This window comes from Nioella aestuarii (assembly GCF_050896395.1).
GTDB lineage: Bacteria > Pseudomonadota > Alphaproteobacteria > Rhodobacterales > Rhodobacteraceae > Nioella > Nioella aestuarii.
In genome coordinates this window covers 1-41,238 of the sequence record NZ_JBPBBA010000038.1, presented here as the reverse complement: position 1 = coordinate 41,238, position 41,238 = coordinate 1, and the positions used below count along the sequence as shown (strand labels likewise).

Annotated in this window: 35 protein-coding genes and 1 tRNA gene; 20 read left to right on the top strand and 16 right to left on the bottom strand. The window is 59.4% G+C overall.

Features of this window, described 5'->3' with window-relative positions; genetic code table 11:
• Positions 1–68: 68 nt before the first annotated feature.
• The 5 genes from ACROHD_RS17365 to ACROHD_RS17345 form a co-directional block, all read right to left on the bottom strand.
• Entirely contained in the window at positions 69–383 is a 315-nt protein-coding gene (locus ACROHD_RS17365) for a hypothetical protein (RefSeq protein ID WP_432679658.1), read from the bottom strand.
• A gap of 556 nt (positions 384–939) precedes the next feature.
• Positions 940–1,896: a response regulator gene (locus ACROHD_RS17360; protein ID WP_432679657.1), complete on the bottom strand. Its 957-nt coding sequence runs from the start codon at positions 1,894–1,896 to the stop codon at positions 940–942.
• Between the two features lie 647 nt (positions 1,897–2,543).
• Positions 2,544–3,953 (bottom strand): sensor histidine kinase, encoded by a 1,410-nt coding sequence (locus ACROHD_RS17355; RefSeq protein ID WP_432679656.1) that lies wholly within the window; start codon positions 3,951–3,953, stop codon positions 2,544–2,546.
• Positions 3,954–4,156: 203 nt separating this feature from the next.
• Positions 4,157–4,846: an N-acyl amino acid synthase FeeM domain-containing protein gene (locus ACROHD_RS17350; RefSeq protein WP_432679654.1), complete on the bottom strand. Its 690-nt coding sequence runs from the start codon at positions 4,844–4,846 to the stop codon at positions 4,157–4,159.
• A gap of 25 nt (positions 4,847–4,871) precedes the next feature.
• On the bottom strand, positions 4,872–5,606 hold the full coding sequence (locus ACROHD_RS17345) for a class I SAM-dependent methyltransferase (protein ID WP_432679653.1): 735 nt from the start codon (positions 5,604–5,606) through the stop codon (positions 4,872–4,874).
• Between the two features lie 523 nt (positions 5,607–6,129).
• Here ACROHD_RS17345 and ACROHD_RS17340 point away from each other — a divergent pair.
• The 3 genes from ACROHD_RS17340 to ACROHD_RS17330 all read left to right on the top strand — a co-directional run bounded on the left by ACROHD_RS17340 (position 6,130) and on the right by ACROHD_RS17330 (position 7,819).
• Positions 6,130–6,387 (top strand): hypothetical protein, encoded by a 258-nt coding sequence (locus ACROHD_RS17340; RefSeq protein WP_432679652.1) that lies wholly within the window; start codon positions 6,130–6,132, stop codon positions 6,385–6,387.
• 200 nt (positions 6,388–6,587) lie between these two features.
• Entirely contained in the window at positions 6,588–7,094 is a 507-nt protein-coding gene (locus ACROHD_RS17335) for an RNA polymerase sigma factor (RefSeq protein WP_432679651.1), read from the top strand.
• 317 nt (positions 7,095–7,411) lie between these two features.
• Positions 7,412–7,819 carry a hypothetical protein gene (locus ACROHD_RS17330; protein WP_432679649.1) on the top strand — a complete coding sequence of 136 codons (408 nt, stop codon included), beginning with the start codon at positions 7,412–7,414 and terminating at the stop codon, positions 7,817–7,819.
• On the opposite strand, the gene ACROHD_RS17325 is transcribed toward ACROHD_RS17330, so the two are convergent.
• The 3 genes from ACROHD_RS17325 to ACROHD_RS17315 form a co-directional block, all read right to left on the bottom strand.
• Positions 7,816–8,529 carry a c-type cytochrome gene (locus ACROHD_RS17325; protein WP_432679647.1) on the bottom strand — a complete coding sequence of 238 codons (714 nt, stop codon included), beginning with the start codon at positions 8,527–8,529 and terminating at the stop codon, positions 7,816–7,818. The two genes, ACROHD_RS17330 and ACROHD_RS17325, sit on opposite strands and share 4 nt — an antisense overlap.
• Before the next feature lie 81 nt (positions 8,530–8,610).
• Positions 8,611–9,894, bottom strand: coding sequence for a sulfite oxidase (locus ACROHD_RS17320; RefSeq protein ID WP_432679645.1), 1,284 nt, complete (start codon positions 9,892–9,894; stop codon positions 8,611–8,613).
• A gap of 353 nt (positions 9,895–10,247) precedes the next feature.
• Positions 10,248–12,107: a phospholipase D-like domain-containing protein gene (locus tag ACROHD_RS17315; RefSeq protein WP_432679644.1), complete on the bottom strand. Its 1,860-nt coding sequence runs from the start codon at positions 12,105–12,107 to the stop codon at positions 10,248–10,250.
• Positions 12,108–12,574: 467 nt separating this feature from the next.
• Here ACROHD_RS17315 and acsA point away from each other — a divergent pair, with 467 nt between their 5' ends.
• From acsA to ACROHD_RS17295, 4 genes are read left to right on the top strand one after another with little or no spacing between them, the layout of a single operon-like run.
• The gene (acsA, locus tag ACROHD_RS17310) at positions 12,575–14,287 is read left to right on the top strand and encodes an acetate--CoA ligase (RefSeq protein ID WP_432679642.1); all 1,713 of its coding nucleotides are present in this window, start codon (positions 12,575–12,577) and stop codon (positions 14,285–14,287) included.
• Positions 14,284–16,281, top strand: a complete 1,998-nt coding sequence (gene pdhA, locus ACROHD_RS17305; RefSeq protein ID WP_432679640.1) for a pyruvate dehydrogenase (acetyl-transferring) E1 component subunit alpha — start codon at positions 14,284–14,286, stop codon at positions 16,279–16,281. The genes acsA and pdhA overlap by 4 nt, the downstream gene beginning before the upstream one ends.
• Positions 16,281–17,459 (top strand): dihydrolipoamide acetyltransferase family protein, encoded by a 1,179-nt coding sequence (locus ACROHD_RS17300; protein WP_432679639.1) that lies wholly within the window; start codon positions 16,281–16,283, stop codon positions 17,457–17,459. Before pdhA ends, ACROHD_RS17300 begins: the two co-directional genes overlap by 1 nt.
• Positions 17,456–17,701, top strand: a complete 246-nt coding sequence (locus tag ACROHD_RS17295) for an acyl carrier protein (RefSeq protein ID WP_432679637.1) — start codon at positions 17,456–17,458, stop codon at positions 17,699–17,701. The genes ACROHD_RS17300 and ACROHD_RS17295 overlap by 4 nt, the downstream gene beginning before the upstream one ends.
• Positions 17,702–17,880: 179 nt before the next feature.
• Here ACROHD_RS17295 and ACROHD_RS17290 read toward each other — a convergent pair whose 3' ends face one another.
• Positions 17,881–18,786: a LysR family transcriptional regulator gene (locus ACROHD_RS17290; protein WP_432679636.1), complete on the bottom strand. Its 906-nt coding sequence runs from the start codon at positions 18,784–18,786 to the stop codon at positions 17,881–17,883.
• A gap of 109 nt (positions 18,787–18,895) precedes the next feature.
• On the opposite strand from ACROHD_RS17290, the gene ACROHD_RS17285 reads away from it, so the two are divergent.
• The 5 genes from ACROHD_RS17285 (at position 18,896) to ACROHD_RS17265 (ending at position 23,463) form a co-directional block, all read left to right on the top strand.
• The gene (locus ACROHD_RS17285; RefSeq protein WP_432679635.1) at positions 18,896–20,071 is read left to right on the top strand and encodes a cytochrome P450; all 1,176 of its coding nucleotides are present in this window, start codon (positions 18,896–18,898) and stop codon (positions 20,069–20,071) included.
• A gap of 19 nt (positions 20,072–20,090) precedes the next feature.
• Entirely contained in the window at positions 20,091–20,414 is a 324-nt protein-coding gene (locus ACROHD_RS17280) for a 2Fe-2S iron-sulfur cluster-binding protein (RefSeq protein ID WP_432679634.1), read from the top strand.
• A gap of 110 nt (positions 20,415–20,524) precedes the next feature.
• Positions 20,525–21,559, top strand: a complete 1,035-nt coding sequence (locus ACROHD_RS17275) for a TRAP transporter substrate-binding protein (protein ID WP_432679633.1) — start codon at positions 20,525–20,527, stop codon at positions 21,557–21,559.
• Entirely contained in the window at positions 21,559–22,104 is a 546-nt protein-coding gene (locus ACROHD_RS17270) for a TRAP transporter small permease (protein WP_432679631.1), read from the top strand. Before ACROHD_RS17275 ends, ACROHD_RS17270 begins: the two co-directional genes overlap by 1 nt.
• A gap of 6 nt (positions 22,105–22,110) precedes the next feature.
• Positions 22,111–23,463, top strand: coding sequence for a TRAP transporter large permease (locus tag ACROHD_RS17265; protein WP_432679629.1), 1,353 nt, complete (start codon positions 22,111–22,113; stop codon positions 23,461–23,463).
• A gap of 272 nt (positions 23,464–23,735) precedes the next feature.
• Here the strand turns inward: ACROHD_RS17265 and ACROHD_RS17260 are convergent.
• Positions 23,736–23,809: transfer RNA gene (locus tag ACROHD_RS17260), tRNA-Cys, on the bottom strand.
• Positions 23,810–23,980: 171 nt separating this feature from the next.
• Between ACROHD_RS17260 and ACROHD_RS17255 the strand changes: the two genes are divergently transcribed.
• The 4 genes from ACROHD_RS17255 (at position 23,981) to ACROHD_RS17240 (ending at position 28,252) form a co-directional block, all read left to right on the top strand.
• Complete coding sequence (locus tag ACROHD_RS17255; protein ID WP_432679627.1) at positions 23,981–24,634, top strand: protein-L-isoaspartate O-methyltransferase family protein; 654 nt, start codon at positions 23,981–23,983, stop codon at positions 24,632–24,634.
• Positions 24,635–24,683: 49 nt separating this feature from the next.
• Positions 24,684–26,060: a TolC family outer membrane protein gene (locus ACROHD_RS17250; RefSeq protein ID WP_432679626.1), complete on the top strand. Its 1,377-nt coding sequence runs from the start codon at positions 24,684–24,686 to the stop codon at positions 26,058–26,060.
• A gap of 117 nt (positions 26,061–26,177) precedes the next feature.
• A complete protein-coding gene (locus tag ACROHD_RS17245; protein ID WP_432679625.1) occupies positions 26,178–27,380 on the top strand; it encodes a hypothetical protein in 1,203 nt (400 codons plus the stop codon).
• Between the two features lie 47 nt (positions 27,381–27,427).
• Positions 27,428–28,252, top strand: coding sequence for a rhomboid family intramembrane serine protease (locus ACROHD_RS17240; RefSeq protein ID WP_432679623.1), 825 nt, complete (start codon positions 27,428–27,430; stop codon positions 28,250–28,252).
• 91 nt (positions 28,253–28,343) lie between these two features.
• On the opposite strand, the gene efp is transcribed toward ACROHD_RS17240, so the two are convergent.
• Positions 28,344–28,907: an elongation factor P gene (efp, locus tag ACROHD_RS17235; protein WP_432679622.1), complete on the bottom strand. Its 564-nt coding sequence runs from the start codon at positions 28,905–28,907 to the stop codon at positions 28,344–28,346.
• A gap of 214 nt (positions 28,908–29,121) precedes the next feature.
• Here efp and ACROHD_RS17230 point away from each other — a divergent pair, with 214 nt between their 5' ends.
• Positions 29,122–29,433, top strand: a complete 312-nt coding sequence (locus tag ACROHD_RS17230; RefSeq protein ID WP_071690647.1) for a DUF6280 family protein — start codon at positions 29,122–29,124, stop codon at positions 29,431–29,433.
• A 76-nt stretch (positions 29,434–29,509) separates the two neighbouring features.
• On the opposite strand, the gene ACROHD_RS17225 is transcribed toward ACROHD_RS17230, so the two are convergent.
• From ACROHD_RS17225 to ACROHD_RS17205, 5 genes are all read right to left on the bottom strand, one after another.
• Positions 29,510–29,791: a DUF2218 domain-containing protein gene (locus tag ACROHD_RS17225; protein WP_432679621.1), complete on the bottom strand. Its 282-nt coding sequence runs from the start codon at positions 29,789–29,791 to the stop codon at positions 29,510–29,512.
• A gap of 108 nt (positions 29,792–29,899) precedes the next feature.
• Positions 29,900–32,176, bottom strand: a complete 2,277-nt coding sequence (locus ACROHD_RS17220) for a TRAP transporter permease (RefSeq protein ID WP_432679620.1) — start codon at positions 32,174–32,176, stop codon at positions 29,900–29,902.
• A gap of 106 nt (positions 32,177–32,282) precedes the next feature.
• Entirely contained in the window at positions 32,283–33,278 is a 996-nt protein-coding gene (locus ACROHD_RS17215) for a TAXI family TRAP transporter solute-binding subunit (protein WP_432679619.1), read from the bottom strand.
• A 239-nt stretch (positions 33,279–33,517) separates the two neighbouring features.
• Complete coding sequence (locus tag ACROHD_RS17210) at positions 33,518–34,864, bottom strand: sigma-54-dependent transcriptional regulator (protein ID WP_432679618.1); 1,347 nt, start codon at positions 34,862–34,864, stop codon at positions 33,518–33,520.
• The gene (locus ACROHD_RS17205) at positions 34,861–36,717 is read right to left on the bottom strand and encodes an ATP-binding protein (RefSeq protein ID WP_432679617.1); all 1,857 of its coding nucleotides are present in this window, start codon (positions 36,715–36,717) and stop codon (positions 34,861–34,863) included. The genes ACROHD_RS17210 and ACROHD_RS17205 overlap by 4 nt, the downstream gene beginning before the upstream one ends.
• A 108-nt stretch (positions 36,718–36,825) precedes the next feature.
• Between ACROHD_RS17205 and ACROHD_RS17200 the strand changes: the two genes are divergently transcribed.
• The 3 genes from ACROHD_RS17200 (at position 36,826) to ACROHD_RS17190 (ending at position 41,181) form a co-directional block, all read left to right on the top strand.
• Positions 36,826–38,259 (top strand): amidase, encoded by a 1,434-nt coding sequence (locus ACROHD_RS17200; RefSeq protein ID WP_432679616.1) that lies wholly within the window; start codon positions 36,826–36,828, stop codon positions 38,257–38,259.
• Positions 38,260–38,326: 67 nt separating this feature from the next.
• Complete coding sequence (locus ACROHD_RS17195) at positions 38,327–39,850, top strand: malonate--CoA ligase (RefSeq protein ID WP_432679614.1); 1,524 nt, start codon at positions 38,327–38,329, stop codon at positions 39,848–39,850.
• The gene (locus ACROHD_RS17190; RefSeq protein ID WP_432679613.1) at positions 39,847–41,181 is read left to right on the top strand and encodes a CoA transferase; all 1,335 of its coding nucleotides are present in this window, start codon (positions 39,847–39,849) and stop codon (positions 41,179–41,181) included. Before ACROHD_RS17195 ends, ACROHD_RS17190 begins: the two co-directional genes overlap by 4 nt.
• Positions 41,182–41,238 lie beyond the last annotated feature (57 nt).

Here is a 41,238-nt window from a genome sequence, read left to right as displayed (position 1 = left end):
ATATTGGCTGCGATGAACCAGAAAACCTCCGTTACGAAAACCTCAAATCTGTCCCATAGGCGCTGACGTCAGACAGCACGTTCGTGCTCTGAGGTTTTCCAGTTCTCGAGTCCGTTGATCGGCATGATTTCGATTGAACCCGTGAACCCGCTTGCGAAAAGCTCGTCCAGGGTCTGCTCAAGATCTTGTCGGAAGGTCGCCGAGTCGAAGTTGTCAAGATAGTCCCACTCAACGCTCAGCCTGCGGCCATCGATCCCTATGACAAGGTTCGTCACCCCCAAAGTCTCATAAAGCTGAGCAGCGTCCGACACATCGGTCGAACTCGGCCCGCCAGTGTCGGGGTGCCAGTCATTCAGTGGATACCAATAAGACACCTGAGACATTAGGATTCATCCCCAAAGGCTGCTCATCCAAGCAAATAGGTTTCAACGCGATGTTACCCACCCACTGTCCATGAATAGAGGGTTGGGCTTCGGCTGTCTTTGCATACTAGACCATGTCACGCTTTTAGCCGCAAAGGTCTGGTTGTGAGGCGATAGGGCCAGGACGGCTTTGTTGCAGGAAAGGGGCTCCAAGCGGACATCAAGTTCTGGCGCTATGCCAAGACACATCGTTCTGCACAAAGCGCTTCTTGATGGCCCGGGATGTCGAAGGCGGGAAAAGGGGAGATCGAGGGCCAGCCGATTGAACAAAGCGGGATGGTCCGATCAGGTGGGGTGCATCCAGTCGCTGTTCTGTACGGAAAAGTCTGCGTTGCAAACGTGCCCGTCCAGAGTGGCGATCAGATGCCTGGCCACAAGCAGCACCGGCAGGCAGATGATATCCGTGCACCAGCCTTGATCCTGCCGCGCGGCACTCGGCTCTTTCAGCAGCTAGAAATTGGTGATTTCACCTGCCCAGGATCACTTGGACGATATTTGAGACGAGCAGAGTGATCCGCTACACCGCCTGCACGACAAACGGATCTGCGCCTGAATTGGCAGAATGCACCGTCGAAAGCCGGGTCAGGTCCTCTCGGCTGCGCATGGACATATCTTTGAAGCCAAAGGCGTCACTTTGCTGGAGCCTGATCGGGATCGGAGATCCGTTAGAGAACACCAGCCCCAAGGTGGCCGCGGTTGCTTCAACGTCCGCGCCGATATCGGACATGTCGATGCCCTGACGCGAGCGTGGATCAAAGACGACGAAGGCACCGTTACCGACATACGAGAAAAGGAAGCCGTCCTGTGTGACCACTTCCGAGATCGCGTCGGAAATATCACAAATGAAATTGAAGTACCCGGCGGGGCCGCAGGCGTTGTAGATCGACGCAACATCGCTGATCTGCAAAACGACAAACTCTGCGTGTCGCATACCGCACTCGCCGAAGTCTTTTACCAGCCCCTTGAACTTATCGAAGTTCAGGTATCCTGGCACGTCCTCGATATCGAACGTGTCTCCCAATTCCACCCCGTTCCGATGGACAAGGTCATCAGCCAATGCATGAAGCCGCTCGGTCATCGCACGCCCTTCTTGCGCAAGCTTGTAGGCTTGTGTCGCGGAATTGAGGCGGGCCTTGAGATCCATGATCTCGAAGGGCTTCGTCACATAGTCCGTGGCCCCGGCAGCGAGGGATCGTTCAATGTACTTGCGGTCCGACATCGCGGTCAGCATGACAATTGGGGTAGATCTGTATTCGGGCCGGGCACGGATGGACGCACAAAGCTCGATCCCGTCCATTCTTGGCATCTGAATGTCGAGAAGGAAGCAGTCGAACTCGGCCTTGGACGACCGAACGATGTCCAGCGCCTCGGCACCATCGCGGGCAAGGGTCACAGAGTCAAAGCCAAGGACCTCAAGTGCAATGCTCAATAGCTCGAGAATTGCACCATCATCATCGGCAACAAGGATTCTCATTTCGCTCGACATCGGTTCCCTCAACATTCGCCCGAGACTTTATTAAAAGTTAACGGAAATGTTGATTAAAGCAAGCGATATTCAGTAATGCCATGAAATCATCACAACAAATCAATTAATTGACAACATCGGAACACGATTTTGCCGCAAAAATTCAGATCTGTGCAAAATGCGTGCGGGAAGGGGGGGATTGTTTCCACGCACGTGGGGCTCATTTTCATGGTGCATAATTCACATCTTCGGAAAAACTTCAATGATTAATTTAATGCCTCACAATAAGCAGCGCGGTCCTGTTAGGGCCAAGTGATTCTCGTCAGGGATCATCCGTCGGTGCATGGTTTTTGCAGCGATCACAGGGGGGAAGAGGCCATGTGTGGGTTTGACTGGATGGGGTGAAGAAAGCCCCCGATGGGGGCGGTTTCTGCTACTGAGGGCAGCTCCCCAGGCCTCGGGGCGGGCGTCTTCGGCCATCTTTCTGTGCGATCCTTTGGTAATAAATTTTTATGTGTGATATCTTTATTTAAAATTATATTTGTATGGCAATGATAGATTCCCAAGGGAAAATTCGACGAGCGATTCATTAATCCGTTCGCATCTTTGGTTGTTTAGAAAAGCACCATTTCTCATACCCAATCAAATACAGAGTCTCACGCAACCTCCGCGACCGGTGCGATATCTGGGCTCTCGTCCTCAGAATCTCTTAGGCGGTCGAATTCAATAAAGAAGGTTGAGCCAACACCCAGTTCGCTGACGTAATCAATTGTGGCGTCGTGGCGCTGAATGATCTGCTTTGAAATATTGAGGCCAAGCCCGGTGCCACCGACCTTGCGCACATCGGAGGAATCAACCTGGGTGAACTTGCCGAACACGCGCTCTTTGGCGTCTTTCGGAATACCCACCCCTTCGTCATGGACCGAGATGCGAACCCGTGCGCCAAGGTTTTCTGCGCGCACCTCCACCACACCACCTTCTTCAGAGAACTTCAAAGCGTTTGACAGCAGGTTATTCATCACCTGCATCAGTCGGGTTCGATCACCCTTGATCAGGTAGTCACGCAGACAGGGGACGGTCGTCACTCGGATGTGGAGCTTGTCGGCATATCCGGCGATCGACTCCACTGCCTCGTTTATCAGGTCGTTCACGTTGATCGGCTCGAAGTGGAACTCCATCTCGCCGGCTTCGATCTTTTGCAGATCAAGCAGATCGTCGATCAGATCGGCGAGCCTTCTTCCGTTCTTGGCTGCGATGCCAATGACCGGCTTCAGCTTTTCCGGCACTTCGCCGAGCGCACCGTGGTTAACAAGATCGAGCGATCCCATGATCGACGTCAGCGGCGTGCGCAGCTCGTGGCTCACCGTGGCCAGGAATTGCCTTTTGACCTCGAGGGCGGCCTTGGTGCGTTTGTTCTCTTCTTTGATCAGTTTCATCTGATCGAGCCGCTCCTGGTAGCGGACATAAAATTTCGCCGAGATATCGATGATGAAGTAAAGCACAAAAATGATTGTGAAGAACTCCAGCCAAATGTCGGAGTTGAGCGGCGGTGAAAACCTGAGGACGTCCAGAAACGCGATGCTTAGAAACGCAACAGAATAGATCGACAGGCGCAACATAAGGATGCCGACCATCTGGCTGTTGTACATCACCGCGAAAAGTGAAGCCGAGAACAGGAAGAACAGTGGCGTGAAGTGGCCGCCTGATTCCTGCTGAACCGCGATGTTGACGATGAAGACGCTGATCGCCAGTGCGCTGACGGTCGTGTTCAGTGCGATGCGCTTGAGGATATGCCGACCGACCACTGGGTCTTTGCCATCCCAAGCCTTCGAATGTCGCCCAAGGCTTTGATCCAGCAACTCCGTCAGAGCGACGACTATGTAAAATGCGAAGGTCGAGATCGGGTTGAAATAGACGGCCGCGAGAATGGCCGCGGCGAAAAAACTCGCTTGCCGCTGCCAAATCAACTGGTTGGCCAGAGTTATGTATTCCTTGATGCGCTGCTCACGACCGACAGAGTTGAACCAGTCGCTCCGGGTCTCCCATATCGCACCTTGGACTCTCATGATTGCCTCTGCCGCTGTTTTTCGGTCTTTCTCCACACGGGCGTACACGGGAATTCAGACATTCCTCAGGCAAGACGCGGCTGATTATGGGTAAATTTGAGGCAAGTTTTACGGGGCACGGGATTAGCTGCCCCCGCAGAGGCGTTGAATCGCTCCAGAGACCGCCCAAAGGGGCTTTTCGTGGCCGGGGGGGCTTGCGCCCGTTAAGCGGCTTCGGATTGGCTTCCCTTCGATGCGACATAGACATCGGATAGGGACGGGAAGAGAATGTTGGAATGCGGTATGCCTTCGACCGGACCGAAAACCGGTGTCCGGGCGAGAACCGCCTGCCGCTGTTCCTTCACCTTGGCCGTCAAAAGGTGGATCGGCTTCTTCAGCCCCGGATATTGCCGTGGCTCCATCGTGGATTCATAGCCAAGATAGCGCCGATAAAACGCACTATGTTCCGCGCGTACCGGGGCAAGAGCGAGGTCGATGTCATAAAACATCGTCGCGAGAAACGGGATGCGCAGGGCAAGAAAATGCAGCGGGACACGCTGCGCGCGAGCTGAAGGATCAATAACAAAGCGGGTTGGATCGAGGATCGTCTGTGTGAGCGCGGTCTGTTCCAGGATCTCGGGAAATACCTCCACGGTTGGTGATATCAGGCAGAGCCTGGACACCAAATGCAGGCGCACCGCGGCTTGGATCTGCTCGTCCAATGTCACTGCGACATGGACACAGTTCGGGCTCTCATCGAACGCATCGGTCATGATCTTGCGCTCGTTGGACGCAATCGACCGCTCGGCGCGATAGCATTTATAGCGGAGACGATAGAGCTCTTCCAGGTCCCGGCTGTCTGTCAGGACCTTGTAGCGATAGAGCTTGAGTGCCTCGATAACCTGCTCGTTCATTTTCGTTCCTTCCGCCAATACCTGGCTAGGGCACCGCGCGACATACGAGCAAATCGCTGTAGTCACGGTAAACGGAGTCTTGCTTGATGATGTCGAAGCCAGCTTCGGTCACGGCCGATGCGATTTCTGCTTCGGTATGCGTCCAGTAGACGCCCTTCTTCTGCGCCTCGAGAATGCTTTTGTTCTGTTTCGCGATTTCCCGGCCCTGCCAGAAGATGCGCAATGCACCGAGTAGCCCATGTTCTTTTTTCAAGTGCGCGAACAGGTAGCTACGCCAGTCCGCTACGTTCATGTAGCGGCCGAGATCGACGAGGTAGAGCAAGCCGCCAGGGCGAAGCAAGCGGCGCAGATCCTTCAGCCGCTTCCCTTGCGAAGGCATTGCGTAAAGCGCGTGGACACACACAATGAGATCCGCAGTGCCCGGCGCGTCAAAATCTTCAAGCGTGCTTGAATCGTATTCTACATTGTCCCGGGCTGACAGCTTAGCCTTTGCAACGCCAAGCATACCGACATCAGGTTCGACCAGCTTGATTTCGCTCTCGGGGCAGATGCGGGCCGCGATCTCTGTATAGTTCCCGGTGCCGCCACCGATGTCGTAGATCAGGGCCGGAGCTTCGATAGTCTTCAGAAAGCCTTCGAATTCGCTTAGTAGCGCTTGGTAAGCGGGATTGTGCTCGGACAGCAAATCATAAGCTGTCGCATAGGCACTCCAATTGGTCCGAGCCGGCGTATCCGCCGATTTGGACAAAGCAAGACTCAATGGCGCGGACGCCTCTAGGTGACCGAGTGACGGCATGGGAGATGGACCCCGTATTGCAGCTAAGAGTGACTGACTGCTCGACCTCTTTTTTTTAATCATGTTAACCCGAGTTGATTTTATCGCAATAAATTTTTTCTACAGTGAGATCGAATGGCCTCCAATGTTTCCGAAATGGCAACCTTGGGAATAACCTATCAAAGCGCTAAAATAAGTGACGCGGATCAAAGATACCCTTAGCAAGCGGCCTAGTGGGCGCCACGATATATATGACATTTTAACAGATATGCGCCCAAGTATAGTACGTGGGCGCGTTTTTCGTTGCATTGCGGGGGGTTAGCTCGCCGGCCGGGAACGGTTGGCAAACATCGCCGGTCATCAGAACTTAAGTGTCCCGAGGGCCACAGAAAAAATGACCCTGTAACGGCATCATCGACTGACGAAGTTCGCCAATCCGACAAAATGCAGCCCCATTTCTGGACGATACAAGAACGAATCGGAGGGACGTTTTAACCCCGGAGGCAGAATGGAAGTATTGGCATTAGACCGTGATGAGATTGTTCTAGAACTCGTCGTGCATTTTCTTGGTATCGCAACACACCACAACATCAACGCGGCCCCGTCGTCAGTTTCAGCGCGAGGGGGTAGCAAGAGGGCTGAGACGCTGCTGAGAAGCGCCGTAAAAGATCACAGCGCCAAACCGGGACTGAACGTCGCCAATGTGCATATCTTGCAGCCGGCCACGCATGAGGGCACGCCGCTTTCTTTGATTGAGACCCCGTAGCAAGACATCTGCGGTCAGAGGGGGAATGGGCGGTCTATGTCAGGTTCCTCCTGACATTCTGTGCCCCGAACGGACGCACTCCCACGAACCAGAACTAGGTTCCCGATAGGATACTCTCGAAATCCAGATTGCTCCCTGGACTTGGATCCCCAATCGAGGATTTCTTTTGACGTGTCGGAAATTCTTCGGACAATGGCTTCATGACCGAGGAAGCCAAGCTGACACGCCTGATCCCTGAGTACAGGGCTTACGCCATGTCTCTCGTTGCTGAGAAGCAGTTCGCAGAGGACTTGGTTCAGGATGCGTTGGAACGTGCACTCAGGGCACCCAACAGGCCGAAGCGTTCCAGGGATCTTAGGCCCTGGATGTTCAAGATCATTCGCAATCTCCACCTCGATGAGCTGAGAAAATATCGGGTTCGCAGGGAATATGCGGCGCGGGAAGCACGTTCTTTAACTGAAGGAAGCGGACAGAACCAAGATCGGGACGTCTTGGTTCGTCTTGCGTTCGAGCGTCTGCCCAGTGACAAAAAAGAGGTTCTTCTTCTTGTGGATGTGATCGGTCTGAAATACGCGGAAGCTGCCGAAGTGATGGATGTGGCGGTTGGAACCGTCATGAGCAGGTTGAGCCGGGCGCGTCGCGCATTGGCAGAAGAAGTAGGCGAGTTCCGAGACAAGGGACCTTTGCGTGGTGGTAAAACAAAGTGAGTGTTTCAGATCAGGATTATGAATTGCTCAGCGCGCTTCACGATGGGGAGCTTGGCCAGGGGCAACAGCGCGCATTGCGCGCGCGACTGAAGACTGAGCCAGAGTTGGCAAAGGCTTTGGATGAGATATCCTATGTCTCGGACCGTCTCGGTGCCATGCGGCCAGAGCTGAAACCGGATTCCCCCCAAGGGCGGCGGGCCGGCGTCAAAGCGGCTTTACTGGCGGCATGTATCGCGTGCGCGGTCCTGATTGGTTCCTCTGCGATTTGGTTCTCCGCAGACCCAGTTCAAACCCCATTGTCACAGCATCAGGCCTTCTTGCTCCGGGATTATCCCGCCGAGCTTGGCACAGTACCGCTGCCGGTTTCGATGGTGACGACCGGAGCACCAGATTTGACCGCGGCCAATCTGCGCCTCGTTGACATCGCCTCGCCAGGGGGACGGGACATCTATGTTCACTATGCGGGTCGCAATGGGTGTCGGTTGACTGTTGGCATCCACGCGGAGGCTCCGGTGCTTCCGCACGAGACGCTGAGCCTGATGGTCCATAGCTGGTCAGCACTCGGAGAGCACTTCTCCATGGTGGCCGAGGGGATGGACCTGAACAAGTTCGAGGCGATCCGGGTGCTCTTGGAAAGCTGGTCGACACCCGCAGGGCCGGACGACACGACCGTCCTTGCCCTGCAGGATGCCACGACCTCGGCCGTTCCCTGTCAGACGGCTTAGCGCTGCGGGAAGTTCGGGCGGTCCGTGTTGTAGTGCTCGGCCAGATAGTCGAGGATGATCTCCCGATCAGCTGTTTCGAGTTCCATCATGCCCTGCTCTGCGACCATCCAGTCCAATAGATGATCCCAACCGTCGCGGGTCTTGCCTTGCTGCACGACGATCATTTCGGAGTGGCAGGACGTGCAGGCGTAGTACGTCACGTCGACACCTTCGGCCACGAACATAAGCCCAAAGTCTCCGTCAAGGGCGCTGTCGTCTCCGGCTTCGCTGTCCTCGCTCGCCTCGCTGCCCCCGAAATCGAGAGGGGCATCGCTTTGGCTGTTGAGATAGGCGATCACGGCGGCCCTGTCTTCGGGGTCGGAAAGGCCACGGAATGACATCCGCGTGCCGGGCGCAAATTCGCGCGGGTTCTCAAGGAAGGCGTCGAGCCGCTCAACCGTCCAGTCCCCGCCAAGCTCTGTCAGGACAGAGGAATACCGGAAGCCGTCCCATGTCGCCACGGCATGCCCTACGATTCCAAACAGATTTGGCCCTGCGCGGTTTGGCCCTCCGCTATCAATGGTGTGGCAGGATTGGCATTGCCGATACAGGCGTTCCCCTGCGTCGGGGCTGGCTTCAGCAAGCCGGTCGGTGATGGATTGGGCCAGTCCGGGTCCGGCAAGCGTCATGCCAAGTGCAAGCGCCACGCCGTGGCACACGAGATTGCGCATTCATGTCTCCTGTAGAGGGTCTTCTTACAAGTATGGCGGCCCCGGGGAGGTTCGGGGCCGCCTCTGCTCAATCGGGCTGGGTTAGCTGACCATCAATCCGACGCGGTGCATCGTGTTGTTCAGATAGCCCTTCGGGTTCCAGTTGATCGCGAAGGGCTGCATTTCGCCCGCGCTGTCTGTGGCCCGTGCCCATACCTCATAGTAGCCGCCGACCGGGAAGCTGACATTGGTACGCCAATTCTGCCAGGCACCGTCGTTGACCGGGGCATCAAGCTCGGCCTGCTGCCAGGTGGCGCCGAAGTCGATCGAGATATCGACCCGATCTATCACGCGATCACCCGACCATGCATGGCCACGCACTTCGGTTTCCATTCCCGATTGCGCGCCGTTGGCGGGGTGGGTCACCAGCGACTTCACTGGCATGCGTTCGATGATCACGTAGTCCTCGTCCGGGACCTCTGTGCCCGGTGCAACCGGGTAGGCCGGAACACGATAGGAACTGCCGGTCATCTTGGGGCCGTCATGGACCTGATCACGCAGCTGGATCCGCGTCAGCCACTTGTGAGAGCACGATCCGGGCCAGCCCGGCACCACAAGCCGCAGCGGCGCCCCGTTCATCGGGTGCAGGTCCGCGCCGTTCATGCCAAAGGCGATCAGCACGTTGTCCGTCATCGCTTTCTCGATTGGCACCCCACGAGAGATCGGGGTCAGGTCGGGGTTGCCGGAAAGGTGCGGGTCAGCGCCGTAATGGGCTGTGTAGACCACGTTTGACTGTACGCCAGCCCTGTCCAGCACATCGCGCAGGCGCACCCCGGTCCACTCCGAACAGGCGACCGCGCCATAGGTCCATTGGTTGCCACTGGCCGGCGGATCGAAGAACGCCCTGCCGTTCCCGCCACATTCGATGGCCAGCGCCATCGTGACGACTTCGAAATCGTTCTGAAGATCGGCAATGGTGAGTTCGAGCGGATTGTCGACGAACCCGTCAACTGTCAGCGTCCAGCCTTCTGCGCTGGTATCTTCGGGCAGTAGTCCGTTGTTGCGGATGAAGTGCCGCGCCGTCGGCGTGATCGCGTCATCAAGAAGTTCTGGCGGTGTCTCGGCATTGACCGGACGGTCATTGAGCAGGGTCAGCCCGTCCTTACCGTCCAGTTCCATACCCTGCGCGTAGGCAGCGGGAATGAAACCCGCAGGCAAGTTATTGTGAAATGGCACCGCCAGCCCGAAGACCGTCAGGCCAGCACCCTGAAGAAAACGCCGCCGCGTCTTCGAGGGTTCTTCCTCTGGCGTTGCGTCCAGCTGATCTTCAGAGTGCCAGTCCGTGTCCTGGTTGAACTCATTCCCGTCGTGGTCTTTTGGTGACATAGCCTACCCTCCCTTGGCTGCTACAAATGGTCTGTGACGGAATAACGCACCAGGCGTCCGGATTATTCCCTCCTGTCTTAGATTCGCGCCCGAGACAGAGATGGCGAGGAGTTCCATTGAAATCTCCGGCGTTCTCGTGCGGGGGGGCAGACCATCAACCTGAAGGATCAGACACCTAATTTCACCGGGAGGGGGACGTCAGTGCCACACTGCTGCGGAGTGGGCTAGTAAGCCTGTCCCGTTGAAGTGGTCCACCGCTCTGAAATCAATAAATCTTGCACCCAAAGGAAAGCGCCAAAGATCCCGCCAAGGCGTAAGGCTTTGCTGAACAAAACCGTCCTTGGCACATCCGATCAGAACACAGACCGCAACCAGGCCCAGTTGTAGAGAATGTTGCCAAGCGGATGTTCCGGTTCATCCGGCGTCAACCGGCGGGCCGTTTGACGGTACTGTTCAACGATCTCCAACAGCGCATCGACCTGTGGTGTGTCCAGGAAAACAAGCCCGTTCTCTGTATCGTGCCAGAACGCACGGTGGTCGAGATTGGTGCTGGTCGTGACAGCAAGCCGCCCGTCGATAACCATCATTTTGGTATGCATCATTCGGGGACGAGGGAAATATTCCTCGATCTCGAAGAGGTCGGAATATAGCGCGGCATACCTGCGGTTCAGGGCGGTGATGATGAATCCTGCGGGATCCGTCGATTCAAGCCGAGCCACCATACGAACCCTGACGCCGCGCGCCTGTGCGCGCATCAAAGCCTCTTGGATCTGCGGTGGCGGGTTGAGATACGGGGTGACGATCAACACCTCGTCTGCCGCTGCATCAATAGCATCCACAAACCACCGGACCTGATCGCGCCCATCTGCCCATGGCAGCGAAAGATAGTGCCGCATCCCGCGACGTTGGTCAGTGTATCCGGTGTTATATGGGCCGACTTGTTGGGTTTCGATGTCCCGGTTCCACAGCGCCAGATGATGTGCCGCAATGTTACGCACGGCCTGATCATCGCGCAGTTCTACTTCGACATCTTCGTAGACGGAAAAGAAGCCCAGATCCTGAAAGCCGCCTTCGTCATAGGTGTGAAGATATGGCCAATCCTCCAGATCGAATGGGTCCGAAAAGAAGAATCCGTCATGAAGGTTGCGCCCGCCAAAGATGTAGCGTGACCGTCCCGGTTGTCTCGATAATGCAAGAAACGCACGCGTGTGCTGAACCCGGTGCAGTTGATTGATTATATCGACGGGTCGGTCGATGCCCCTGTTGCGCCACTGATAGTACTGGATCTGGATGTTGGGATAACGCGCTGCGAGTGAATCGTAGAAAACGCGGTCTTCCTCCAACATCAGCAAGCTGGTGACAAGGATACGCACCTGCGTGCCTCGCTGAGCGTGATGCGCCAACATGCGCGCCGTCAGGTAGCCAACGAAGTCGGCGCGAATATGCAGATATGAAATCTGGATCAGATCAAGCTGCGGGGCATTAGAGAAATCGAGGGGAAGATCGGGATTGCCAGCGTTCAGGGCCTGCCGGGACACTGTGCTGCCGGTCAAGGCCTCGACCCGCGCGGCCAGCCCATCAGTTGCATCACCAAGCAACCGGACACGACCGGGATCGACCGGGCAGGTTTGCAGCAACGCGCCCTGGTCAAGGAACACCTGTTGAAGCGGGTCAAGCTGCAACGCCGGATCGACCCTGCAATTCAGCGCTGCTTGCGAAAGGTCAGATAAATGCGGCAGGGCCACGCTCTCTGGACGCATGACAATGCTATGGTCATCGCCCCAAGCAATGCGGCACGCACCGCTTTCGGGACGCCAGTCTAATAGTGCAGACCCTTGCCCACGCGGGGGTAGGGTGAAGTCCCGTTCCGTTCCTGGCTCCAGGCGCCGATTTGGCGTCTCAATGTGGCGGACTCCGGCACGACCTTCGCAACGAATGGAAAAGGGTATCGACCGACGCGAGACTGCTTCGAGATGGATCTCGACACGATGTGCCCCAAGATCGGGTATGACGAACTGTGCGTTATCTTGGTCGGGGCCTTCGGCAGCAAGGTAGAGTGTTGCTTCGCCCACACGCCACAAATCGCCCTGCGTCGAGGGAGCGTCGCCATCAAGCACACCCAAACCCTCTCGCGGTGCGCAGCTGGTCATCAGGAACAGCAGCACCAAGACCAAAGCGCCTTCGATCAGACGACCCATTCCGACAAAGGCCACTTTATGCTCCTCCGGTGCTAAGATGTGGCAAGGTTCAGTTGTCCGATGACCGCTCGCATATGGTCGTTCTCTTCTGGGATGGTGTGCATAGGTGATCTGGGTGTCTTTGAACGGATGTCCTTAAGGTCCGGCATGGCGAGTTGCAGGCTTTGTCAAAGTGATCGGCCAGAGCGTGCCCCGTCAATGAAGTGGCCGCTCTTCCTGCTCCATTCGCAACCCGCGCAATATGGTGCATTTCATCGGCAATGGCAAAGCGGTCCTGCCGCTGATCGGGTCTCAGCATCATGCAAAGGGCACCATGTAATCGCCGATGACGGACCCGCCCGACATGGTTCTGTGGTTGCGCGCCTGCCCCTGAACGAAATTTCATGAATAAGAAAGATTGGGTCCAGTTGTCGCGGTTTGCAACAATTGACCCATGTCATTTCCCCCTGGCAGCACATCGTACCAAGCTGGGAGTCGGGAGGATGACCATGGACAAGGAACACCACCACTCTGAAGACCGCACTTCACCAGCGGATGCATGGGCCGATGCACGTGCAATGATCGATGCGCCAGATGGGTCGATCAACATTGCCTACGAGGCGATTGACCGGCATGTCGAGCAAGGGCATGGCGAAGATATCGCGATGCTCTGGTTAGGCAAAACCGGATCCCGTCTGCCATTCACCTATGCAGACCTTGCAGATGCCTCTGGCCGATTGGCCAATGTGCTTGCCGCGCACGGTCTGACCAAGGGCGACAGCGTCTTTGCTCTGATGGGGCGCGTGCCAGAGCTTTATGTCACGGCGCTTGGCACGCTGAAGGCGGGGATGATCTTCACTCCGCTATTCTCGGCATTCGGGCCCGAGCCCATCCAGACCAGAATGGAGATCGGCAGCGCCAATGTGCTTGTCACCACTGCAGAGCTCTACAAGCGCAAAATCGCCGGGTGGCGAGACCAGATCCCATCGTTGAGACTGGTGCTGATCCTGGGCGACGATGCGCCCGAGGGCTGCGTTGCCCTTGGCCCGGCAATGGCTGCGGCCAGCCCGTCATTCCAGACCGTGCGCACCGGTCCGGAAGACCCTGCGCTGATCCATTTCACCTCGGGGACAACCGGGAAACCCAAGGGCGCGGTTCATGTCCACAACGCGGTGGTCTATCACGCGTTTTCGGGGCGCTACGCGCTCGATCTGACACCTGGCACGATCTATTGGTGCACGGCTGATCCCGGTTGGGTGACGGGAACGTCCTACGGCATAATCGCGCCTTTGGTGAACCGGGTCACGATGATCGTGGACGAGGCAGAATTCGACCTCGACCGCTGGTATTCCACGGTTCAGAACGAAAAGGTTGAGGTGTGGTACTCTGCGCCCACGGCCATCCGCATGATGATGCGGTCCGGCGCAGACGCCGCGGCACCTTATGATTTTTCGTCCATCAGGTTTCTGGCAAGCGTCGGCGAACCCCTGAACCCCGAGGCCGTGATCTGGAGCGAGAAAGTCTTCGGTCAGCCGTTCCATGACAATTGGTGGCAGACCGAAACCGGCGGCATCATGATCGCGAACAGACCCGGCATGACAGTACGACCGGGGTCCATGGGGCAACCGATGCCGGGGATTGAAGCGGGCATTGTCGAACGCGGAGAGCAGGGGCTGGCGGAACTCGGCAGCGGGCAGGTTGGGGAACTGGCCTTGCGACCCGGCTGGCCGTCCATGATGCGGGCGTATCTGCATGAGCAGGCCCGCTACGACAAATGCTTTGTCGATGGATGGTATCTGTCGGGTGACCTCGCCCTGCGTGATGCGGACGGATATTTCTGGTTTGTGGGGCGGGCCGATGACCTGATCAAAACCTCGGGCCACCTGATCGGACCTTTTGAGGTGGAAAGCGCCCTTATTGAACATCCGGCTGTTGCCGAAGCGGGCGTGATCGGCATTCCCGATGAAACGGCGGGTGAAATCGTGAAAGCCTATGTCACGCTCAACCCCGGCTATGACCCCGATGCGCAATTGGAACGGGAATTGCGCGGCCATGCCCGCAAAAAGCTGGGGCCTGCCGTCGCCCCGCGCGAGGTGATCTTCCGCAAGACGCTGCCCAAAACGCGATCCGGCAAGATCATGAGACGGCTGCTCAAGGCCCGCGAACTTGGCCTGCCCGAAGGCGATATTTCCACATTGGAGTCAGATGAATCATGACCAGCCCAGACAAACCCCGCCTGAACCGCGAGCATGTGCTGTCACTGCTGTCTGACATGATCCGTGTGCGCAAGTTCGAAGATAAATGCGCCGAAATGTACACGCAGCAAAAGATCCGCGGCTTCCTGCATCTCTACGATGGGGAAGAGGCCATCGCAGCGGGGATCATTCCATTGCTGGAAGATGAGGACCGGGTGGTCGCGACCTACCGCGAACATGGTCACGCCCTGCTGCGGGGGATGCCGATGTCGGAAATCATGGCCGAGATGTATGGCAAGGTCGAAGGCTGTTCCCGCGGGCGCGGCGGGTCCATGCATCTGTTCAACGCACGACGCAATTTCTACGGCGGCAACGCCATTGTCGGCGGCGGCCTTCCCCTGGCGGGCGGGCTGGCGCTGCGCGACAGGATGATGGGCGAGGCCAATGTCACGGCCTGCTTCTTTGGTGAAGGCGCCGTTGCCGAGGGCGAGTTTCACGAAACCATGAACCTTGCAGCCCTGTGGGATCTTCCCGTTCTTTTTGTGTGCGAAAACAACGGTTATGCCATGGGTTCCGCCCTGGCGCGCACCGAAGCGGAAACCGATATCAGTAAGAAGGCCGCGTCTTATGGTGTCACGTCCGTGGTTGTCGACGGGATGGATGTCGTCGCCGTCGAGGCCGCAGCGCGTAAGGCCATTGCGGCGATCCGGGACACCGGCAAGCCGGTCTTTCTGGAATGCCGGACCTACCGCTTCCGGGCGCATTCCATGTTCGATGCGCAGCTATACCGCCCCAAGGACGAAATCGCCGACTGGCGCAAGCGTGGGCCAATTGTGCAGTTCCAGACCTGGTTGCTGGACAACAAGCTGATCCACCCCGAGGATGTGACTCGGATCGAAGAAGAAGCCGACGCCGAGATCGCGCAATCCGTGGCCTTCGCCGAGGCGGGCAGTCTGGAGCCGCTGGACACCCTCGATCATCACGTTCTGGGACCGCAGCCCGAGATGCTAGAGCCATCCGCGCCCTCTGGCAAAACCATTCAAATGACCTATCGCGAGGCGGTCAAACAGGCGATCCGCGACGCGATGATCCGCGATGATCGCGTCTTTCTGATGGGCGAGGACGTGGGGGCCTATGGCGGCTGCTATGCGGTGTCCAAGGGGCTTATGGATGAATTCGGTGAAGACCGGATCCGCGACACTCCTCTGTCAGAATCCGGGTTCACCGGTGCCGGTATCGGCGCTGCCGCAGCCGGGATGCGCCCGATCGTCGAATTGATGACGGTCAACTTCTCTTTGCTGGCGCTTGATCAGATCATGAACACCGCAGCCACCATCCGGCACATGTCGGGCGGACAGTTCGGCGTGCCGCTTGTGATCCGCATGGCGACCGGTGCCGGCAAGCAGCTGGCCGCGCAGCATTCCCACAGTCTGGAGGGCTGGTATGCGCATATCCCCGGCCTCAAGGTTCTGGCCCCCGCCACGGTTGAGGACGCACGCGGGATGCTCTGGACGGCCTTGCAGGATCCCGACCCGGTGCTGATCTTTGAAAACGTGATGCTCTATAACCGGGAAGAGGCGATCGACACCAATGCCGGGCCGGTCGACATCACCCGCGCAGCCATTCGGCGCGAAGGCGATGACCTGACGCTGATCACCTATGGGGGTTCGCTTTTCAAAACGCTGGAGGCGGCTGAGGCCCTAGCCACGGACGGGATCAGTGCCGAAGTCATTGATTTGCGCAGCCTGCGTCCGCTGGATGACCAGACAATCATAGCCTCTGTGGCCCGTACCCGACGTGCGGTTGTCGTCGACGAAGGATGGCGGACCGGGTCGCTCGCGGCGGAGATATCCGCCCGGATCATGGAGCAGACCTTCTGGACACTGGATGCACCTGTGGGGCGGGTCTGTTCCGCAGAGGTGCCAATCCCCTATCCCAAGCATCTGGAAGACGCGGCCATTCCGCAGGTCGCAGGGATCGTGGCGATGGCGAAATCCGTGATGGGGAGGGGCTGATGGGTGTGTTCACGATGCCCTCGCTCGGCGCAGACATGGAGGCGGGCCAATTGATCGAATGGCTGGTCTCCCCCGGCGATACTGTCACGCGTGGTGATATCGTGGCGGTGGTGGAAACCCAAAAAGGGGCCATTGAAATCGAGTGCTTCGAGGAAGGCACAGTCAAAGATCTTCTTGCGGAAATCGGGGCCGACCTGCCCGTCGGTGCGCCGCTTGCTGTGATTCAAGCCAAGGGAGAGACCATTCCCGAAAGACCTGTCCCGGTCCAGCCATCCCCGGTTGCTAAAGAGCCGCCAGTTGACGCCAAACCTGCCCCGCAACCCGTGATGCCCGCCCCGCCAGTGGCACCCCATATCGCAGCTGCACCCGGGGTTGTCCCAAGCTCGCCCGCAGCGCGCATAAAGGCGAGGGAGCTGGGGCTGGACCTGGCCGGACTGTCGGGCTCCGGGCCGGGTGGAGCGATTGTTCTTGCGGATGTCGAGACGCAGAAGGCTCCACCGCCAAGACGATCTCCGCAGGACGAAATGCGCCGGGCGATTGCAGCGGCTATGACCCGATCCAAGCAGACGATCCCGCATTTTTACCTGTCCCAGACCATCGACGTGACACCGGCAATGGATTGGCTGACCTCCTTCAACGAGGGCAAGCCGCCATCCGAACGGGTGCTTTTGGGCGCTTTGTTTTTACGTGCGACCGTTCTGGCGGCTGCCAAGGTCAAGACCGTGAATGGCCATTTCACGGATGAAGGGTTTAGACCTTCGGATAAGATCAATCCCGGCCTTGCGGTGGCCCTGCGCAGCGGCGGGCTGGTGGCCCCGGCGATTATGGACGCCGAGCAGATGGGCCTTGTCGACCTGATGGCAGCGATGCGCGATCTGGTCACGCGGGCCCGTGCGGGGCGATTGCGCAGTTCAGAAATGACTGAGGGCACGATAACCCTGTCCAGTCTTGGCGACAGCGGCGCTGAAAGCATGGCGGGCGTCATCTTCCCGCCTCAGGTTGCGCTTGTCGGCATCGGGGCACCGGGGCTGCGGCCTTGGGTGATTGATGGAAGCGTCGAGCCACGCCAGCTGGTGACTCTGACAATTTCCGCCGATCACCGCGCGAATGATGGGCGACAGGCCTCTCGTTTTCTTTCCGTTTTCGACTCACTTCTTTCTACGCCGGAGGCCCTATGACACCCGATGAGATCCGCACCGCTTTCCTTCAGGAACTGACCAATGTCGCACCGGATATAGACCCGGAAACAGTCGGCCCCGATGATCACATTCAAGACGATCTGGGCCTCGACTCGATGGATGTGCTGACGCTTGTGACCGCTCTGCATGGGCGGCTTGGCGTCGACATTCCAGAAGCGGACTATCCCCAGATTGCCACGGTCGGGTTGGCCAAAGTATATCTGGCCGGGCGAATGGCATGATCTGACAGCAGGCGGCGCACTCGCTTGCACCGAGTGTTGTCCATCCAAGCCCGGCCATGCTTGGACCAACGGCAAGGTCGAAAGGATGGACCGAGCGCGCGAGGACGCAAGCGCGATACGTTTTCATCTACTACAGTCGCGATCAGCCGCGCAGGTAAAAGGTTATTTGGGCACTGGTCTTATGGGGCGTCGCCATAGGCCAGCTTGACCTCTCGGGCGATCAGGTCGCGCAACCAGGAATGGATCGGAGAGCGATGCGTGCGTTCCGTCCAGACCAGAGAGATGCTGAAAGGGGCAGGGCAGGGGCAGTCGACCATGTGGATCGCGCTGCCAAGGGTTTCTCCGATGCGCCGAGGCACGGTTGAGATCATGTCGGTTCCCGCGATAATCCGGTTGAGTCCGGCGGGGCTTGGCACCGTCAGCACCTGATTGAGGCTGTGGCCCATCCTATCCAGATAACGCAGATAGCCCGACCGCCATCCGCCCCCGTAAAGAACCACCGCATGACGCGCGGCAAGATACGCATCAAGCGTCAGGGGGGTATCTGCCAAAGGGTTGTCCGGGTCCATGATGCAGACATAGCGTTCTGACACCAGATTTCGGCAATAGAAACCCGCCTGTTCGGTCATCAAGGGGCCGATCAACAGCTCTGCCTCGCCGCGCTTGAGTTGCAGATGACCTTGCGAAATGGAGTTGATCGTTTTGACGCGCATATTCGGTGCCTCGGCCCTGAGCCGCCGCATGACCAATGGAAGGATCAACTGTCGTTCGTAGAAATTGCAGGCGATTGTGAAGCTGTGCTCGGCTTCGGATGGGTCGAAGGCCTCCGGCATGGCCAGCCGTTCCATTTCCGCCAAAAGCGAGGTTGCAGACTCTGCGATGGCCGTGCAGCGTTCGGTTGCCTCTACCTGTGTGCCCTGACGAAAGAATAGCTGATCGTCAAAGGCCCGCCGCAACTTCTCGATCGTGTAGCTGACCGCTGACTGATTCACCCCAAGAACCTGCGCCGCAACTGAAAACGACCTGTGTTCATGCACCAGCCTGAGAGTGCGCAGATCGGCAAAATCTATGTTTAGTGCCTTCATTTTCTGGCCTATCAAATTTTCCGATCAGTTCTATCAATTCCATTAAGTTGTTCGATCCCGGAAGGCAAGTTAAGTCAGGGCGCACTGGACGCGAAGGGAGGATCTCGTCATGCCACTGGCACCCGTCAACGACGCGGTGTCGATCACGCAGCTGATTGACAATCCCTATCCATTCTACCGACAGATGCGCGCTGAAAGCCCGGTGGTCGCGGTCAAGGCCGTGAACAGGGTGATGCTGACCAAGGCGGCCGATACTCGCGCCGTGAAGGATGATCCCGAAACATGGTCTTCGGACGATCCCAACACGCCGATGAAGCGCGCCTTTCACGCCCATACGCTGATGCGCAAAGATGGCGAGGAACATCTGCGCGAACGCAACGCGATGATGCCAACGTTTTCGCCCCGCAACCTCAAGACGTTGTGGGGGCCAGCCTATGAAAAGCTGGCGGGTGAATACCTGGACCGGCTGCCAAGGGACGAGGTGGTCGATCTCTTCCCGACGCTCGCAGGGCCCCTGGCCGCTCGCATCCTTGCGGATATCCTTGGCCTGTCCGAGGCGAGCGACGACGACATGCAGTTCTGGTCGCAGGCGCTGATTGACGGGGCGGGAAATTTCGGCGGGTTCGATGAACCTTTCGAACGGGTGGACCGCGCTCATGTGGCGATGGATGCCTTGATGGAGCAGAAGGCGGAATACTACCGCGCCAACCCGGATCAAACCGCTCTGTCCGTGATGGTCAATGCCGATGATCCCATCGAGTGGAGCCAGATCGTCGCCAATATCAAGATCGCTATAGGCGGCGGTATCAATGAACCGCGCGACGCACTGCTGACGGTTCTTTACGGCCTGCTGACCAACCCCGAGCAGTTGGACGAGATCAAGAAAACCGGTCAGTGGGGTGCGGCCTTCGAGGAAGCGATCCGTTGGGTCGCGCCTATTCAGGTCAGCTCGCGACGTGCAATCCGTGACACCCAGATCAGGGGCATCGACATACCCAAGGATACGGTGGTCATGACCTGTCAGGCATCATCGAACCATGATGAAGACCTGTTCGAGGATGGTCATCTGTTCAATGCGTTCCGCGGCCGAAACCCACATCAGAGCTTCGGTTCGGGCCCGCATCACTGCATGGGCACTCACCTGGCCCGGATGATGCTGGGAAAGATCATGCTTCCAATGATCTTCGAGCGCTTTCCAAATATGGAATTGGTGCAGCCTGAAACTGTGGTCTGGAAGGGCTTCGGCTTTCGCGGGCCGCTCAACTTGCCCGTTCGCCTGAACTGAGCCCGGAGATCCCCGTCAGATGCCCAAGATCACTTTCCTGGCCCCGGATGGAACAGCCCAAACAGTCGATGCGCGCGTCGGTGACAGTGCCATGCAGACCGCGCTCGCCCATGGAGTTGATGGAATTACGGCTGAATGCGGAGGGGCGATGGCCTGTGCCACATGCCACGCCTATGTCGCGGAGGATTGGATGGAAAGGGTAGGGCCTGCGACCGGCATCGAAGCGGACATGCTGGAATTCGCGGCCTGCGAGGTCACCCCGGCAAGCCGCTTGTCTTGTCAGATACAGATATCGGAGGAGCTCGACGGGCTGGTGCTTCGCCTGCCAGAAACGCAGATCTAGGGCCGACAAGGCACCAAATGGGTGACAACGTCAAGAATTCGCGGTTGACTGAGCCGTGGACTTGCTGGCCCGGGCGAAAGCCTCCGCCAGCCACCAAAGGGAGGAAAGACATGAAGACTACAATCGCCATAGGGGCCATTGCTGCTGCCATGGGTTTGGCCAGTGCAGCCAGTGCCCAGGAACACACGTTCCGCCTACACCATCTTCTCAGCGCGCAGGCCCCGGCCCACACCCAGATGCTGGAACCCTGGGCCGCCCGCGTCGAGGAACTTTCTGGCGGACAGGTCGATATCGAGATCTTCCCGGCCATGACCCTCGGCGGTCGTCCGCCCGAACTGATCAGCCAGGCCCGCGATGGCGTGGTGGATCTGGTCTGGACGGTGAACGGCTATACGCCGGGTCTCTTTCCGAGAACCGAAGTGTTCGAACTGCCTTTCGTCTATGTAAACGATCCCGTCGCCACCAACCTCGCCATGTACGACATGTTCGAGAGCGATCTGCGTCAGGAGTATCAGGGCGTTGAGGTGATGTTCCTTCACGTCCATGCCGGTCAGGGCATCCACATGGTCGAGCGCGAGGTACGTAGCCCCGCCGACATGGAAGGTCTGCGGATGCGCATTCCGACCCGTACCGGGGCGTGGATCATCGAAGCGCTCGGCGCGACGCCTGTCGCCATGCCGGTGCCAGAACTGCCGCAGGCGCTGCAAACCGGTGTCGTGGATGGGGCCTTCATCCCCTGGGAGATCATCCCGCCGCTGCGCATTCAGGAACAGACCGAATACCAGATCGAAGGCGCTGACATGGCCCGCTTTGGCACCACGACGTTCCAGGTGTCGATGAATGCCGACCGCTGGAACAGCCTGCCCGAGGATATCCAGGCCGCCTTCCGCGAGGCATCCAACCGCGAATGGTGGGGTCAAGTGGGCGAGATCTGGCGCGCGTCGGATGACTTCGGCATCAACATGGCCGTGAATGCGGGCAACACCCATGTCACCCTTACCGAAGACGAAACCGCCGCTTTCCAGGCGGCGCTTGAGCCGGTTGTCGATCGATGGATCGAGGAAGTGGGCGGCATGGGCATCGACGGTGCCGCACTGGTGGAACAGGCCCGCGCCGCCATCGCCGCCAACGCATCCGATATGTAATGGAGGCCGTTGCCCAACATACCCGTCGTACCGGCTGGACCGGTACGGCGGAAACCGTGATCACCACCTGGGCCATCCTGGGTGGGTTCATGGTGGTGGCTGTCGTGTTGATGAATGTGTGGTCGGTCGTCAGCGCGCTTGACGTTTGGACAGCCATTTTCCCCGAGACGAACATCACCTTTCAGGGCGATTTCGAGCTGACCCAGATGGGGATCGCGATCGCGGCCTTTGCCTTTTTGCCTTACTGCCAGATTTCCGGCGCCAACGTGACCGCCGATATCTTCACCTCGCGCGCTTCGCCCTTGTGGATCTCGATCTTCACGCTTGTCGCGTCGGTCGTGGCGCTTATTTTCGGGCTCTTGCTGCTTTACGCCATGTATGGCGGGATGCTTAGCCAGCGCCAGTACAACTACACAACCGCCATCTTGCAGGTGCCCATCTGGTGGGCCTATCTGCCCTGTCTTCTGTCGCTGGTCCTGCTGGCCGTGGCCTCTGTCATCACACTTATCGAATACCTCGGCAAAACCGCCCGGGGCGGGGCCTGATACAACATGCTTGATCCCATCACTCTCGGGCTGATCAGCCTTGTCGCGCTGATCGTCCTGATCGCCCTTCGGATGCCGATTGCCTATGCCATGATCCTCGTTGGTGGTGTCGGAACGGTCATTATGAACGGGCCGTTCACGGTCCTCAATCAGCTCAAGACGCTGGCTTATGGGCAGTTCTCGAATTACGGGCTTTCGGTGGTGCCTATGTTCGTGCTGATGGGGGCGATTGCCAGTCGGGTTGGCCTGTCAAAGGCTTTGTTCAGGGGTGCGAATGCGTGGCTGGGGTGGGCCCCTGGCGGGACTGCCATGGCTGCCATCGCAGGCTGTGCGGGGTTCGGGGCAGTATCGGGCTCGTCGCTGGCCACGGCTTCGACCATGGGTCGCATCGCGTTGCCGGAACTCAAACGCTTCAACTACTCCGGGTCGCTGGCCACCGGGTCACTTGCTGCAGGTGGCGTGCTTGGCATTCTCATTCCGCCCTCGGTCGTTCTGATCATCTATTCAATCATCGTCGAGGCCAATATCGTAACCATGTTCATGGCTGCGATGATCCCTGGCATCATGGCGGTGTTCTTCTTTCTGATCACCATCCTGATCTACGTTCTGATCTGGCCCGAGGCAGGCCCAAAGGGGGGCGCGGCGGACCGGGCAGAATTCATTGCAGCAACCGTGGGCGTGCTGCCCGTGGTCCTGATCTTCGCCCTTGTTCTGGGGGGGATCTATGGCGGCTTTTACAACCCCACCCCCGGCGCGGCCATGGGCGTGTTTCTGGTAGCGGTCTATGGCCTTGCCAGGCGCAGCCTGTCATGGGCCGACATGATCGTCAGCCTGAAGGAAACCGCCCAGACCACCGGCATGATCTACCTGATCCTTCTGGGCGCGGAACTTATGAAGATCTTCATGTCCCGCATCCGGATGCCGCAAGCCACGGCAGAGTGGATTTCCGCGTCTGGCCTTGAACCGATGACCGTGCTTGTACTGCTTCTGATCGCGCTGGTGCTGCTAGGGTGCCTGATGGACTCTCTGTCAATGATCCTGCTGGTCATCCCGTTTTTCTGGCCGGTTCTAGTGGAACTCAACGGGGGGCTTTATGCCTTTGGTGAAAATACGGGCTATGGGATGAGCACCGAAGACCTGAAGATCTGGTTCGGGATCTTAGCACTCATTGTGGTCGAGTTGGGTTTGATTACGCCGCCCGTGGGGATGAACGTGTTCGTCATCTCGGCATTGGCGAAAGACACGCCGATGATCGACACGTTCAAGGGGGTCATGCCCTTCTTCGGGGCCGAGATCATTCGGGTTGTGGTTCTGATCATGTTCCCGGCCTTGGTGTTGTGGTTGCCATCCGTTCTTTGACGCTTTGGGCAGAGACCGAGATAAGCTAAAGGTGCCACAATCCAGAAGTCGCGCAGCAGGTTCGCACTCCAGAACAACATGTTAAACGTAGCGGTTTTTTTGGGGGGGGGCAGACGGTTTCTCTGTCGATCCTATCGAACAGAGGCCGGGGTAGAACGCACCATAAAAGCGTTGCTCGTGACCCCAACAAACACCCGCGAAGAAAAGGGCAAAACGAGACTGATCTTGCCAGCCGGCTGTCAGTTTTTTCTGATTGGGATCTGAGGAAAAAGTGGAGGCGAGTACCGGAATCGAACCGGTGTACACGGATTTGCAATCCGCTGCGTCACCACTCCGCCAACTCGCCGCCGATGGTGTGGGCGCGTTTTGCCCCATTCGCGGGGTTTGTGCAAGCGGCTCTTTGCGGTAATTCTGCACCGGCCCCCCATGTCCCGCACGTTGCGCGGCGGCTTGTCCGTTGCCCCTGCTGGCCTGCTGTGGCAAGAGGGGCGAAACAACAAGCTTCCCGGGTTCGAACATGCAAGATTTTGCCACCCTCCGCACCGTGATGGTTGACACTCAGGTCCGCCCGCAGGACGTGACGAAGTTCAATATTATCGAAGCCATGCTGACCGTCGCGCGCGAGGCGTATTTGCCCGAAGCGTTGCGTCACGTGGCTTATATGGGTGAGAACGTTACGCTGGATGGCGGTCGTGTCGTCCTGGAGCCGCGTACTCAGGGCAAAATGCTGGACGCGCTGAATGTCGAACAGCATGAACTGGTTCTCGACCTCGGATGTGCCCTTGGCTATTCCGCCGCGGTTCTGGCGCATCTGGCCGAGGCTGTCGTTGCGGTTGAAGAGATTGAGGGCATGGCCGAGGACGCACAGTCCACGCTTAGCGAACAAGGCGTCGACAATGTCGCCGTGATCGAGGGCGCATTGGCCGAGGGTAGTGCCAAACATGGCCCCTATGACGTGATTTGCATCGAAGGCGGGGTTGAGGAAGTTCCCGCCGCCCTGACCGATCAGCTCAAGGAAGGTGGCCGCATCGCGGCGATTTTTATGGACGGCCCTCTTGGAGAATGTCGGATCGGACACAAATTGGATGGGAAGATGAACTGGCGCATGGCGTTTAACGCAACGGCACCCGTTCTTCCCGGCTTCACAAAGCAGTCGGGTTTCGTTTTATAAAAGGTATCCCCGGATTTTCCCACCGGGGCGTGACTGGGGGATAGAACAAATGCGTGTGACGATCCTGAGACATCTGGCGGCCACGGCCATTGCGGTTGGTGCCGCGCTGTTCCCCCATGCAGCTGATGCAGACGGATTGTCTGACGCCTTGGCAGATGCCTACCGAAACTCCGACCTGCTGGAACAGAACCGTTATCTATTGCGCCTTCAGGACGAGAGCGTTGCACAGCAGGTTGCTGGACTGCGGCCGGTTCTGTCCTTCGTGGCGTCGTCGCAATGGGATGTGCCGGCCGATATTCAGACTGACCGCCTAAGCCTTGTGGCGTCGATGCTGGTCTATGATGGTGGCGGGCGCCGTCTGGCGCGCGATGCCGCGCAGGAAACGGTTCTGGCCACGCGTCAGGCCTTGGTGAATCTCGAACAGCGGGTGCTGCTTGATGCGGTCACGGCCTACATGCAGGTGTGGCGAGATATGCAGGTGGTGCAGGTTCGCGAAAGCAATGTGCGGGTGATCACCCAACAGCTGCGCGCGTCCGAGGATCGGTTTGAGGTTGGCGAAGCAACCCGCACCGACGTCGCTCAGGCCGAAGCGCAACTGGCGCAAGCACGCGGGGCGCTTGTCGCCGCGCAGGGCGCGCTGATGATCGACCGGGAGCTTTTTGAGATTGCAGTAGGGCGCAGCCCGAACGGTCTGACCGGACCTGGCGGGTTCCCGTCGTTGCCAAGTTCCGAAGACGAGGCTGCTTCCATCGCCCGCGTATCGCACCCGTCTATCCTGGCGCTTCAGCACGAAGTGCGCGCGGATGAGCTGACGCTTGCTGCTGCCCGCACAGATTATGGCCCCGAGGTTAGCGTAACCGCCTCGACCGGGTTCGACCCCGCGCCATCTGCAAATGGCCCCGGCTCCACGCGTCTGTCCATTGAACTGACTCAGCCGCTTTATGCAGGCGGCCGTTTGGCGTCGGCTGAACGGATCGCACTGGCCACGTTGCATGCGACGCAAGCTGAGCTGAACTATGCCACGCGCACCGTTCTTCAGGGAATCGGCAATGCCTATGCGCAGATTCGCATTGCGTCGGCTTCGATCCAAGCCTCGCAGCAGCAGATCCGCGCCAGCCAGCTGGCCTTCCGGGGCGTTCAGGAAGAGGCATCTCTCGGTGCCCGTACCACACTTGATGTCCTCGATGCGGAACAGGATCTATTGGAGGCTCGCATCGGCCTGATCGAGGCGCAAACCTCGCTTTACACGGCAAGTTACGGTCTTTTGGCCGCCATGGGCCTTTTGACCGTTGAACATCTGGGGCTGGACGTGCCGGAATATGACCCGACCGAATACTACAACGCGGTCAGCGGGGCGCCGATGCGGCCGATCTCTCGTCAGGGTCAGCAGCTGGACGCCGTTCTGGACCGCTTAGGGCGCGACTGATCCTTCATTACGCGCAAGTTTAGCTATCCATTGCCCGAACGGCCCGCTGAGTCTATCCTGCCGGGAAAACAAACTCTTGTGCCCCGGGGCAGGTGCGGCAAAAGCGGAGTGGTGCTTATGGCAGATGCGGCTAAATCCGATGAGATCGAGGATGTTCTGTCCTCTATCCGGAGACTTGTATCCGAACATCAACCGCCTGCACGATCCGAACCCGTTCGTGCGCGCGATGCGGAACAGCCCGCGTCTTTGCAGGAGCCAGCTCCAGAAACCGCTGAAAGCGCCAGCAACCGATTGCTACTGACCCCTGCATTGCGTGTCACCGATCCTGAAGACCCTTGGGTGCCGATCATACCCCGCGCCGAAGAGGATGAGACGCCAGAGGTGTCCGTCGACGAGGCGGCAGATCTGGCGGAAATCGATCGGGATGAGGGGGCTGATTGGGCGAAAGAGCTTTGGGCAGAAGAGAGCACAGACGATCAACCGGCACCTGGCGCGGCTGAAAATCATTCTCCCGATCCCCAATTGCAGGCCGACCAGTGGGAAGCGAGTGATCCAACATCACCGGATCCACAGGCATCCCCGTCGGTGGATGCGTTGACCGATCCGATGGACGTAACCGAAGCGCTGTTGCAGGAGGTTTCGGAAGCGGCATCTGCCGAGGCTGAGGAAGCGGCTGACTCTGAAGCAGACTATGCGGACGTGCCGCTTTCGTTCATTCGAAGCACCTCTAGTGTCAGCGACTACGAGCCCGATGAAGACAATGTCGCAATGGGCAATGATGATCTGCCCATGCCGACCCTGGAACTGGCCGAAGCCCGCGCTGCCCATGCGGAGCCGACTGAAGCCGCGCCACGCGTCAGGGTGGAGATCGTTCGTGCGCATGCTGACAGCAAGGAACAACCGGATCTGGCAGAAGACACCCATGCGGTGCAGGGCCTGGACGACGACATTTCCGCAGACATCGCGCAGCAGCTTGCATCAGACCTAAGCAGCGTCTTGCATTCCGAAGCCGAAGCCGAAGCCGAAGCCGAAGCCGAAGCCGAAGCCGAAACGGTCGTAACCGATTTCCTTGCCTCTGACCCGGAAGAGCCAGAGCTTTCCCCCGATGGGTCACAGGATGTCGAGGATTTGGGAGAAAGCCCGTTCACCTTCCCCGATGACAGCGAAGGGTTCGTGGATGAAGAAGCGCTGCGAGAGATTATTGCAGAGGTCGTCCGGGAGGAGCTTCAGGGCGACATGGGTGTTCGCATCACCCGCAATGTGCGCAAGCTTGTGAGACGTGAAATTCGTTTGGCTCTGGCCGCGCGGGATGTCGAATAGCACCGCAGCCTCTTGACCTTGTGGCGTGACGGGAGAATCTGGATCTCATGTTTCCAATACGTGACCACAACCCGTCCGATCGCACCCCATTCATTACCTGGGCCCTGATCGCGATCAACGTCGTGGTGTTTCTGAGCTACTTTCCAGGCATCGGTGGTCAGGAACGGCTATTGATGGCCTTCTACATGGATTGGGCATTGGTCCCGGCCGAAGCTTCGCAAGGGCTGGAACTGCACACGATCATCACCTCGATGTTCTTGCATGGGGGCTGGATGCATATCATCGGCAATATGCTGTTCCTCTACATCTTCGGTGACAATCTGGAGGATCAGCTGGGGCATCTGGGCTATCTACTGTTCTATCTCGCCAGTGGCGTCGCAGCGGCCTTTGCACAGATGGCGGCGGACCCGTCTTCGACGGTGCCCATGGTCGGTGCGTCGGGTGCGATTGCCGGGGTGATGGGCGGGTACCTGCTGCTGTTTCCCAGGGCGCGGGTGGATGTGGCTCTGATCATCTTCGTGATCATCAAAGTCATCACCGTGCCCGCCTGGTTGATGTTGGGCCTATGGTTCGGCCTGCAACTGGTCAATGGCGCCGCGTCAGAGGCAGCTGGCGGCGGTGTGGCCTATTGGGCTCATGCCGGCGGCTTTGTCGCCGGGGTTGTGCTTGTGCTGCCCGTGTGGCTTCGCAGGGGCGGACCGGGCTTCTGGCGGCACAATCACGGCCTGCCACCTCATGCAGAACGCTTCAGCGAGCCGCCCGCGGCAGGGGCCCAACCTGCCCGCTACGATGACGCACCGGCCAGCACAAAGGTTCCACGGGCAGGGCAGCGCCGGGTCGATCGCCAATCCCCCTGGGGCGGCTCTCGCTAAACGTATACCGCCCGATCCCTCGACAGGAACCGGGCGGCAAGAATTTTGCAAAATTCTTGGAAGATCCTTCAAGGATCTTCGTCGCGCCTCGTCAAGCGCGTTCGGAATATTCCATGGTTTCGGTATTCACGACGATCATCTCGTCCTGACCGACGAAGGGCGGAACCATGACCTTGACGCCGTTATCGAGGATCGCGGGTTTGAAGCTGTTGGCCGCCGTCTGGCCTTTCACAACCGGCTCAGTCTCGACAATCTTGCAGGTCACTTTCTGCGGCACGGTGGCGTTTAGCGCCTCGGCCTCGTGGAACTCCACGACGATGGTCATGCCGTCTTGCAGGAACGGACGGCGATCTCCAAGCAAATCGGCCGGCAGCTCGATCTGTTCGTAGGTTTCGGTATCCATGAACACCAGCATCCCGTCGGTTTCATACAGAAACTGCTGGTCTTTCTGTTCCAGCCGCACCCGTTCCACCTTGTCGGCGCTGCGGAAGCGTTCGTTCAGTTTCGATCCATTGCGCAGGTTGCGCATTTCGACCTGGGCGAAGGCGCCGCCCTTTCCGGGCTTCACATGGTCCACTTTCACGGCAGCCCACAGGCCACCATTGTGTTCCAGCACATTTCCCGGGCGAATTTCGTTGCCGTTGATCTTGGGCATGAGTCTTTTCCGTGGCGAAAGGTTGAGAAAATCTTGGCAAATCCTATATCTGCCCATGACTGGGGTGGCAATACACCTGAAATAGAGGGGATTGTGGACTATGTATGCAATACGTGCATACCTAGTATGCAGAAATTACACACCCGAATCGCCCATACTATGGGCATAAGGGACGCCACGCCGGAAATGCAAGAGCAATAAAAAGGACGACGAAATGAGAGATTTCGTTGATGGAACGGCATTCAATCACGAACAGGGCCAGCGGTCCCGCAAGCTGTTTGCGGCCGTGGTCCTTGCCGCTTTGGATGACGCCATCGCTGATGATAAGAAATATGGTAATGGCCCCGAGCAAATCGCCCGGTGGGCCCGGTCCCGTGATGGGCGCGAGGTTCTGTCTTGCGCTGGTATCGACCCGAACGAACGTGTGGTCGATGGCCTGATGGCATTCGTTGCCAACGGGGTGCGGACCTCTGTCGCTCTGTCTCGTGAGGAAAGCGAGCGCCGGAACCAGGCCGAAGCGGCCTGATATCCAACCACTTAGCTGCCCACGAAAAGGCGCGCCCCTTGGGGCGCGTTTTTCTTTTGAGAGCTGCTCGGCCGGGTCACGCCCACATCATCTTTTCAAACCCTTCACGAAAGGCGAAACGCTCCAAGTGCTTGTCGATCACATGCCGCCCGCGATCGGCATCATTGGCGTCGGAAAGGTCCAGCGTAACCGTTAGCCGTTCGCGCGTTGCCTCAAGGTGCGCCGTGGCGAAATCGAAGCTGACCCTTCCGGTCGTATCGTCAAAGCTGACCTCTCGTTTGTGGCCGAAATGCTTGCACAGCTGTTGCAGATATTTGGATGCGTGGGGCGTGTCGAAATGGCCGGTAATCTGGGGCATGATCAATTCCTGTCTGATTTTGTCGGATATTAGTCTTGCCCTTCTTAATAAAACAAGAGGCCGCCCCGCAGGGCGACCTCCTTATTCATGCACAACACTGGCAAGGGCTCAGTCAGCGCCCCGCACATCGAAACTCGTGTCGGGTGATGGGTGGAAGACCTTCTGTACGAAGAAGATCGCCACAGCCGCACCGACGCCGATGATGTCAGAGACCAAGCCACCCTCGATCATGAAGAGCGCGGCGACCACCAGACCCACCCGCAGGAACCAGGCAGTGCGCCCGCCCATGAACCAGCCCTGCATCCCGCAGGACAGCAGGAACACGCCTACTGTTGCGGTCAAAGCTGCCCGGATCACTTCGAACCACGTCCCGTCCATCAGGATGGCCGAGTTGTAGAAGAACATGAAGGGCACCACGAAGGCAGAGATCCCGATCTTGAACGACGCCACGGATGTCTCCATCGGGTTTGACCCCGATATCCCTGCCGCAGCGTAACTGGCCAGCGCCACGGGGGGCGTGATGGCCGACACAACGGCAAAGTAGAAGACGAAGAAATGCGCCGTCAGTTGCGGAATGCCGAGGTTCACAAGGCCCGGCGCAACGACCGAAGCTGCAACTGCATATGCCGCCGTGGTGGGCATACCCATGCCAAGCAGGATGGCGATGCACATGGCGAAGAACAGCGCCAGAAGCTGCGAGGCTGCGGCGATATCCAGCAGCATCGAGGAGAAGCGCGCACCGACGCCGGTCAAGCTGATGACGCCCACGATGATGCCTGCACAGGCACAGACCGCGATGATCTGGATCGACATGACCCCCGCGAGCTCGAACGCATGAAGGATCGAGCGCAACCCCATGCGATTGGGCGTCAGCCAGCTGACGACAGCCGCTGCCACGGTGGCCAGGGTGCCCGCCCGGATGACTGAGTAGCCATAGAACAGGGCCACGATCAGTATGATGATCGGAATGAACAGATAGACCTGACGGATCATCTTGTTCAACTTCGGCAGTTCATCCTCGCGCATACCGCGCATACCCAGCTTGGCAGCCTCCAGATCGACCATGAAATAGATCGACGCGAAGTAGAGGATCGCAGGGATGATCGCGGCGATGGCGATCTCCTGGTAGGGGATACCGGTGATCTCTGCCATGATGAAGGCACCGGCGCCCATGATCGGCGGCATGATCTGGCCACCGGTTGACGCCGCAGCCTCGATCGCGCCAGCGGTCTTCTTGTGATAGCCCACCTTCTTCATCAGCGGGATCGTCAGCGAGCCGGTGGCGACCACATTGCCCGCCGAGGTGCCGTTGATCATGCCCATCAGGCCCGATGCGAAGATTGCCACCTTAGCGGGACCACCCCGTGCACGTCCGGCGGCTGCGAAGGCGAAGTTAACGAAGTAGTCACCCACTTTCGACGCCTGAAGGAAGGCTGCGAAGATGATGAAGAGGATGATATAGGTCGAGCTGACAGCCGTGGTCGGCCCAAGGATGCCTGCATCCGAATAGACATGGCCGAAGAAGCGCTGCCAGGTATAGGGCGTCTGCACGGCCAGGATGCCAGGCAGCAGATGCGCGGTGAAGGTGTAGGTCAGGAACACCCCGGTGATGATCACGAGGGCCAGACCGGCCACGCGGCGTGTCAGTTCCATGATCAGCGCCGTGCCCGCCGTTGCGGCAAAGGCTACACCGATCGGCACGAAGGGTGTGCCGACAGAGTTACGCGCAGCGGTGCCATAGATCGCCACAAGATAGATGGCGACGACCAGCCCGCAGGCAGCCAGAACGATATCGGACGTGGCAAAGCGGTCACGCGGGGCGTTTTCGAACCAACCCATAACGATTGCGCCCAAGGTCGCGATCAGCAGCGGCAGGCCGAACCAATAGATTTCCTGTGCGTAGATCTCGGCGCCAGCCGGGATTTGCGGGCTGGAAATCCAGACCGTCAGGCCACCCATCTGTTGCAGGGTGCCGGAGCTGATCAGGATGCTGAAACCGACGGCGGTATAGCCCGCGACGGCAACGGGCAGCAGCAGGAGGAACCCAGCTTTTGACAGAAGTGGCGTCGCAGCGCGTTCTTCATCCTGAAACAGCCGTGCGGAAAACAGAAGGAAGCCCAAAATCACAGCGCCCGCGATATGGACGATGCGGAAGTTCCAGGTTTCCAGCGGGAATTGCGGAAGCAGCGGGATCTCGATCCCGGTCCAGTCGCTGATGGACACACCATTCAGCGCCAGCATGTGGAAGGCGGCATAGAGCGTCGCCAGTGTGGCCAATACGATGGCGGATGCGCCGCCAAAGATCCGCCGGTTCCGTTCAATCGGCTCTTCATCCACGCCTTCCGCGAGAATGATGTCCTCGTCTTGTGCAGTTTGACTTGTCATTGTCCCCTCCGCTCCGCCCGGGGAGAGATATCAGGCGGATCCCGGTTTGAAAAATGCCGCGCCCGGGAAAGGGGCGCGGCACAGGTTGTCAGGCCTTAGGCCGCGATTACATATCGCCGTGGATCATGTCGGCGGGGATCTCCGCACCGGCATGTTCGGTGAACCACTGGGCGGCACCGGGGTGCCACATCAGAACACCGTTGCGGTCCCAGTTCTCGGGCAGGGTGGAGCGAGCAGCGCGGTGGATGTTCACCATACGCTCGTTGTCCGACATCACCACATCGACGACGGCATAGACGAAGCTGGCCGGCAGGTCGCAGTTGGCGATGGCGAAGTTCCACATGGACACGGACCGCGCATCGTTTTCCAGCGTGGTGTAGGTGTCGGCTGCAATGTTGAACTGGCTGACCGGGAAGGCTTCCATGATGGTGGCCTGCTCTTCCTCGGTGAACTCGATGATGTTCACGTCGGTCTGTACTTCCAGCTGGCTAACGGCCGGAACCGGAACGCCGGCTGCAAAGGCGATCACGTCAAGCAGGCCGTCCTGAAGCTGGCCACCAAGATCGGACCAGCCACCATTGCGGCGCTCGAAGTCCACGCCAAGCGTTTCCATCATGCGCGGGAAGTAGGTGTCCGAGGTGGAACCTGCGGGGCCGAAGCCGATGCGCGCACCTGCCGGAATGTCCGAGATGGACGCAATGCCCGACGATGCCAGAGCGGTCACAGAGAACGGCGTCTGGTACATCGGGAACATGGCGCAAGCGTTGGTCATCGGCAGGCCGGGAGCGATCGGGTTGGTGCCTTGCAGCGATTCAGCCGCCGGACCCATGGTGGTCATGCCGAACTGGGCTTCGCCGGTGTGCACGAGCGCCATGTTCTGCATCGGGCCGCCGGTGACTTCGCCGCCGCCGGTGATACCCAGTTCTTCTGCCACAAGGTTGGCCCAGCCAGAACCGTAGGCGAAGTAGGTGCCGCCCTGAGACGCGGTGCCAACGGTGAAGCTTTCCGGCCAGCCTTCGCGGTCCATGTGCCCGTCAGCGAAAGCGACGGTGGTGGTCAGCGCAGTGGTCAGCGCGAACGCCGTGACTTTGGTGAATTTCATTGTGAATTGTCCTCCGGTTCGTGCCGGTTCTCTACCGGCTTTGTTCGAATGAAGCCTCCTCTCCATCCGAGGCCCTCAAGCGGGCCGTGCGCCGCAACTAAGGGTCTGGGTTGGCCATGCGTTCAACCTGCGTGGGTCATGAAAATCACTGGAAGCATTAGAAAAGCAGGTGGATGGGTCGGAAGGGTGACAAAAGGGCGTCAGGCATGTCCCCGGATCGACCCATTGCCGGGGGTGGGTCAGTCTTCCTCGGTGAATGCGCCGCGCGAAAGACCGTATTTCTGCATCTTCTCGTAGAGCGCTTTGCGGCTCAGCCCAAGTGATTCATAGGTGTCTTTGAGGCTGCCACAATGGGCTGTCAGGCTGGCGGCTATCAGGGATTTCTCGTGTTCAGCCATTCTGTCCGCCAGACTGCACCCCGAAGAATTTGGTGCCGGCGTCCCCCCGATATCCAGGTCGAGCCCCAAGGCAAAGCGATCTGCCGCATTGCGCAACTCGCGTACATTACCCGTCCATTTGCGGGCCGCGACAGCGGTCAGGACAGCTCCGGGGATCTGCGGTATCGGCAGCTTGTAACGGGCGGCTGCCTCTGCGACCAGATGGGTGAAGAGACGTGGAATATCCTCGCGCCGGTCTTCAAGATCGGGGATGCGCAAGGTCACGACATTCAACCGGTAGAGCAGATCCGGACGGAAGGTTCCGGCGGCGGCCTCTGCCTCCAGATCCTGCTTGGACGCCGCAATTATTCGGATGTCCAGCGCGACAGGGTCATTGGAGCCAAGCCGCGTTACCGTTCGGTTCTGGACCGCGGTCAACAGCTTGGCCTGAACTGTCTGGCTCATGGCGTCAATCTCATCGAGGAAGACCGTGCCGCCACGCGCATGTTCGAATTTGCCAAACCTTGCGCGGGTTGCGCCGGGAAAGGCCCCGGCCTCGTGGCCAAACAGCTCGCTTTCAATAAGATCGGCGGGCAGAGCGGCACAGTTGATATGGACGAAAGGCTTGCCGTCCCGGGCACTGGCGCGGTGGATTGCGCGGGCCGCGACCTCTTTTCCTGTCCCGGTCGCGCCCTGGATCAGCACGTCCGCCTCGGTTGCAGCGATGGCACGGACCTGGGCGCGCAGCTTTGTCATCACCTCTGATCGGCCGGTCAATCGCGCCTCGATCGTATCGCGTGCACCCACCTGGCGGCGCAGGGCCCGGTTTTCCAGTGTCAGTCGCCGTTTGTCCAGCGCCCGGCGCACCGTCGTTACCAATCGTGACGGTGCATATGGCTTTTCAAGAAAGTCGTAAGCCCCGTCGCGCATCGACTGAACCGCAAGATCGACATCCCCATGCCCGGTGACAAGGATCACAGGAAATTCCGGGTCAATCTCCAGCGCTTTTCCCATCAATGTCAGCCCGTCCATGCCGGGCATTCGGATATCGGTGACCAGAATTCCCGAATAATCGCGCGCGACATGGGACAGCGCGGTTGCCGCATCGGAAAAACAGGTCACATCCAGATCTTCCAGATGCAGCGTCTGTTCTGCCGCCAGACGCAGGTGATCCTCATCGTCGACGAATAAAATAGTTTCGCGGGTCATTGTGCAGCCACCGCCTGCTGATCGGGGGCCTGGGCCAAATCAACGACGAACACGGCCCCTCCTTCGGGATGGTTGCGGGCGGCCAAGGTGCCTCCAAAATCTCGCACGATATTGTAGGATATCGACAGTCCAAGGCCCAGGCCCTTGCCAGGGCTCTTGGTGGTGAAAAACGGATCGAAGAGGTGTGTCAGGGTTTCCTCGGTCAGGCCAGGGCCTCGATCCCAGACTTCGACCCGCTGCCTGGACCCGTCGCTCAGGATGGCAATTTCGATCTCGGGCTGTTCCAAGGTTTCCATCGCGTCCAGTGCATTGGACAGAAGATTCACAAGGACCTGTTGCAGCCGCACACGTCCACCCATCACCATGATTTCTTGCGCAGGTGGGTCATAGTGCACCGTCGCCCCTGCAGCGTTCAGCTTGGGGGCCATCAGGTCAAGCGCATCGCCCAATACCGCCACCAATGGGATCGGTCCGATCTTCTCTTGCGGGCGCCGCGCGAAATTGCGCAGATGCTTGGAGATGGACGCCATGCGGTCGGCCATCTGGGAAATCAGCCCGACATTTTTGCGTGCGTCCTCTGGCCGGTCTCGGTCCAGGAACGTGGCTGCGTTTTCCGCATAAGCCTTCACAGCGGCGAGCGGCTGGTTGAATTCGTGGCTGAGTGCTGCCGACATCTGGCCAAGCGCCGCCAGCTTCCCCGCCTGAACCAGCTCCGTCTGAGTCTGCCGCAAGCGTAGTTCGGTCGCGCGGCGTTCTTCCACCTCTTGCACAAGTTGCGCATTGGCGAAGTTAAGATCGGCGGTGCGTTCTGCAACTCGCCGTTCCAGCTGTTCGCGGTGCTGGCGCTGTTGGTCCAGCCGTTCGACCAGCCGGGCGCGCCGTTGTAGGAACAAGACGGCGACCAGCCCGGCAAAGAGGAATATGAGGACGATCAGTGCCAGGGTCTGGCGGGCTTGCAAAAGGGCCGGTCCTGTTGGTGTCAGCACCGACACACGCCAGCCCACAGCGGCAATCAGCCCTGTATTGGTAACGAATTCTTCGCGGCCGTCGGTGCCGGTGACGGTCAGCAGGTCATGACCCGGGACCAGATCGCGCCGTTCTGTCTGCAGCAGCTGCAATTGATCCAGCGGGTATTGCCGCGTGGCGACAATGGTTTCCAAAGCGGGTTCTGGGATCGGTCCAAGACTGTTGAAATGCCAATCAGTGCGGTCGGAGAGGAAAATCACATTGCTGGAATCGGTCACGACGATGGTGTTGGGGCTATCGCGCCAGGCGGCCTCGAACTCATCCAATAGAATCTTGACGGCAACCACGCCCACAATCTCGGTGCCATCCAGAACCGGCGCGGCAAAATAGTAGCCTCGTTGGCCTGATGTGGTGCCAAGCGCATGAAACCTGCCGCGCCCCTCGGACAGGGCGCTGCTGAAATAGGGGCGGTAGTCAAAGCGCCGCCCTACGAAAGACGTCTCGCGCCGGTAATTGCTGGATGCGACGGTAAGCCCGGTCGTGTCCATCAACCAGATATCGGCGACGTTGAGTGTCAGGGCGGTCTGGCGAAGCTGTTCGTTTCCATAAGGCACCAGCCCCTGGTTGTCGGGATCCCGCAGGATACTGATCAGGATAGGTCGTTCCGCCAGAAGGCGGGGCAACACGTCGGTCCGGTTCAGGGCGCTGCGCAGAGATTCGGTGGCCAGTCTGAGCGTCGCCTCCTCGCGCACGGCGGCTTGCATCAGGAAATACCGTTCCAGCCGCGGCATGGCGGCAAGGCTGAGCCCAATGGCCAGCGCTACGATCACAAGCAGTGATCGCAGGGCAGGCGAGCTGCCAAAGCTTCTGGTAAGGCGACGTCCCATGGGGCGTGATTATGGGGCGCTGCGCAGGGATTGCCTAGGGCCTGCGTCATCGCGGTTTCATTTGGCCAGCGCATGGATCATGCTGTTCCAAATGCAGGGGATCAAAGCATGACAGACGCGGTGTTCACGGGGCCTCAGATCTGCGCCAAAGAGGCGCATGAAGTGGTGGCGATGCTAAAGGCGGGTGAGGTCAGCCGGTCAGAGCTGATCGACGCGGCCCTGACCCGGATCGCGGAGGTGGAACCGGCGGTCAACGCTACCGTGACGCTGTGCGAGGACCGGGCGCGCGAAGCGGTTATGGATCTTGCGGAGGCTGATCATCCCGGCTGGCTGGCGGGCCTTCCCATCGGTATCAAAGATCTCAGCCCGGTTGCGGGTGTCCGAACCACTTGGGGCTCGCTTGGGTTCAGGGATTTCGTGCCAGAGGAGAGCCACCCTCTGGTCGAGCGCCTGGAATCACGAGGCGGCGTGGTTCTGGGCAAGACAAACACACCGGAAATGGGGGCAGGGGCCAATACCTTTAACGAGGTCTTTGGCAGAACCCGTAATCCCTGGGACATTTCTCGCAATGCGGGCGGCAGTTCCGGTGGTGCAGCTGTATCGCTGGCGACGGGTGAGTTCTGGCTCTCGCATGGGTCTGATCTTGCAGGCAGCCTGCGCACGCCCGCGGCCTTCTGCGGCGTCGTGGGATTCCGCCCCAGCCCCGGTCTGGTCAGCCCCGGCCCGGCGGGCAACCGGTTCCACCCAGAGGCGGTGCAGGGTCCAATGGCACGATCCGTCCGCGATTGCGCGCTGTTTCTCGACGCTATGTCCGGGTTCGACCCCACCTGGGCGATCTCCTTCCCGCCGCCCGAAGAGTCCTACCAGCAGACAGTCTTGCGCGCCGACGAAAAGGTCCGCATTGCCTTCGCCCCAACGCTTGGCGGCTTCGCTGGATGTTCGCCCGAGGTCGAGGGATACTTGCGTCGCGCGCTGGAGCTCGTGGCCCGCGCCGGTGGCGTGGTGGAGGAAGACTGCCCCGATCTGCCCGGCCTTGACCATGCGTATCGCACCCTGCGTGGATTGCTTTGGGCGAGCGGAACGGGACGAGCGCCGGAGCATATCCAAAAGCATTTCAAACCGACACTGGCACAGAATATTCAGCAGGGCCGGGATCTGACGATTGACGACGTGATTGATGCGCAACTGGCGAAATCCGACCTCTTCGACCGGATGACAGGTTTCCTTGCCCATTTTGACGTGTTGGCTTGCCCGGTCGTAGGGTTGATGCCCGGCCCAGTGGAAGAGGAATACCCGCGCGAAATCGACGGGGAACCGCTAAGCGACTATATCGACTGGCTGAAATTCTCCTTCCTGTCAGCCACGACCGGATTGCCGTCGGTCTCCGTCCCTGTAGGCCTGTCCGACAATAGCTTGCCGGTCGGCATCCAGCTGATCGGGTCGCATCGGGGCGAGGCGCGGCTCTTGCAGGTGGCAAGGGCAGTCGAAATGGCTTGCGGCGGCCCGCTCGGACCTATTGATCCGGTTGTCCGCGATGGCTGAGCCTCTTGCGGGGCAGGGGCGTTTCGCGGCATCTGCTCGATGAGAAGACGAAGAAGGATGAGGCCTCATGTATGACAGCAATTTCCTCGCGAACCGGTTGCGCCGCGCATCGGCGGGCAAAGAGGCTCGAACCTTCCTGACACACGCATCGGATGGGCGGAGCGTCAGCTATGGCGCGTTCTTCCAAAATGCCGAGCGCATGGCCTCTGCGCTGCGCCACATGGGTGTGCAGCCCGGTGATCGGGTCGCCGTGCAGGCACCCAAGACGCAGGAAATGCTGGAGCTGTATGTGGGTTGCGTACTTGCAGGCGCGGTGTTCCTCCCGCTCAACACGGCCTATACGCCCGCCGAAGTTCGTTATTTCCTTGGTGACGCAGCCCCGGCGCTGTTCGTCTGCGATCCGGCCAAACAGGAGGCACTGGCCCCGGTGGCTCAGGACTGCGGGGTCGCGCATGTCCGCACCATCGCCACCGATGGTTCCGGCAGCCTGCGAGAGGCACGAGACGCCGAGGTGCCCGGCTTTGACCCGGTGCCACGGGGTGCGCTGGACCTTGCGGCGATCCTATATACCTCGGGCACAACGGGCCGTTCCAAAGGGGCGATGCTGACACACAGGGCGCTTGCCTCCAACTCTGAAACCTTGCGCGATTACTGGCGGTTCACCGATCAGGACGTACTGATCCACGCGCTGCCGATCTTCCACACCCACGGCCTTTTCGTGGCCACCAATGTGACGCTGATGGCGGGCGGCTCTTGCATCTTTCTGCCGGGCTTTGACGCGGATGCCATCATGGCGGCAATGCCCAAGGCCACTGCCTTGATGGGGGTGCCGACCTTTTACACGAGGCTGTTGCAGCAAGATGGGCTGGCCGAGTCTGCGAAGGACATGCGGCTGTTCGTGTCGGGCTCTGCTCCGCTGTTGGCAGAGACCCATGACCGCTGGCGCGCTGTGACAGGTCATGCGATCCTTGAACGCTACGGCATGACCGAAACCAATATGAACACCTCCAACCCCTATGATGGCGACCGCCGGGCGGGCACCGTTGGCTTTCCGTTGCCGGGGGTGGAGCTTAAGATTTGCGACCCCGAAACCGGCACAGAGATGGCGCAGGGTGAAATCGGGGTGCTGGAAGTGCGCGGTGACAATGTCTTTGCAGGCTATTGGCAGATGCCGGAGAAGACGGCAGAGGAACTGCGCGAGGATGGTTTCTTCATCACCGGTGATCTGGGAAAGATCGACGATGATGGCTATGTCCATATCGTTGGCCGCGCGAAGGATCTGATCATTTCTGGCGGGTTCAACGTCTATCCCAAAGAGGTCGAGGCACTGATTGACGATCTGTCAGGGGTTCTGGAAAGTGCCGTGATCGGCGTGCCGCATCCTGACTTTGGCGAAGCTGTAGTCGCAGTCGTGGTGGCACAGCCTGGCGCAGAGATCACCAAGGCGGGGGTGAAGGCGGCCATCGCCGGGGAACTGGCGAAATTCAAACAGCCCAAGCAGGTGATCGTGCTGCCGGAACTGCCGCGAAACACGATGGGCAAGGTCCAGAAAGTGGCCTTGCGGGCGGAATATTCGGGGCTGTTTCAATGAAAGAGATTTCGCAAGCGCTGGGATTGCCGGGGGCGTGGACGGAGACCGGGCAGGGCAGTTTGCCATCGTGTTTTGCGGTCAGCGATCTGGCCTCGGCATCGGTGGCATCCGTTGGAGAGGGGATTGCCACCTTGCGTGCTGCGCTTGGCGAAACGCCAGCGGAGGTGACGGTGGACAGGCGGCTGGCCTCGCTGTGGTTTTCGTTTTCGATTGCGCCGCAGGGTTGGGACTTGCCGCCTGCTTGGGACGACCTTGCCGGGGATTACCGCGCGGCAGATGGCTGGATCAAGCTGCACACCAATGCGCCGCACCACCGGGCAGCGGCGATCCGGGCATTGAAGTGTGCCGAAACACGGGAAGACGTGGCGCGCGCCGTATCTGCATGGAAGGCGGCGGACCTGGAAGCAGCCGTCGTGACAGAGGGTGGCGTCGCGGCAGAGATGCGCAGCCTTGCAGAATGGGCGAAACATCCGCAAAGCAAGGCGGTTGCTGCTGAGCCTTTGGTCACATGGGACACGCCACGCGCTGGCAAGATCCGCGATTGGGGCGGCACGCCGGAGCGGCCCTTGCAGGGGCTGCGGGTGCTGGATCTGACGCGCATTCTGGCTGGCCCTGTCGCCACCCGCGCGCTGGCGGGTTACGGGGCCGACGTGCTGCGCATTGATCCGGTCGATTGGGAGGAGCCGAGCCTTGCTCCCGACGTGGCCCTTGGCAAACGCTGCGCTCGGCTGGACCTGCGCAGTCCCGAAGGACGGGCGCAGTTTGCACAGCTGCTTGCAGGGGCGGATCTGTTCGTCAACGGATATCGGCCGGATGCGTTGGAGCGATTGGGACTTGGGGCCGCGTGGCGGGCAGAGGTTGCACCGCAGCTTATGGAAGTCAGGCTTTGCGCCTATGGCTGGACAGGCCCCTGGGCGCAGCGCAGGGGCTATGACAGCCTGGTGCAGATGTCGGCAGGACTTGCGGCGGAAGGCATGGGATGGTCGGGGGCGGAAAATCCGGCGCCGCTGCCGGTTCAGGCGCTGGACCACGCAACAGGATATCTGATGGCCGCGGCGGCTCTGACGGCGCTGCGGGACGCGGTTGCCGGGAAGGGGATCATGAATGCACGCTTGTCACTGGCCAGAACGGCGGCTCTGCTGGCCTGTTATCCGGCTGATGACCGGGCGGCATTCGCGCCTGCGGGCAAGGCGGATTTTGGGGCCTATCTGGAACAGACGCCTTGGGGGCCAGCGCGTCGCTTGGCCCCGCCCGTCAGCGTAACGGGTGCGCCGATGTCCTGGGACAGGCCCGCCTGCAATCTGGGAAGCTCCCCACCGGTTTGGGTCTAGCATCGGGCACCAGGGGCCGCAGGCGGACGCCCCGCCCACCCAAGATCGGAAGAGCAC

Coding starts and splice junctions, on each gene's coding strand:
- ACROHD_RS17325 (WP_432679647.1), bottom strand. CDS start 8,529: ATGCGCAATCTCGTGTGCCACGGCGTGGCGCTTGCACTTGGCATGACG.
- ACROHD_RS17335 (WP_432679651.1), top strand. CDS start 6,588: ATGACCGAGGAAGCCAAGCTGACACGCCTGATCCCTGAGTACAGGGCT.
- efp (WP_432679622.1), bottom strand. CDS start 28,907: ATGCCCAAGATCAACGGCAACGAAATTCGCCCGGGAAATGTGCTGGAA.
- pdhA (WP_432679640.1), top strand. CDS start 14,284: ATGACCAGCCCAGACAAACCCCGCCTGAACCGCGAGCATGTGCTGTCA.
- acsA (WP_432679642.1), top strand. CDS start 12,575: ATGACCATGGACAAGGAACACCACCACTCTGAAGACCGCACTTCACCA.
- ACROHD_RS17210 (WP_432679618.1), bottom strand. CDS start 34,864: ATGACCCGCGAAACTATTTTATTCGTCGACGATGAGGATCACCTGCGT.
- ACROHD_RS17270 (WP_432679631.1), top strand. CDS start 21,559: ATGGAGGCCGTTGCCCAACATACCCGTCGTACCGGCTGGACCGGTACG.
- ACROHD_RS17350 (WP_432679654.1), bottom strand. CDS start 4,846: ATGAACGAGCAGGTTATCGAGGCACTCAAGCTCTATCGCTACAAGGTC.
- ACROHD_RS17225 (WP_432679621.1), bottom strand. CDS start 29,791: ATGCCCCAGATTACCGGCCATTTCGACACGCCCCACGCATCCAAATAT.
- ACROHD_RS17250 (WP_432679626.1), top strand. CDS start 24,684: ATGCGTGTGACGATCCTGAGACATCTGGCGGCCACGGCCATTGCGGTT.
- ACROHD_RS17205 (WP_432679617.1), bottom strand. CDS start 36,717: ATGGGACGTCGCCTTACCAGAAGCTTTGGCAGCTCGCCTGCCCTGCGA.
- ACROHD_RS17265 (WP_432679629.1), top strand. CDS start 22,111: ATGCTTGATCCCATCACTCTCGGGCTGATCAGCCTTGTCGCGCTGATC.
- ACROHD_RS17340 (WP_432679652.1), top strand. CDS start 6,130: ATGGAAGTATTGGCATTAGACCGTGATGAGATTGTTCTAGAACTCGTC.
- ACROHD_RS17300 (WP_432679639.1), top strand. CDS start 16,281: ATGGGTGTGTTCACGATGCCCTCGCTCGGCGCAGACATGGAGGCGGGC.
- ACROHD_RS17245 (WP_432679625.1), top strand. CDS start 26,178: ATGGCAGATGCGGCTAAATCCGATGAGATCGAGGATGTTCTGTCCTCT.
- ACROHD_RS17365 (WP_432679658.1), bottom strand. CDS start 383: ATGTCTCAGGTGTCTTATTGGTATCCACTGAATGACTGGCACCCCGAC.
- ACROHD_RS17200 (WP_432679616.1), top strand. CDS start 36,826: ATGACAGACGCGGTGTTCACGGGGCCTCAGATCTGCGCCAAAGAGGCG.
- ACROHD_RS17290 (WP_432679636.1), bottom strand. CDS start 18,786: ATGAAGGCACTAAACATAGATTTTGCCGATCTGCGCACTCTCAGGCTG.
- ACROHD_RS17240 (WP_432679623.1), top strand. CDS start 27,428: ATGTTTCCAATACGTGACCACAACCCGTCCGATCGCACCCCATTCATT.
- ACROHD_RS17275 (WP_432679633.1), top strand. CDS start 20,525: ATGAAGACTACAATCGCCATAGGGGCCATTGCTGCTGCCATGGGTTTG.
- ACROHD_RS17255 (WP_432679627.1), top strand. CDS start 23,981: ATGCAAGATTTTGCCACCCTCCGCACCGTGATGGTTGACACTCAGGTC.
- ACROHD_RS17230 (WP_071690647.1), top strand. CDS start 29,122: ATGAGAGATTTCGTTGATGGAACGGCATTCAATCACGAACAGGGCCAG.
- ACROHD_RS17195 (WP_432679614.1), top strand. CDS start 38,327: ATGTATGACAGCAATTTCCTCGCGAACCGGTTGCGCCGCGCATCGGCG.
- ACROHD_RS17320 (WP_432679645.1), bottom strand. CDS start 9,894: ATGTCACCAAAAGACCACGACGGGAATGAGTTCAACCAGGACACGGAC.
- ACROHD_RS17355 (WP_432679656.1), bottom strand. CDS start 3,953: ATGAGAGTCCAAGGTGCGATATGGGAGACCCGGAGCGACTGGTTCAAC.
- ACROHD_RS17190 (WP_432679613.1), top strand. CDS start 39,847: ATGAAAGAGATTTCGCAAGCGCTGGGATTGCCGGGGGCGTGGACGGAG.
- ACROHD_RS17285 (WP_432679635.1), top strand. CDS start 18,896: ATGCCACTGGCACCCGTCAACGACGCGGTGTCGATCACGCAGCTGATT.
- ACROHD_RS17295 (WP_432679637.1), top strand. CDS start 17,456: ATGACACCCGATGAGATCCGCACCGCTTTCCTTCAGGAACTGACCAAT.
- ACROHD_RS17360 (WP_432679657.1), bottom strand. CDS start 1,896: ATGAGAATCCTTGTTGCCGATGATGATGGTGCAATTCTCGAGCTATTG.
- ACROHD_RS17280 (WP_432679634.1), top strand. CDS start 20,091: ATGCCCAAGATCACTTTCCTGGCCCCGGATGGAACAGCCCAAACAGTC.
- ACROHD_RS17215 (WP_432679619.1), bottom strand. CDS start 33,278: ATGAAATTCACCAAAGTCACGGCGTTCGCGCTGACCACTGCGCTGACC.
- ACROHD_RS17220 (WP_432679620.1), bottom strand. CDS start 32,176: ATGACAAGTCAAACTGCACAAGACGAGGACATCATTCTCGCGGAAGGC.